Source organism: Klebsiella sp. AqSCr, from assembly GCF_008452795.1.
In the GTDB taxonomy this organism is placed as follows: domain Bacteria; phylum Pseudomonadota; class Gammaproteobacteria; order Enterobacterales; family Enterobacteriaceae; genus Klebsiella; species Klebsiella pneumoniae.
The window spans coordinates 55491-113161 of record NZ_MJDM01000006.1 but is presented as its reverse complement, the minus strand read 5'-3'; the positions used below and the strand labels follow the sequence as shown (position 1 = coordinate 113161).

The following is a 57671-nucleotide window of genomic DNA, read 5'->3' as shown; positions in this document are numbered from 1 at the left end:
AACAACAGCAAAGCGACAAAACGGCGCTGAAGGTCACCCGCCTTGGCGGGATGTTTAGCCGCAAACCGCACTATGAACTGCCGGCGGAGATCCAGGGGACCACCCTGACGCTGCTGCTGCAGCAGCCGCTCAAACTTCACGATATGGAAGTGATCCACATTACTTTTGAACGCGAGGCGTTAGCCAACTGGCTGGAAAAGGGCGGCGAGATCCGCGGTAAGCTCAACGGGATCGGCTTTGCTCAACTACTCAATATGGATGTCGACACCAGCCAGCATCTGGTCGTCCGCGATGTGAGCCTGCAGGGCTCACGCCTCGCGCTGCCCGGCAGCGCAGCGCAGGAGAATATGCCGGCGGAAATTCGCCAGCAGCTGGAAGCGCTGGATGATGAGTGGCACCAGCAACACAACCGCTTCAGCGAGCAGCAAAAGTGCCTGTTTATCCCGGTCGAATGGCTGGGAAGAATCGAAGCCAGCCTGCAGGACGTCGGCGCGCAGATTAAACAGGCGAAGCAGCCATGACGCTCGATATGCTGAATGTCATGCTGGCAGTCAGCGAAGAGGGAATGATCGAGGAGATGCTGCTGGCGCTGTTGGCCTCTCCTCAACTGGCGGTGTTCTTTGAAAAATTTCCCCGCCTGAAAAACATCATCGCGGCGGATATTCCGCGCTGGCGGGAAGCCGTTCGCGCCCGCTTAAAAGAAGTTAACATCCCGCCGGATCTGGACGCCGAAGTGCAAACCTATCAGCAGGCTCAGCTGCTCTCTACCTCGCAGTTTATCGTCCAGCTCCCGCAAATTCTCGGCAAACTGCACCAGCTCCAGTCCCCTTTTGCCGCCCAGGCGCAGAAGCTGGTGGATGACAATGCCACCTTTACCCCGGCGCTGCATACGCTGTTTTTACAGCGCTGGCGCCTGAGCCTGGTGGTGCAAGCCACCAGCCTTAACCAGCAGCTGCTGGACGAGGAGCGCGACCAGTTGCTCAGTGAGGTCCAGGAACGAATGACGCTCAGCGGTCAGCTCGATCCGGTGCTGGCGGAAAATGATACCGCCGCCGGACGCCTGTGGGATATGAGCGCCGGCGAACTCAAACGAGGCGACTACCAGCTGATCGTGCGCTATGGCGATTTTCTTAACCAGCAACCGGAGCTGCTGCAGCTGGCGGAACAGCTGGGGCGTTCAAGGGAAGCGAAATCCGTGCCGAAGAAAGATGCGCCGATGGAAACCTTCCGCAGCCTGGTACGCGAGCCGGCAACGGTGCCTGAACAGGTCGACGGCCTCCAGCAGAGTGACGACATTCTACGCCTGCTGCCGCCGGAGCTGGCGACGCTTGGCATCACGGAGCTGGAGTTTGAATTTTATCGCAAGCTGGTGGAGAAACAGCTGCTCACCTACCGGCTACACGGCGATGCCTGGCGCGAGAAAATTACCGAACGCCCGGTAACGCGGCAGGATTTTGATGAGCAACCGCGCGGGCCGTTCATTGTCTGCGTCGATACGTCAGGATCGATGGGCGGTTTTAACGAACAGTGCGCTAAGGCCTTTTGTCTGGCCCTGATGCGCATCGCGCTGGCCGATAACCGTCGCTGCTTCATTATGCTGTTCTCCAGCGAAGTGGTGCATTACGAGTTGACCAGCGAGAGCGGACTGGAGCAGGCGATCCGTTTCCTGAGCCAGCGTTTTCGCGGCGGCACCGATCTGGCCAGCTGTTTTCGCGCCATTATTGAACGTTTGCAAAACCCGCAGTGGGTGGATGCGGATGCCGTGGTGATCTCCGACTTTATTGCCCAACGGTTGCCGGATGAGGTGATTGCTCAGGTGGGGGAGTTACAGCGTAAGCATCAGCACCGTTTTCACGCGGTGGCGATGTCGGTTCACGGCAAACCCGGCATCATGCGCATCTTCGATCATATCTGGCGCTTTGACACCGGGCTGCGTAGCCGCCTGCTGCGACGCTGGCGGCGCTAATCGTTACAGCAGCGCGGAAACGCTTTCGCGAACCTGCGCCGGCCATACGCCGCACTGCACCTGACCGATATGGTCAAGCTGCAGCAACAGCATCGTCAAACGAGACTGGCCAATGCCGCCGCCGATAGTCTGCGGCATCTCGCCGCGCAGCAGCGCCTGGTGCCACTCCAGTTTCAGGCGATCTTCATCGCCGGTCAGCGCCAGCTGGCGCTTTAGCGCCTCGGCGTCAACGCGGATCCCCATCGAGGAGATCTCGAACGCATCCTCCAGCACCGGGTTCCACACCAGGATATCGCCGTTCAGGCCGGCAAAACCTTCAGAAACCTCAGTACTCCAGTCATCATAATCCGGCGCACGCACGTCGTGGCGCTTGCCATCAGCTAGTTTGCCGCCGATACCAATTAAGAAGACGGCGCCCAGCTCTTTGGCAATAGCCCGCTCACGACCTTTGGCATCAAGCTCCGGATAGCGGCTCAGCAGCTCCTGGCTGTGAACAAAATGGATCTGTTCCGGCAGGAACGGCGTCAGGCCAAACTCCTGGCTGACCGCCAGCTCGGTGGCTTTGATCCCGGCGTAGATCGCCTCGACGGTTGCCTTCAGGGTGCCGACGTGACGCTCTTCATCCCCCATCACGCGCTCCCAGTCCCACTGGTCAACATAGACGGAATGGATAGGCGTCAGACGGTCTTCATCGGGGCGAAGGGCTTTCATGTGCGTGTACAGCCCTTCGCCCGCGCTGAAGTCGTGTTGTCCCAGGGTTTGACGCTTCCACTTCGCCAGCGAATGAACCACTTCGAACTGGGCGTCGGGCAGTGTTTTCACTTTTACCTGAACCGCTTTCTCGCAGCCGGACAAGTTATCCTGCGTCCCATCGCCCACGCGGCTTAAGATTGGCGCCTGGACTTCAATCAGGCCAAGCTTCTCTTCCAGCTGACGGGAAAAGTGGGATTTAACGAAACTGATCTGGCGTTGTTTTGCGATATATGCGGTTTTCATTTTTATGACTCCTGCGTCCTGTTGCCATTGATTAAGCAACAAAACAGGGCGGCAATACAATAATCAATCAATAAAAAGGCGCATCAACTTTTAATTCATTAAAATATGGCGCTAAAATAGTAAGAACCCTCAAACTTCATAAGAAAAAGATATGGAAAATTATCAGATCGACAATCTGGACCGCGGCATTCTTGATGCGCTGATGGCCAACGCCCGTACCGCCTATGCCGAACTGGCCAAACAGTTCAGCGTCAGCCCGGGTACCATTCACGTGCGCGTCGAAAAGATGAAGCAGGCGGGTATCATTACCGGCGCTCGCATTGACGTCAGCCCCAAGCAGCTGGGCTACGACGTCGGTTGCTTCATCGGCATTATTTTAAAAAGCGCCAAAGACTATCCCTCCGCCCTCGCCCGCCTGGAAAGTCTGGAGGAGGTCACCGAGGCTTACTACACCACCGGCCACTACAGCATCTTTATTAAGGTGATGTGTAAATCCATCGATGCTCTGCAGCAGGTACTTATCAACAAGATCCAAACAATCGATGAAATTCAGTCCACTGAAACTCTGATCGTGCTGCAGAACCCGATCATGCGCACCATCAAGCCCTGATCGCTTTTTTTAATCCCACATTTTTCCACAGGTAGATCCCAGCTCGCTCACAGCGTACAATACGCCACTCTGAACAGTTGAGCGGGCGATCGGCGATCTATGGCAGACATTACACTTATCAGCGGCAGCACCCTGGGCAGTGCGGAATATGTAGCAGAGCATCTGGCGGAAAAGCTGGAAGAAGCCGGCTATAGCACTGAAATCCAGCACGGTCCGCTGGTGGACGATCTGCAGGCGCAAGGGATCTGGTTAATTATCTCTTCCACCCATGGCGCCGGCGACATTCCCGACAACCTGGTTCCCTTCTATGACGCGCTGCAGGAGAAGCAGGCCGATCTTTCCGCCGTGCGCTTTGGCGCTATAGGGATCGGCAGCCGCGAATACGACACCTTTTGCGGCGCGATCGATAAATTAGAAGCGGCGCTGAAGGCCTGCGGGGCAAAACAGATCGGTGAGACGCTGAAGATCAACGTCCTTGAACACGAAATTCCGGAGGATCCAGCGGAAATCTGGCTGGGATCCTGGAAAAATTTGCTCTGAGAATTGTAAAGATCGTCCAATCTTCTGTGGATAACCATGCTTAAAAGCTTGGATCAACCGGTAGTTATCCAAAGAATAACCGTAGTATGGTTTTTGAGCTGTGCATAACCCTTCATTCTGATCCCAGCTTATACGGACCAGGATCACCGATCATTCACAGATAGTGATCCTTCTTAAGCTTTTGATCTTACTTCGCGGATCCGACTTATCCACAAAGAGAGTCGATCCTAATAAGAGATCACAATAGAACAGATCTCTATATAAAGATCTTCTTTTTAATACTCAGGATCCCGGAGTCTTTCTCGAAAGACGAAAGTTGAGTAGAATCCACGGCCCGGGCTTCAATCCATTTTCATACCGCTTTATGCGAGGCAGACCACCATGTTTTATCAGGATCCTTTTGACGTCATTATCATTGGCGGGGGTCATGCAGGCACTGAGGCCGCAATGGCCGCAGCGCGTATGGGTCAACAAACCCTGCTTTTGACACACAATATCGACACGCTGGGGCAAATGAGTTGCAACCCGGCGATTGGCGGCATTGGGAAAGGACACCTGGTAAAAGAAGTGGATGCGCTCGGCGGTTTGATGGCCAAAGCGATCGATCAGGCGGGTATTCAGTTTAGGATACTAAACGCCAGCAAAGGACCGGCAGTACGCGCCACCCGCGCCCAGGCTGACCGCGTGCTTTATCGTCAGGCAGTACGTACCGCACTGGAGAACCAGCCGAACCTGATGATCTTCCAGCAGGCGGTTGAAGATCTGATTGTCGAAAACGATCGCGTCGTGGGCGCCGTCACCCAGATGGGCCTCAAATTCCGCGCTAAAGCGGTAGTGCTGACCGTCGGGACCTTCCTTGACGGCAAAATCCATATTGGTCTGGACAACTACAGCGGCGGCCGCGCCGGCGATCCGCCGTCTATCCCGCTGTCTCGTCGTCTGCGTGAATTGCCTCTGCGCGTAAGTCGTCTGAAAACCGGTACTCCGCCGCGTATTGACGCGCGCACCATCGATTTCAGCGTGCTGGCGCAGCAGCATGGCGATAACCCGATGCCGGTCTTCTCGTTCATGGGATCCGCGGATCAGCATCCGCGCCAGGTACCGTGCTATATCACCCACACTAACGAGAAAACCCACGATGTGATCCGCAATAACCTCGATCGCAGTCCTATGTACGCTGGAGTGATCGAAGGGATCGGACCTCGCTATTGCCCGTCGATCGAAGACAAAGTCATGCGCTTTGCCGATCGCAACCAGCATCAGATCTTCCTCGAGCCGGAAGGACTGACCTCAAACGAAATTTATCCGAACGGTATATCCACCAGCCTGCCCTTTGATGTGCAAATGCAAATCGTCCGCTCGATGCAGGGGATGGAGAATGCGCGGATCGTCCGTCCAGGCTACGCTATTGAGTACGATTTCTTCGACCCGCGCGATCTGAAGCCAACGCTTGAGAGCAAATTTATTCAGGGTCTGTTCTTCGCCGGCCAAATCAACGGTACCACCGGTTATGAAGAGGCGGCGGCTCAGGGGCTGCTGGCCGGACTTAACGCCGCCCGCTTCTCTGCGGAAAAAGAGGGCTGGGCGCCGCGTCGCGATCAGGCTTACCTCGGCGTGCTGGTAGATGACCTCTGCACCTTGGGTACCAAAGAACCGTACCGCATGTTTACTTCCCGCGCTGAATATCGTCTGATGCTGCGCGAAGACAACGCCGATTTGCGTTTGACCGAACAGGGGCGCGAGCTGGGTCTGGTGGATGACGAACGCTGGGCGCGCTACAACGAGAAGCTGGAAAGCATCGAACGTGAACGCCAGCGTCTGAAATCCACCTGGGTGAATCCGCAGGCAGAGAGCGCCAACGAAGTGAACGCTCACCTGACCGCGCCGTTGTCGCGTGAAGCCAGTGGCGAAGATCTGCTGCGTCGTCCGGAAATGACCTACGAACAGCTGGTTCAACTCTCGCCATTCACCCCGGGACTGGAAGATCGTCAGGCGGCTGAACAGGTAGAGATCCAGGTGAAGTATGAGGGCTATATCGCGCGCCAGCAGGATGAGATTGAGAAACAACAGCGCAATGAGAATACCTTGCTGCCAGCGACCCTCGACTACCGCCAGGTCACTGGGCTGTCTAACGAGGTGATTGCCAAACTGAACGACCATAAACCGTCGTCGATAGGGCAGGCGTCACGTATCTCCGGGATCACCCCGGCGGCGATCTCTATTTTGCTGGTTTGGCTGAAAAAGCAGGGGATGCTGCGCCGCAGCGCCTGATTGCGGCTGCCTGCCGCGCTGATTTCCCAGTTGCATAATCAGCGTTCGCCTTTATCATTCATAGCCCGGTAAGCGTTAGCGCCTCCGGGCTCATTATTTTTTGAAGGTACTTACCGTGCTCAACAAACTTTCTCGTCTGCTGGATGAAGCGGGTATTTCGCTCACCGATCACCAGAAAAATCAGCTGGTGGCTTACGTCGGACTGCTCGATAAGTGGAACAAAGCCTATAACCTGACTTCCGTTCGCGATCCGAATGAGATGCTGGTGCGTCATATTCTCGACAGCATCATCGTGGCGCCTTATCTGCAGGGCTCGCGCTTTATCGATGTTGGTACGGGCCCGGGGTTGCCGGGGATCCCGTTGGCCATCGTATGTCCGGAGTCACATTTCACCCTGCTGGACAGCCTTGGCAAGCGCGTGCGCTTCCTGCGTCAGGTGCAGCACGAGCTGAAGCTGGATAACGTCACCCCGGTGCAGAGCCGCGTGGAAGCCTTCCCGGCCGAGCCGCCGTTTGATGGCGTGATAAGCCGCGCTTTCGCATCGCTTAATGATATGGTGAGCTGGTGCCATCATCTGCCGGCAGCGAATGGTCACTTCTATGCGCTCAAAGGGTTAGCGCAAAAAGAAGAAATGGAAAGTCTGCCGGAAGGGTATGACATTGTCGAGGTGATTGAGCTGCATGTTCCTCGGTTGGAAGGGGAGCGGCACCTGGTGGTGATTAAGCCAAAATCGAGTTAATTTTTATCAAAAAATGTGGAAAAAATGTGGCCCGCGCATGTTACAAAAATAAAGGACGTCCCCCGATATTAACGGGCTGCATTTAACCTTGTTTTTACTAAGGCTTTTCTTGCAGTTAACTTAGCGTAAGTGATTAACTGACAAAATAGTCAACTTTGAAAATATCAGGGTGCTAAAAATCGACAATGATGAACAGCATAGTGATGTTAAATTTTTATTATAAATGTCAATAAAAGGTTTTTATTGTATGTGAGGTTGTTTTAGATAATGTCCTCACTTTTTATCTTGAATATCAAAAGCATGAAAAATAGTGTTTTATGTCCTTGATTCATTAAAGGGCGCTTGAAATGTTTATTATGTGATCTGATGCACGCTTTAATTGCCGTGTTTCCTCGTTATTTGCAGTTTTGTATGACCGCTCACAGAACGCTGAAATGCACGGAAAGTTGTCCGTTGGAAAATAATTAAACATTTATTCACTATTTTGCTACTTATTGTTTGAAATCACGGGGCGTCACCGTATAATTTGTCCGCTTTTTGATGCTTGACTCTTCGTCTTAAAGGACGTTTTATACGACACGCGACATACCTCAAAGGGAGCAGGAGTAAAAACGTGATGTCAGTGTCGCTCTTGAGTCGAAACGTTGCTCGCAAGCTTCTGTTTATTCAGTTACTGGCAGTAATGGCAAGTGGACTGCTGTTCAGCCTCAAAGACCCCTTCTGGGGCATTTCCGCTGTATGCGGCGGTTTGGCAGTGGTCTTGCCAAATCTGATGTTTATAATTTTTGCCTGGCGTCATCAGGCGCATACACCAGCAAAAGGCCGTGTGGCCTGGACCTTCGCCTTCGGTGAAGCCTTCAAGGTGTTGCTGACCTTCGCCCTTCTGGCGGTGGCGCTGGCCGTTTTAAAAGTGGTATTTTTGCCACTGATCGTGACGTGGGTTTTGGTGCTGGTGGTACAAGTTCTGGCGCCAGCTGTAATTAACAACAAAGGGTAAAGGCATCATGGCTTCAGAAAATATGACGCCGCAGGATTACATAGGACACCATCTGAACAACCTTCAGTTGGACCTGCGTACATTCTCGCTGGTGGATCCGCACAACCACACAGCCACCTTCTGGACGCTCAACATTGACTCCATGTTCTTCTCGGTGGTTCTCGGTCTGCTGTTCCTTGCCATGTTCCGTAGCGTTGCTAAGAAAGCGACCAGCGGCGTACCAGGGAAATTCCAAACCTTCATCGAAATGATCATCGGCTTCGTCCATGGCAGCGTCAAAGACATGTACCATGGCAAGAGCAAGGTTATCGCGCCGCTGGCGCTGACCGTGTTCGTCTGGGTCTTCCTGATGAACCTGATGGACCTGCTGCCAATCGACCTGCTTCCTTATATCGGCGAACACATTTTCGGCCTGCCAGCACTGCGCGTGGTTCCGTCTGCCGACGTGAACATCACCCTGTCGATGGCGCTTGGCGTGTTCATCCTGATTATTTTCTACAGCATCAAAATGAAAGGCGTTGGTGGGTTCGTTAAAGAACTGACCATGCAGCCGTTCAATCACTGGGCGTTCATTCCTGTCAACTTAATCCTTGAAGGGGTAAGCCTGCTGTCCAAACCGGTCTCTCTCGGTCTGCGACTGTTCGGCAACATGTATGCCGGTGAGCTGATTTTCATTCTGATTGCTGGTCTGTTGCCGTGGTGGTCACAGTGGGTTCTGAATGTGCCTTGGGCCATTTTCCACATCCTGATTATTACGCTGCAAGCCTTCATCTTCATGGTTCTGACGATTGTCTATCTGTCGATGGCATCTGAAGAGCATTGATTTTTTACCAACACTACTACGTTTTAACTGAAACAAACTGGAGACTGTCATGGAAAACCTGAATATGGATCTGCTGTACATGGCTGCCGCTGTGATGATGGGTCTGGCGGCAATCGGTGCTGCGATCGGTATCGGCATCCTCGGAGGTAAATTCCTGGAAGGCGCAGCGCGTCAGCCGGATCTGATCCCTCTGCTGCGTACTCAGTTCTTTATCGTTATGGGTCTGGTGGATGCTATCCCGATGATCGCTGTAGGTCTGGGTCTGTACGTGATGTTCGCCGTCGCGTAGTAAGTTGTTAGAAACCTAAGCCACAGAGTTAATTAAAGAGGTATTGTGCTGTGAACATGAACGCAACAATCCTCGGCCAGGCCATCGCGTTTGTTATCTTCGTATGGTTCTGCATGAAATACGTATGGCCGCCTTTAATGGCTGCCATCGAAAAACGCCAGAAAGAAATTTCTGACGGTTTAGCTTCTGCAGAACGCGCTAAGAAAGATTTGGACCTTGCACAGGCCAACGCGACCGACCAGCTGAAAAAAGCGAAAGCGGAAGCCCAGGTAATCATTGAGCAGGCGAACAAGCGCCGCTCTCAGATTCTGGACGAAGCTAAAGCTGAAGCAGAACAGGAACGCACCAAAATCGTTGCACAAGCGCAGGCTGAAATTGATGCTGAGCGTAAACGTGCACGCGAGGAGCTGCGTAAGCAGGTCGCTATCCTGGCTGTTGCTGGCGCCGAGAAGATCATCGAACGTTCCGTGGATGAAGCTGCTAACAGCGACATCGTGGATAAACTTGTCGCTGAACTGTAAGGAGGGAGGGGCTGATGTCTGAATTTGTAACGGTAGCTCGCCCCTACGCCAAAGCAGCTTTTGACTTTGCCGTCGAACACAACAGTGTTGAACGCTGGCAGGATATGCTGGCGTTTGCCGCCGAAGTGACCAAAAACGACCAAATGGCAGAGCTTCTCTCCGGTGCTTTGGCGCCGGAAACGCTCTCAGAAGCGTTTATCGCTATCTGCGGCGAGCAACTCGACGAAAATGGCCAGAACCTGATTAAGGTGATGGCGGAAAATAATCGTCTGAAGGTGCTCCCGGACGTTCTTGAGCAATTCATTCACCTGCGCGCGGCCAGTGAGGCCATCGCAGAGGTAGAAGTAATATCTGCCAACCAACTGAGTGATGAACAGCTTGCCAGGATCGTCAGCGCGATGGAAAAACGTCTGTCACGCAAAGTTAAGCTGAATTGCAAAATCGATAAGTCTGTTATGGCAGGTATTATCATCCGTGCGGGTGATATGGTCATTGATGGCAGCGTACGCGGCCGTCTTGAGCGCCTTGCAGACGTCTTGCAGTCTTAAGGGGACTGGAGCATGCAACTGAATTCCACCGAAATCAGCGAACTGATCAAGCAGCGCATTGCTCAGTTCAATGTTGTGAGCGAAGCTCATAACGAAGGTACTATTGTTTCTGTAAGTGACGGTGTTATCCGCATCCACGGCCTTGCCGAATGTATGCAGGGCGAGATGATCTCCCTGCCGGGTAACCGTTACGCTATCGCACTGAACCTGGAGCGCGACTCCGTAGGTGCGGTGGTAATGGGTCCGTACGCTGACCTCGCCGAAGGCATGAAGGTGAAATGTACTGGCCGTATCCTGGAAGTTCCGGTAGGCCGTGGCCTGCTGGGCCGCGTGGTTAACACCCTGGGCGCGCCAATTGATGGTAAAGGTCCGCTGGAAAACGACGGTTTCTCCGCCGTTGAAGCGATCGCGCCGGGCGTAATCGAACGTCAGTCCGTCGATCAGCCGGTACAGACCGGTTACAAATCCGTTGACGCCATGATCCCAATCGGTCGTGGTCAGCGTGAACTGATCATCGGCGACCGTCAGACCGGTAAAACTGCGCTGGCTATCGATGCCATCATCAACCAGCGTGATTCCGGCATCAAGTGCGTCTATGTCGCTATCGGTCAGAAAGCGTCCACCATCTCTAACGTGGTGCGTAAACTGGAAGAGCACGGCGCGCTGGCTAACACCATCGTAGTGGTAGCGACTGCATCTGAATCTGCTGCACTGCAATACCTGGCGCCATACGCTGGTTGCGCAATGGGCGAATACTTCCGCGACCGCGGTGAAGATGCGCTGATCGTTTACGATGATCTGTCTAAACAGGCTGTTGCTTATCGCCAGATCTCCCTGCTGCTCCGTCGTCCGCCTGGACGTGAAGCGTTCCCGGGCGACGTATTCTACCTCCACTCTCGTCTGCTGGAGCGTGCTGCGCGTGTTAACGCCGAATACGTTGAAGCCTTCACCAAAGGTGAAGTGAAAGGGAAAACCGGTTCTCTGACCGCGCTGCCGATTATCGAAACGCAGGCGGGTGACGTTTCCGCATTCGTTCCGACCAACGTAATCTCTATTACCGATGGTCAGATCTTCCTGGAAACCAACCTGTTTAACGCCGGTATTCGTCCTGCGGTTAACCCGGGTATCTCCGTATCCCGTGTTGGTGGTGCAGCGCAGACCAAGATCATGAAGAAACTGTCCGGTGGTATCCGTACCGCGCTGGCGCAGTATCGTGAACTGGCGGCGTTCTCCCAGTTTGCATCCGACCTTGACGATGCAACCCGCAAACAGCTGGACCACGGTCAGAAAGTGACCGAGCTGCTGAAACAGAAACAGTATGCGCCGATGTCCGTCGCGCAGCAGTCTCTGGTTCTGTTCGCAGCAGAACGTGGTTACCTGGCTGATGTAGAACTGGCGAAAATCGGTAGCTTCGAAGCCGCTCTGCTGGCTTACGTCGACCGTGATCACGCTCCGCTGATGCAAGAGATTAACCAGTCCGGTGGCTATAACGACGAAATCGAAGGCAAGCTGAAAGGCATCCTCGATTCCTTCAAAGCAACCCAGTCCTGGTAACGTCTGGCGGTCTGTCTTAGGGCAGGCCGCAAGGCATTGAGGAGAAGCTCATGGCCGGCGCAAAAGAGATACGTAGTAAGATCGCAAGCGTCCAGAACACGCAAAAGATCACTAAAGCGATGGAGATGGTCGCCGCTTCCAAAATGCGTAAATCGCAGGAGCGCATGGCGGCCAGCCGTCCTTACGCAGATACTATGCGCAAAGTGATTGGTCACCTTGCGAACGGTAATCTGGAATACAAGCACCCTTACCTGGAAGAACGCGACGTTAAGCGCGTGGGCTACCTGGTGGTGTCGACCGACCGTGGTCTGTGCGGCGGCTTGAACATTAACCTGTTCAAGAAACTGCTGGCGGAAATGAAAGCATGGTCCGATAAAGGCGTTCAGTGCGACCTCGCAATGATCGGCTCTAAGGGCGTTTCTTTCTTTAACTCCGTGGGCGGCAACGTGGTTGCACAGGTGACCGGTATGGGGGATAACCCATCCCTGTCCGAACTGATCGGCCCGGTAAAAGTGATGTTGCAGGCCTATGATGAAGGCCGTCTGGACAAGCTGTACGTTGTCAGCAACAAATTTATTAACACCATGTCTCAGGTTCCGACGATCACTCAGCTGCTGCCGTTACCGGCATCAGAAGATGCTGATCTGAAACGTAAATCCTGGGATTACCTGTATGAGCCCGATCCGAAAGCGCTGCTGGATACCCTCCTGCGCCGCTACGTCGAATCTCAGGTTTATCAGGGCGTGGTTGAAAACCTGGCCAGCGAGCAGGCCGCCCGTATGGTGGCGATGAAAGCCGCGACCGATAATGGCGGCAGCCTGATTAAAGAGCTGCAGTTGGTATACAACAAAGCTCGTCAGGCCAGCATTACTCAGGAACTCACCGAGATCGTCTCGGGGGCCGCCGCGGTTTAACCAGGTTATTTCGTAGAGGATTTAAGATGGCTACTGGAAAGATTGTCCAGGTAATCGGCGCCGTGGTCGACGTCGAGTTCCCTCAGGATGCCGTACCACGCGTGTACGAAGCCCTTGAGGTACAGAATGGTAATGAAGTTCTGGTGCTGGAAGTTCAGCAGCAGCTGGGCGGCGGTATCGTACGTACCATCGCCATGGGTTCTTCTGATGGTCTGCGCCGCGGTCTGGATGTAAAAGACCTCGAGCACCCGATCGAAGTCCCGGTAGGTAAAGCAACGCTGGGTCGTATCATGAACGTACTGGGTCAACCGGTTGACATGAAAGGCGACATCGGCGAAGAAGAGCGTTGGGCTATCCACCGCGCGGCACCGTCCTATGAAGAGCTGTCCAGCTCTCAGGAACTGCTGGAAACCGGTATCAAAGTTATCGACCTGATGTGTCCGTTCGCCAAGGGCGGTAAAGTTGGTCTGTTCGGCGGTGCGGGTGTAGGTAAAACTGTAAACATGATGGAGCTGATCCGTAACATCGCGATCGAGCACTCCGGTTACTCTGTGTTTGCGGGCGTAGGTGAGCGTACTCGTGAGGGTAACGACTTCTACCACGAAATGACCGACTCCAACGTTATCGATAAAGTATCCCTGGTGTACGGCCAGATGAACGAGCCGCCGGGAAACCGTCTGCGCGTTGCGCTGACCGGCCTGACCATGGCTGAGAAATTCCGTGACGAAGGTCGTGACGTACTGCTGTTCGTCGATAACATCTATCGTTACACCCTGGCCGGTACTGAAGTATCCGCGCTGCTGGGTCGTATGCCTTCAGCGGTAGGTTATCAGCCGACCCTGGCGGAAGAGATGGGCGTTCTGCAGGAACGTATCACCTCCACCAAAACCGGTTCTATCACCTCCGTACAGGCGGTATACGTACCGGCGGATGACTTAACTGACCCATCCCCAGCCACTACCTTTGCTCACTTAGATGCAACCGTAGTACTGAGCCGTCAGATCGCATCCCTGGGTATCTACCCGGCCGTTGACCCGCTGGATTCCACCAGCCGTCAGCTGGATCCGCTGGTTGTTGGTCAGGAACACTACGACACCGCGCGTGGCGTTCAGTCCATCCTGCAGCGTTATCAGGAACTGAAAGACATTATCGCCATCCTCGGTATGGACGAACTGTCTGAAGAAGACAAACTGGTGGTAGCTCGCGCGCGTAAGATCCAGCGCTTCCTGTCCCAGCCGTTCTTCGTGGCAGAAGTCTTTACCGGTTCTCCGGGCAAATACGTGGCGCTGAAAGACACCATCCGTGGCTTTAAAGGCATCATGGAAGGCGAATACGATCACCTGCCAGAGCAGGCGTTCTACATGGTCGGTTCCATCGACGAAGCCGTGGAAAAAGCCAAAAAACTTTAACGCCTTAATCGGAGGGTGATATGGCAATGACTTACCACCTGGACGTCGTCAGCGCAGAGCAACAAATGTTCTCTGGTCTGGTCGAAAAAATCCAGGTAACGGGTAGCGAAGGTGAACTGGGTATTTACCCGGGCCACGCGCCGCTGCTCACCGCCATTAAGCCTGGTATGATTCGCATCGTTAAACAGCACGGTCATGAAGAGTTTATCTATCTGTCCGGCGGCATTCTTGAAGTGCAGCCTGGCAGCGTGACCGTCCTGGCGGATACCGCAATTCGCGGTCAGGACCTCGACGAAGCGCGAGCGCTGGAAGCGAAACGCAAAGCGGAAGAGCACATTAAGAGCTCTCACGGCGATGTGGATTACGCTCAGGCGTCTGCGGAACTGGCCAAAGCGATCGCTAAACTGCGCGTTATCGAGTTGACCAAAAAAGCGATGTAACACCGGCTTGAACGTAAAAAGCCAGTCTGGGTTCCAGGCTGGCTTTTTTTATTGCCCGCTGCTGACGAGCGGATGAAGTGAAAACAGTATTCACCCTTAATTGTTATTGATTAGTTAAATGATGAGGCGTAAACTCTTTTTATGTGATGCATATCACAAAAAAGAGCGTTATAAACTGCACCTGCGTCAGGAAATCATCATGAAACTGTTCCATAAAATCATCGCTAAATTTAGCGTCCTGAGCTTCTAAGCTCCGCGCTATCTCGCCCGCTGACACGGCGTATCGCCCATCAAAACGACAACACTGGCGATGAGAAACCGGGAAAAGAAGGTCACCTGATAGGTGGCCTTTCGTTTTTTATGGATAGCATCAATCACTTTACCGCCCTCCCCCGCCAGCGACTGGCGAATATTTATCCAGGTTCTTCCCGCTGTGGGGGCTGATAAACGCCTGCCGCTGCGGCTTTATTCAGGTGGCGAAAAAACAGCAAAAGCAGTGAGATAGTTAATGATTCTCCACCCCGCCCTCCTTTTTCAGCGTTAAACTGATTTGCAGTGGTTAAAAATAGCGTCATAAAATGGGGTAAAACAGTGAGCCTGGACGTTTTCTCCACGTCTCGTTTTATGATGAAAAATATGTAGAAATTTCAACGTGAAAGGCTTTTACTTTTCGTTCTAACTACCGTCAGGATGAGTATGTCAAATAGTGCGATGAGCGTGGTTATCCTTGCTGCAGGCAAAGGGACCCGCATGTATTCCGATCTTCCTAAGGTGCTGCATACCCTGGCCGGGAAGCCAATGGTGCAGCATGTCATTGATGCCGCTAACGATTTAGGCGCATGTGCGGTACACCTGGTATACGGCCACGGCGGCGATCTGCTGCGTCAGACTCTGCATGAAGACAACCTGAACTGGGTGCTGCAGGCCGAGCAGCTCGGAACCGGGCACGCTATGCAGCAGGCGGCGCCATTCTTCAATGATGATGAAGACATCCTGATGCTCTATGGCGACGTGCCGCTGATCTCCGTTGAGACGCTACAGCGCCTGCGCGCCGCGAAACCACAGGGTGGGATTGGTCTGTTAACGGTGAAGCTGGATGACCCAACCGGCTATGGCCGCATTACCCGTGAAAATGGCCAAGTGACGGGCATCGTTGAGCACAAAGATGCCAGCGAGGCCCAGCGCCAGATCCAGGAAATCAACACCGGGATCCTGATCGCCGGCGGAGCGGATCTAAAGCGCTGGCTGGCGAAACTCACCAATAACAACGCTCAGGGCGAATACTACATCACCGATATCATCGCCATGGCGCACCAGGAAGGACACCAGATCGTCGCAGTGCATCCGCAGCGCCTGAGCGAAGTCGAAGGCGTCAACAACCGCCTGCAGCTTGCGCGCCTGGAGCGCGTCTACCAGGCGGAGCAGGCGGAAAAGCTGCTGCTGGCGGGCGTGATGCTGCGCGATCCGGCGCGTTTCGATCTGCGCGGTACGCTGCAGCACGGGCGCGATGTAGAGATCGATACTAACGTTATTCTGGAAGGCAACGTGGTGCTGGGCGATCGAGTGAAAATCGGCGCCGGCTGCGTGATCAAAAACAGCACCATCGGCGATGACTGCGAAATTAGCCCCTACAGCGTGGTGGAAGATGCCCAGCTGCAGGCGGCCTGCACCATCGGTCCATTTGCCCGTCTGCGCCCGGGCGCCGAACTGCTGGAAGGCGCCCACGTTGGTAACTTCGTGGAAATGAAAAAAGCGCGTCTCGGGAAAGGCTCCAAGGCGGGTCATCTGACCTATCTGGGCGATGCGGAGATTGGCGATAACGTCAATATCGGCGCGGGCACCATCACCTGCAACTACGATGGTGCGAACAAGCATAAAACGATTATTGGCGATGATGTCTTTGTCGGCTCGGATACCCAGCTGGTGGCGCCAGTCACGGTAGGCAATGGCGTTACTATCGCCGCCGGCACCACCGTTACGCGCAATATCGCCGATAACGAGCTGGTGTTGAGCCGCGTACCGCAGGTCCACAAACAGGGCTGGCAGCGTCCGGTGAAGAAGAAATAATTTGGATTATCGCCGGGGAAATTTTCCCGGCGAACCAGGATGAGAGGGTCAACATAGATCCCCGTCCGCAGGCAGTACCATAACAATAACCCCACTCTCTACAAGGCTCGGGGCGCCCGGAAAACGGGCAAATACAGGTCAGCGACAACGCATGGCATATCGCCATTATCAGGAAATTTAACTATGTGTGGAATTGTTGGCGCAGTCGCGCAGCGTGATATTGCTGAAATCCTTCTCGAAGGTTTACGTCGTCTGGAATACCGTGGCTATGACTCTGCCGGTCTGGCAGTGGTCGACAGCGAAGGTCATATGACCCGCGTGCGTCGCCTGGGTAAAGTTCAGATGCTGGCTCAGGCGGTAGAAGAGCAACCGTTACACGGTGGTACCGGGATCGCCCATACTCGTTGGGCGACGCACGGCGAACCGTCTGAGAGCAATGCGCATCCGCATGTTTCTGAACACATTGTGGTGGTCCATAACGGGATCATCGAAAACCATGAGCCGCTGCGCGCCCTGCTGCAGTCTCGCGGCTATGTCTTCGTCACCGAGACCGATACCGAAGTTATTGCCCATCTGGTGCACTGGGAGCTGGAACAAGGCGGTACCTTGCGTGAAGCCGTCCTGCGCGCTATCCCGCAGCTGCGCGGCGCTTACGGTACGGTGATCATGGATACCCGTGACCCGGGAACTCTGCTGGCGGCCCGCTCCGGTAGCCCGCTGGTAATTGGCCTGGGGATGGGTGAAAACTTTATCGCTTCCGACCAGCTGGCATTGCTGCCAGTTACCCGCCGCTTCATCTTCCTCGAAGAAGGCGATATCGCGGAAGTGACTCGCCGTTCGGTGGTGATTTTTGATAAGTCCGCTGCGCAAGTGAAGCGCCAGGAGATCGAATCCAATCTGCAGTATGACGCTGGCGATAAAGGTATCTACCGCCACTATATGCAGAAAGAGATTTTCGAGCAGCCGAACGCGATTAAGAACACCCTGACCGGGCGCATCAGCCATGGCGAAGTGGATCTCAGCGAGCTGGGGCCGAACGCCAATGAAATGCTGGCTCAGGTTGAACATATTCAGATTGTTGCCTGCGGGACTTCCTATAACTCCGGGATGGTCTCCCGCTACTGGTTCGAAGCGTTAGCCGGCGTCCCGTGCGATGTGGAAATCGCCTCCGAATTCCGCTATCGCAAGTCCGCAGTGCGTCGCAATAGCCTGATGATCACCCTCTCCCAGTCCGGTGAAACCGCCGATACCCTGGCGGCGCTGCGTCTGTCGAAAGAGCTGGGCTATCTCGGCTCGCTGGCCATCTGCAACGTGCCGGGCTCGTCGCTGGTGCGCGAGTCCGATCTGGCGCTGATGACCAAAGCCGGAACGGAAATCGGCGTGGCCTCGACCAAAGCCTTTACCACTCAGCTAACCGTGCTGTTGATGCTGGTGGCGAAACTGGCGCGACTGAAAGGTCAGGATGCGTCTATCGAGCATGATATCGTGCACGGCCTTCAGGCTCTGCCGAACCGTATCGAGCAGATGCTCTCCCAGGACAAGCGTATTGAGCAGCTGGCAGAGCGCTTCTCTGATAAGCACCATGCGCTGTTCCTTGGCCGTGGCGATCAGTATCCGATCGCTATGGAAGGGGCGCTGAAGCTGAAAGAGATCTCCTACATTCACGCGGAAGCCTATGCGGCGGGCGAGCTTAAGCACGGCCCACTGGCGCTGATTGATGCGGAAATGCCGGTGATTGTGGTGGCGCCGAACAACGAACTGCTGGAAAAACTGAAATCCAACATCGAAGAGGTTCGTGCCCGCGGCGGTGAACTATACGTCTTCGCCGACGGTGAAGCCGGCTTCAACGGTAGCGATAACATGCACATCATTGAGATGCCGCATGTGGAAGAGACCATCGCCCCTATCTTCTATACGGTTCCGCTGCAGCTGTTGGCTTATCACGTCGCGCTGATCAAAGGCACTGACGTTGACCAGCCGCGTAACCTGGCGAAATCGGTAACGGTTGAGTAAAGCATCCTATCCTGCAAAGGGCTGCCGACGGCGGCCCTTTTTATTTGCACCTGCTGTTTTCCACCGATTACGTGCGTAATATTTTGGCTGGCGGTAGATGACAAACGATCGTTTTACGGTCCGATTTCGCCGTCATAAAAAGAAAATTATTTTGACATTGCACGGTCATGATTAAAGATAACCATCTGAGTTATAAGCGTATTATTTGGCGTAAAATCCACTCTCCCGGCCTGTCATAAAACTGTCATAATTCGTACATTTTACTGTCACCTCTTTGACCTATTTTGCTCACCATAGCCTCGAAACAATGATTTACGAATCCCAGCAGGAGACATTATGAACGTTATGCGTACCACCGTCGCAACAGTTGTCGCCGCGACCTTATCGATGAGCGCTTTCTCTGCCTTCGCAGCAGCAAGCCTGACTGGCGCAGGCGCAACTTTCCCTGCGCCGGTGTATGCCAAATGGGCTGATACCTATCAGAAAGAAACCGGCAATAAAGTGAACTACCAGGGTATTGGTTCCTCTGGTGGCGTTAAGCAGATTATTGCCAACACCGTTGATTTCGGTGCTTCTGATGCTCCGCTGGCTGATGACAAACTGACTCAGGAAGGTCTGTTCCAGTTCCCCACCGTGATTGGCGGCGTGGTACTGGCGGTTAACCTGCCTGGCGTGAAATCTGGCGAGCTGGTGCTGGATGGCAAAACCCTCGGTGATATCTACCTGGGTAAAATTAAAAAATGGGATGACGAAGCGATCGCTAAGCTCAACCCGGGCCTGAAGCTGCCGTCGCAGAACATCGCCGTGGTCCGCCGCGCCGATGGTTCTGGTACCTCCTTCGTTTTCACCAGCTACCTGTCCAAAGTGAATGAAGAGTGGAAATCGAAAATTGGCGCCGGCTCTACCGTAAACTGGCCAACCGGTCTGGGCGGTAAAGGCAACGATGGTATCGCCGCCTTTGTTCAGCGTCTGCCGGGCTCGATTGGTTACGTCGAATACGCTTACGCTAAGCAAAACAACCTGGCCTACACCAAACTGGTCTCTGCCGACGGCAAGCCGGTTAGCCCGACTGAAGACAACTTCGCTAACGCCGCAAAAGGCGTTGACTGGAGCAAGTCTTTCGCTCAGGACCTGACCAACCAGAAAGGCGAGAATGCATGGCCGATCACCTCAACCACCTTCATCCTGGTGCATAAGGCGACGAACAAGCCGGAACAGACCGCTGAAGTGCTGAAGTTCTTCGACTGGGCGTATAAAAACGGCGGGAAAGAAGCGAATGCGCTGGATTACGCGACGCTGCCGGAAAGCGTGGTAGAGCAGGTTCGCGCGGCATGGAAAACCAACGTCAAAGACAGCAGCGGTAAAGCGCTGTACTAACAGTAGATTTTTGACGAAGATGGCGGGGGCGTTCAGGCGCTGCCCGCCCTACGGTTCAGACTGTAGGCCCGGGAGCCAACGCCACCGGGCATTTATTCGAACAAGTTTTAATACGTAAAGAGTAATCTATGGCTGCAACCAAGCCTGCATTTACCCCTCCGGGGAAAAAGGGTGACATGATTTTCAGTGCGCTGGTAAAACTGGCTGCGCTGATTGTGCTATTGATGCTGGGCGGCATCATCGTTTCCCTGATCATCTCTTCCTGGCCGAGCATTCAAAAGTTTGGCTTTGCCTTTTTGTGGACCAAAGAGTGGGATGCGCCTAACGAGATCTTCGGCGCGCTGGTCCCGATTTACGGAACCCTGGTCACCTCTTTTATCGCGCTGCTGATCGCCGTTCCGGTGAGCTTCGGCATCGCGCTGTTTCTGACAGAATTGTCCCCCGCCTGGCTCAAGCGTCCGCTGGGCATTGCGATTGAGCTGCTGGCGGCAATCCCGAGCATCGTGTACGGCATGTGGGGCCTGTTTATTTTCGCCCCGCTGTTTGCGACTTACTTCCAGGAGCCGGTCGGCAACGTCCTGTCGACCATCCCGTTCGTCGGCGCGCTGTTTGCCGGCCCGGCTTTTGGTATCGGTATTCTCGCCGCTGGCGTCATTCTGGCCATCATGATCATCCCTTACATCGCTGCGGTCATGCGCGATGTTTTCGAACAGACCCCGGTGATGATGAAAGAGTCGGCCTATGGCATCGGCTGCACCACCTGGGAGGTGATCTGGCGCATTGTCTTACCGTTCACCAAGAATGGGGTGATCGGCGGGGTGATGCTCGGTCTGGGCCGCGCGCTGGGTGAAACCATGGCGGTCACCTTTATCATCGGCAACACCTACCAGCTCGACAGCATCTCGTTGTATATGCCGGGGAACAGTATTACCTCCGCGCTGGCTAATGAGTTCGCCGAAGCGGAAACCGGCCTGCACGTGGCGGCGCTGATGGAGCTGGGCCTGATCCTGTTCGTTATCACCTTTATCGTTCTGGCCGCGTCGAAGTTTATGATTATGCGCCTCGCGAAGAATGAGGGGGCACGCTAATGGCGACCATTGAATTGCAAACTACCGCCGAACTGGCGGAATCCCGTCGCAAGATGCAGGCCAAACGCCGCATGAAGAACCGTATCGCTCTGGCGCTGTCGATGGCGACCATGGCGTTTGGTTTGTTCTGGCTTATCTGGATCCTGATGGCGACGATAACCCGCGGTTTCGACGGCATGAGTCTGGCGCTGTTCACCGAAATGACGCCGCCGCCGAATACGGCGGGCGGTGGACTGGCTAACGCCCTCGCCGGCAGCGGCCTGCTGATCCTGTGGGCAACCGTATTTGGTACGCCGCTGGGTATCCTCGCCGGAATTTATCTGGCGGAGTATGGCCGCAAGTCGGTGCTGGCGGAAATCATCCGCTTTATCAACGACATTCTGCTTTCCGCGCCGTCTATCGTGGTGGGTCTGTTCGTCTACACCATTGTGGTGGCGCAGATGCAGCACTTCTCGGGCTGGGCGGGCGTTATCGCGCTGGCGCTGCTGCAGGTGCCTATCGTTATTCGTACCACCGAAAACATGCTGAAGCTGGTGCCGGATAGCCTGCGTGAAGCGGCCTATGCGCTGGGGACGCCGAAGTGGAAGATGATCTCGGCGATCACCCTGAAAGCCTCCGTCTCAGGGATTATGACCGGGATCCTGCTGGCTATCGCCCGTATCGCCGGGGAAACGGCGCCGCTGCTGTTCACCGCGCTGTCCAACCAGTTCTGGAGCACCGACATGATGCAGCCGATTGCTAACCTGCCGGTGACCATTTTCAAATTTGCCATGAGTCCGTTTGCGGAGTGGCAGCAACTGGCATGGGCCGGGGTGTTGATTATCACCCTGTGCGTCTTGCTGCTGAACATCCTGGCGCGCGTTATCTTCGCCAAGAAGAAACACGGTTAATTTTTTGCGGCGCAGCAACTGCTGCGCTGAATGAGGAAGAGATTGAGATGAGTATGGTGAATACAGCTCCGGGTAAGATTTCAGTTCGTAACCTGAACTTCTACTACGGCAAATTCCATGCCCTGAAGAACATCAACCTGGATATCACCAAAAACCAGGTGACGGCGTTTATCGGTCCGTCAGGCTGTGGTAAATCCACCCTGCTGCGCACGTTCAACAAGATGTTTGAACTGTATCCGGAGCAGCGCGCGGAAGGTGAGATCCTGCTGGATGGCGACAACATTCTGACTAACACCCAGGATATCGCCCTGCTGCGCGCTAAGGTTGGCATGGTGTTCCAGAAACCAACGCCGTTCCCGATGTCCATATACGACAATATCGCCTTCGGCGTGCGCCTGTTTGAAAAGCTGTCCCGTGCCGATATGGACGAGCGCGTGCAGTGGGCGCTGACCAAAGCCGCATTATGGAACGAAACCAAAGATAAACTGCACCAGAGCGGGTATTCTCTCTCCGGTGGTCAGCAGCAGCGTCTGTGCATTGCCCGCGGTATCGCGATCCGCCCGGAAGTGCTGCTGCTTGATGAGCCGTGCTCCGCGCTGGACCCGATCTCCACCGGGCGTATCGAAGAGCTGATCACCGAGCTGAAACAGGACTACACCGTCGTTATCGTGACTCACAACATGCAGCAGGCTGCGCGTTGCTCCGACCATACGGCATTTATGTATCTTGGCGAGCTGATTGAGTTCAGCAACACGGATGACCTGTTCACTAAGCCCGCGAAGAAACAAACTGAAGATTATATTACTGGCCGCTACGGTTGATTTGCCCTTGTGCTTTCAGGCTCTCACCAGTTGGGCAATCAGGAGACACCATGGACAACCTAAATCTTAACAAACATATTTCCGGCCAGTTCAACGCTGAACTGGAGTATATCCGCACCCAGGTGATGACCATGGGTGGGCTGGTGGAACAGCAGCTCTCTGATGCCATCACCGCCATGCATAACCAGGACAGCGATCTGGCGAAACGCGTCATCGACGGCGACAAGCAGGTCAACATGATGGAAGTGGCTATCGATGAAGCGTGCGTGCGCATCATCGCCAAGCGCCAGCCGACCGCCAGCGACCTGCGCCTGGTGATGGCGATCATCAAGACTATCGCTGAGCTGGAACGCATTGGCGACGTGGCGGATAAAATCTGCCGCACCGCGCTGGAGAAGTTTTCCCAGCAGCACCAGCCGCTGCTGGTGAGCCTCGAATCGCTGGGCCGCCACACGGTGCAGATGCTGCATGACGTACTGGATGCGTTTGCGCGTATGGATCTCGACGAAGCGGTACGTATCTATCGCGAAGATAAGAAAGTCGACCAGGAGTATGAAGGCATCGTGCGTCAGCTGATGACCTACATGATGGAAGACTCGCGCACTATCCCCAGCGTCCTGACCGCGCTGTTCTGCGCGCGCTCCATCGAGCGTATCGGCGACCGCTGCCAGAATATCTGCGAATATATTTTCTACTTCGTCAAAGGTCAGGATTTCCGTCACGTTGGCGGCGATGAGCTGGATAAACTGCTCGCTGGCAAAGATCCGAAAGAGTAATAATCATTCTGTCTAATTCTGGTAAATGGATTTATCAGAATTAGATATGTTTTACCCCGCGGCTGCGAGATTGCTGAGATTATCGTCACAATTAACAATCTGCCCGTTTGAGTTATTCATTTTATCGCGTAACAATCAGCTGCCACTCACTGAGTTTTAACGCTCAGGATGGTTTAAACGGATTGTGACTGCGACAGCAGGCAAAACCTGATATTGCTCCTGGGGGCGATATCAGGTTTTTTGTTTTATGCGGGCCAATAATGGCTGAATGAGGGTTGCTACCGCGATGCGCGGGCAAAACCTGAAGAGGATTATCTGCCAAGGCAGATGGTCTTCTTCAGGTTTTTTTGTTTCTGTCTAACCGCAAAAATAACAGCCGTCGCGACGTCAAACGGTATGGATACGGCTATTAGCACCGGCACGGAATAGGGTTGTTGTCGTGTTTTATTTACGCCAATGATTATATAAGGGAATATTATGATGAGAAAAAACAGGATCGCTTCGGCGATAGTCTTGCTGGCGCCACTTTGTTATTCAACTAATCTGCTAGCGAGCCAGTTGACGGTGGAACAACGGCTTGAGCTGCTGGAAAAAGCGCTCAAAGACACGCAAAAAGAGCTCAAAAAATACCAGGACCAGGAAAGAAAAAGAGACCAGATTTGGGCCTCATGGTCTCCACCTGCGGAAGGTCAGAAGCGCAAGACCGGGGGGGCGACCGCCGGGCCGAAAACGGCGGTTAAACCGGATGCGGTGCTGGTTAAAAATCAACAACCTGTCACCGATGGCGCGCCAGCCTACAGCGCGATGACGCTGAAAGACTTTAGCAAGTTCGTGAAAGATGAAATTGGCTTTAGCTATAACGGCTACTTCCGTTCCGGCTGGGGGACCGCCTCGCACGGCTCGCCAAAATCATGGGCGATCGGTTCGCTTGGCCGCCTGGGCAATGAATATTCCGGCTGGTTCGATCTGCAGCTGAAGCAGCGGGTGTTTCAGGAAGGCGATAAACGCGTCGACGCCATCGTGATGCTCGACGGGAACGTCGGCCAGCAGTATTCCACTGGCTGGTTTGGTGACAATGCCGGCGGCGAAAACTACATTCAATTCTCGGATATGTATGTTAACACCAAAGGGTTCCTGCCGTTTGCGCCGGAAGCCGATTTCTGGGTCGGCAAACACGGGGCGCCAAAAATTGAAATCCAGATGCTGGACTGGAAAACGCAGAGAACCGATGCGGCGGCCGGCGTAGGGCTGGAAAACTGGCAGGTGGGCGCCGGGAAATTCGATATCGCGTTGATTCGCGAAGATGTCGATGATTATGACAGTTCTTTAAGCAATAAGCAGCAAATTAACACCAACACCCTGGACGTTCGCTACAAAGAGATTCCGCTGTGGGATAAAGCCAGCCTGATGGTTAGCGGACGCTATGTCGCCGCCAACCAAAGTTCATCAGAGAAATATAAAGAGGGCAATGAAGGTTATTATCCGTGGAAAGATACCTGGATGGCTGGTACCTCGTTAACGCAGAAATTTGCTAACGGCGGCTTTAACGAATTCTCTTTCTTACTGGCCAATAACTCTATTGCCAGCAGCTTCTCACGCTATGCCGGATCCAGCCCCTATACCACCTTTAATGGCCGCTATTATGGCGATCATACCAATGGCACCGCCGTGCGCTTAACCTCGCAGGGGGAAACCTATTTACGCGATGACGTTATTATGGCGAATGCCATCGTCTACTCTTTTGGTAACGACGTCTATAGCTACGAAACCGGGGCCCACTCCGATTTTGAATCTATCCGTACGGTTCTGCGACCGGCTTATATCTGGGATAAATATAACCAGACCGGCGTCGAGCTGGGGTACTTCAAACAGCAAAACAAAGATGTTACCGGCAAGAAATATAACGAGTCCGGCTACAAGACCACGCTGTTCCATACCTTCAAAGTCAATACCAGTATGCTGACCTCGCGCCCGGAAATTCGTTTCTATGCCACCTATATTAAAGCGAAGGATATTGACCTGGATAAGGCCGCGAATAATACCACCAGCATTTTTGAAGACGGGAAGAACGATCAGTTTGCCGTGGGGGCGCAGGCGGAAATCTGGTGGTGAGACGATAACTGAACGGACACAACGAAAGAGGAACAACGATGAAACGACATGCAATTTATTTCGCCCTGGCGCTGGCGGGCGCGGCGTTTACCCTCCAGGCGGCGCCATTACCCGCGATGCCGGACCCAAGCCTGCCGGTGAGCCACTTTATCACCCAGGTTAACGCGGATAAGAGTATCACTTACCGCTTGTTTGCCCCTGATGCCCGGCGGGTCTCGATAGTGACTGGCGCCACGCCGGACTCCTTTGTCTCGCACGACATGACCAAAGCAGCGGACGGAGTCTGGACATGGAAAAGCGAGCCGATGAAGCCCAATCTCTATGAATACTATTTCGATGTGGATGGCTTCCGCTCGGTAGATACCGGCAGCCGCTATCAGAAGCCGCAGCGCCAGGTGAACACCAGTTTGATTCTGGTGCCGGGCAGTATTCTTGACGATCGGGAGGTTGCGCATGGCGATCTGCACACCCTCACCTATCACTCGAAGGCTCTGAACGCCGAACGTCGTCTCTATGTCTGGACGCCGCCGGGCTATAGCGGAACCGGCGATCCTCTGCCGGTGCTCTATTTCTATCATGGCTTTGGCGACAGCGGCCTGTCGGCCATCGATCAGGGGCGGATCCCGCAAATCATGGATAACCTGCTGGCGGAGGGCAAGATTAAGCCGATGCTGGTGGTGGTCCCGGATACCGAAACCGATATCCCGGAAGCGGTAGCAGAAAACTTCCCGCCGCAGGAGCGGCGCAAAACCTTCTATCCACTTAATGCTCAGGCGGCGGATAAAGAGCTCATGCAGGATATTATTCCGCTGATCGATGCCCGATTTAACGTGCGTAAAGATGCCGACGGTCGGGCGCTGGCGGGCCTCTCGCAGGGCGGTTATCAGGCGCTGGTTTCCGGAATGAATCATCTGGAGAGCTTTGGCTGGCTCGCCACCTTTAGCGGCGTTACGACTACCACGGTGCCGAATGCCGGCGTGGAAGCGCAGCTGAAGCAGCCTGACGCGATCAATAAGCAGCTGCGTAACTTTACCGTGGTCGTCGGGGAAAAAGATTCTGTGACCGGTAAAGACATTGCTGGTCTGAAAAGCGAGCTGGAAAAACAGCAGATTAAATTTGATTACCACCAGTATCCCGGCCTGAACCATGAAATGGACGTCTGGCGCCCGGCCTACGCCGAGTTTGTGCAAAAACTGTTTAAATAACCTTTAGGGGGCCTTCAGCCCCCGTTTTGTGCTTGTGAAGGACGACAAGATGAAAATGATTGTGACCGAAGATTACGAAGAGATGAGCCTGGTCGCCAGCCATCATGTTCTGGGCTATATCACGGCGCCGCGGCGGGTGAATCTGGCGGTGACGGCGGGGAGCACGCCAAAGCGGATGTATGAGCATTTGACCGCCGCCGTGAAAGGCAAAACATTCTATGATCGGGTGCACTATTACAACTTCGATGAGATCCCTTTTCGCGGCCAGTCGCGAGAAGGCGTCACGATATCTAATTTGCGCCAGCTGTTTTATACCCCGGCGCAGATCAAAGAAGAGAACATTCACAAGCTGACGCTGGACAATGCCGCTCAGCACGATCGCCAGCTGGAAGAGGCTGGCGGTCTGGATCTGATGGTGCTGGGGCTGGGGGCCGACGGCCATTTTTGCGGCAACCTGCCGAATACCACCCGCTTTCATGATCAGACGGTCGAAGTGCCGATTCATGGGGAAATGATTGCTCTTATCGCTAACAGCGAGATGGGCGGGGATATCTCGGCAGTACCAGACAGCTATGTCACCATGGGGCCGAGAAGCGTGATGGCGGCGAAAAATTTATTGTTAATTGTCAGCGGTGCGGCAAAAGCGCACGCGTTAAAGCAAGTGGTGGAAGGTCCGGTCAGCGTGCAGGTGCCGGCTTCAGTGCTCAAATTGCACCCTTCACTGGTGATTATTGCCGATAAAGCGGCGGCGGCGGAGTTGCAGCAATAAAAAGCCGCTAGTTCTATTCCCCGCTTACGCAGACGCATAGCGGGGGTTCATCGATGCCAACGTGCCGCTCACCAGGCCCTTAACGCGTGATATCCCAGCCGCGCGCCTGCCACAATGCCGGCAGCTCTGCCAGATCGGTAAAGGTCGTCACTTTGGGATGATCGATCGGCTGGTTGTGCGGATCGGCGCAGAAATAAAACACTTCCATGCCGGCGGCAATCCCCGACTGAGCGCCGGCGCTGGAGTCATCCACCAGAATACAGTTTTCGGCTTTTACCTGCATGGCCTCTGCCGCATAAAACATCAGCGCCGGGTCGGGCTTCCAGCGCTGAATATCGTAGCCGCTGTACAAGCGGTCAGTGAAATGGCGCAGCAGGCCGGTGCGTCCGAGCGAGTGCTGCATCTTACTGACCGGGCCATTGGAAACCACGCACATCGGGACGCTTACCGCATCCAGCAGCGCCTGGGCTCCGGGAATCACCTCCAGCTCGCTATCGAACAGGCGAGCGACCTCCGCCCGGTAAATCGGCTCCAGGGTGGCCTTTTGCAGATTAACGCCATACTCAGCGTTGATGGTGTCGATAATTTCGTACAGCTTCACACCTTTGAAGCGCTTAAAAATCTCGGCGAGGTCCAGCGTAATGCCGAATTCCTGAAACATGTGAACGTAGGCGCGGGAGCAAATCACCTCGCTGTCGACCAGCGTGCCGTCACAGTCAAAAAATACTGCTTCTGGTTGAGTCATAGCCTTTCCATATTAACAAGTTTAACGTTTTCGTAATGCTCAATGCCGCGACGCAATCGTTGCCGTATAAGCAAAATAAATGAAAAAAATTACCATACAACCGCGCCTGGTGCCGTAATTTGGTATAGGATAGCCTCGAATTTTCCCTCCTTACGTTCGGAAACCGATAATGAGTCAACAACAAACCAGCCAGTCTTCTGGCCAGGGTCTGCTGGAGCGCGTATTTAAGCTGCGCGAGCACGGCACCACGGTGCGCACCGAAGCCATCGCCGGTTTCACCACGTTCCTGACGATGGTGTATATCGTTTTTGTTAACCCACAAATTCTTGGTGTAGCGGGCATGGATACCAGCGCCGTGTTTGTGACCACCTGTCTGATTGCCGCTTTCGGCAGTATCCTGATGGGTCTGTTCGCGAACCTGCCGGTCGCCCTGGCGCCGGCGATGGGCCTGAACGCCTTTTTCGCCTTTGTGGTGGTGCAGGCGATGGGGCTGCCGTGGCAGGTGGGCATGGGCGCCATCTTCTGGGGCGCCGTGGGTCTGCTGCTGCTGACCATCTTCCGCGTACGTTACTGGATGATCGCCAATATTCCGCTTAGCCTGCGTGTAGGTATCACCAGCGGTATCGGCCTGTTTATCGGCATGATGGGCCTGAAAAACGCCGGGGTGATTGTCGCCAATCCGGAAACGCTGGTCAGCATTGGTCATTTGACTTCCCACAGCGTACTGCTGGGCGTGCTGGGCTTCTTTATCATCGCGATTCTGGCGTCGCGCAACATTCACGCCGCGGTACTGGTCTCTATCGTTGTGACCACCCTGCTGGGCTGGATGCTGGGCGACGTGCATTACACCGGGATCGTCTCGGCGCCGCCGAGCGTGGCTTCGGTGATTGGTCAGGTCGATCTGGCGGGTTCCCTGAACCTGGGCCTGGCCGGCGTGATCTTCTCCTTTATGCTGGTCAACCTGTTTGACTCCTCCGGGACGCTGATTGGCGTGACGGATAAAGCGGGTCTCGCGGATGCCAACGGTAAATTCCCGCGCATGAAGCAAGCGCTGTTTGTCGATAGCGTCTCGTCGGTGGCGGGCTCCTTCATCGGTACCTCGTCGGTGACGGCCTATATCGAATCTTCTTCCGGCGTTTCCGTGGGCGGGCGTACCGGCCTGACCGCCGTTGTCGTTGGTATCCTGTTCCTGCTGGTTATTTTCCTCTCTCCGCTGGCGGGGATGGTTCCTGGCTATGCCGCCGCGGGCGCGCTGATATACGTTGGCGTGCTGATGACCTCCAGCCTCGCGCGCGTGAAGTGGAGCGACCTGACCGAGGCGGTGCCTGCGTTCATCACCGCAGTGATGATGCCGTTTAGCTTCTCGATCACCGAAGGTATCGCCCTGGGCTTTATCTCTTACTGCGTGATGAAGATCGGTACCGGCCGGCTGCGCGAGCTCAGCCCGTGTGTGATTATCGTTTCGCTGCTGTTCGTGCTGAAAATTGTCTTTATCGATGCACATTAATCCGCACGCATGATGAAAAAGCCCGGCATCGCTGCCGGGCTTTTTTTATGCTTTAACCCGCCGAATATAGTCGCCGAAAGCGGTCAGTTGGCCGCGCAGATGGTCGAGGGTGCTTTGATCGACCACTTCACCCGCCTGCGGATCCACTTTGTTCTGGATGACACCGCCCATAAATTCCGGTTTATTCATTACCATCGCATCAAGGAAGACCAGAATCTGCCGCAGATGATACTGGCAGCGCGCACCGCCGATGGCGCCCATTGAGCTGGTCTGAATCAGTACCGGTTTGCCGGACAGCGGCTGCTCGGGCAGGCGTGACAGCCAGTCGATGGCGTTTTTCAGGCCGCCAGGCACGGAATAGTTATATTCTGGAGTGACTATCACTACCCCATCCGCCTCGCGGATCTGTTGCGCAATCTCCTGCACGCGCTGCGGAAAACCTTCTTCCTCCTGCATATCAGCATCGTACAGCGGGATATCACCGATCGACGGCAGCGCGGAGATATCCATGCCCGCTGGCGCGATGCCGGGCAGGGTGCGCGCGACCATTCCATTAAACGACCCTTTACGCAGGCTGCCGAGTAACGTAACCACTTTCAAGGTATCTGACATGATTGCTCCTTTGGATCATGATGCCGGCAAGACCGGTCAATTGAGGGATAAGGTTTTTTCCATGGGTAAGCTGGTAAAGCGCATCAGGCGGGCTGACGGTTCGCGTGCGCGCTGCTGCGCATCCGCCAGGCTGCGCCAGTCACCTCCCTTAGCATCATATTCCCAGACCTTCAGCGAGCCGATGTTCGGGGTAGCGGCAATGGACCATACCAGCAGCGATTCGGCGTCACATACCGCTTCGATTGGCTGACTGCCGGCGGTGCGCAGGCGGCCAGAGCCGGGCAGCAGCTGCAGCTGCGTTGATGCTTCGCCGGTCAGCTTTAGCACGCTGCGGCGCAGCGCTACCAGCTGGCTGCGCGCTTCGTCCGGATCATGCTGTATGTTAATCCACAGATTCTCATTGTTGCTGAAATTGTGCCGGTCGGCGTCGTGGCTGCGGACAGTGCGCTGCAGTTCCATGTCGAGGCCACAATCCCCCTCGGTGGTGAGGGCAACACCAACGATATTGCCAGTATAAGCGATCGAAAAGCGGGGGAGTTGGCGATCGCTAAAAACCGGTCGGCCATTGGCTTCGTTGATGATTTCAGGCAGCTCGCTGATGCCGTAAAGCATAAACAGCAGCTCGGCAAGCAGCGAGCGCGACGCGCAAAAGCGAGCCTGGCGATATGTCGGGAGAAGACGTGCGGATTGATGACAGGCCGCTGACAAACGTGTCGATAGCGGCTCCCCGGTACTGAGTATCCCTCTTGCAAAATGCGTTGCCATACGTCGCTCCGTGAGTAATGGTCTGGATAAAACTGCGGGCGCTATTATCGCCTGGTATTAACAGGTTTTAATGCCGAAATCCCCCATTGAAAAGGGAATTTGTTTGAATTTTACAAATTCTTGCGCAAATAAGGTGCTATGGGCACGAAACAAGGCTTAAAGCGTACCGGAATAGAGCGCTTTCAGCGTATCTCTAAGCCAGACAAGCTTCGGGTTGTAGCTGTTGCGCTTATGCCATAGCAGGGTGAAGGGAACGCGCAGCTTTTCCAGATGCTGCGCCTCCAGGGGGAGCGGCCGGGAGACGAGCGGCAGCTGGTGCTGCTGATTATAGTGCTGACAGTAGCGCGGCGCGGTGGCCAGCATGGTGTGCTGCGGCTGAGCGGCCATAAAAAGTGATTGCTCAAACCCCGGCACGGTCAGCGCCACGTTACGCTTATACCCCAGCTCCTGCAGCACGTCGTCCAGGGCCCAGGTATCGCGTTGTTCCCAGCAGATAGTGATATGCGGATAGCGTAAGAATGCCGCCAGATCCCACTCTTCCCTGAGCGCCGGATGATCGGCGCGCAGCCAGACCTGCGGCAGGTCGGTGAACAGCACCTCAAAATCGATATACCACGGCAGCAGGCTCAGCAGCTCACGCGACTGCGGATGGCTTTCGCGTCCGCAGAAGCCGATATCCACCTCACCGCGGATGATGGCGTCCAGGGAGTCGTAGTCCCAGTTGCGCAAACGAATCAATGCCTGCGGATAGCGCTGATAGATGCGCTGAGAGAGGGTGTTAAACAGGATCATCAGCAGCGGCGCTTCCGCTGCCAGTTCGAATTTGAGGCCGCTGGGCATGGTATGGTGCGGTTTATCGAGGATTTGGTTGCCCATCTGCATCCAGTCCGCCAGATCCTGCTCCATGCTGCTGACCAGCGGCGTGGGCGCCAGGCCCAGCGGGGTTTTCACAAACAGCGGATCGTCAAACCAGGCGCGCAGTTTGGCCAGCGACTTGCTCACCGCTGACGGCGAAACGTTCATCCGCTTCGCCGTACGGGTAACGCTGAGCTCCTGGGTCAGGAGCTGCAGGCAGAGGAGTAAATTAAGATCAAGACTCGACAGCGGCTTCTTCATCGTATTGCGCAACCCGCGGCGGGGTGACGACCAGTAACAAAACAAGGCTCACTATGCTACAGGCAATGAGTATCCCGATCAGCATATTCATTGCGCTGAGTCCGATGATGGCGGCGAGCCAAATCCACAGCGATGAACCGCACACCTGCGCGATGCCGAGGACCGAGCTGGCGACGCCCGCGCGCAGCGTGAACGGCCCCAGCGCCTGGCTCATCGCGACGCCGAACCCAACGGAGAAGCCGGCGCAAATCATGCCCAGCCCGATCAGGGTGACGGCCTGGCGAGTGGCGAGGCTCAGCGTCACGCCTGCCGCCAGAAACAGCACCTGTGAGGTCAGCATTAAGGTGCGGGGATTAAACAGCGACAGGGCGAACGGCGTTGAGAAGGAGACCGCCATGCTGATCATCGCCATCAGAGCCATCGCCATTGAGTAAGTTCCCCGGTCGAACCCCATCTCTTCCATCATTAGTACCGGCGAGACGTTAACGTAGGTCAGGATCACCGTCACGCTGAGGGTGGTAATGAGTAAGCGGCTGAGGAAAAAGCGGTTCAACAGCGATTCGCCAGCGTCATGCTGCGGTGACGCTGCCTGCGGAGGCGCCGTCGGCCGCGTTTCACGCAGGATAAAGACCGACAGCACAGCGATCATGACGCCCATGCCGGTCATCGTGTAGAACAGGCTCTGCCACGGATATTTCAGCATAATCAGGTGGCCAAGCACCGGCGCCAGGACGGGGATAATGCAGGTGATGCCGTTGAGCAACGACAGCACCTTGGCGCGGCGACGGTCGTCCAGCGTATCGCGCAGGATAGCGAAAGCCACCACGTAGCAGCTGCCGGCGCCGATCCCCTGGATAAAGCGTCCGATGAGGAAGTGGCTGCTGGTATGCGCCTGGGCGCAGAGCAGGGAGGCGATAACAAAGATCGCTGCACCTACAATAGCGACAGGCTTACGCCCCGAGCGGTCGGCGATGCGGCCAGCAAACAGCATCGCGGAGGCCATACCGGCCAGATAGACCGAGAAGGCGATATGTAATTGCGCCTCGCTGGCCCCCAGGTCCTGAGCAATACGCGGCAGGCCGACCAGATACATATCGATGCCGGAGGGGTAGAGCAGAACCAGGGCAAAGCTGCAGAGAAGAAAGCGTGTCATGGGATCCTCGCGATGTGAATGGCGTTCAGCATAGTGAGGAACGCGCCGCAAGACGAGTTGCCATTTGGACAACGCTCTTTTCCTGGCAGGAAATGCGAGCTAACGACTGCGGGTTCGCCAGACGCGGGCCATCCCCTCGCTCTCCGGGCGAACGCTTTCGAAGCCGAACTTCGCGTACAGTTCCGGCACATCCGCCACCAGCGTAACGTAGGCGCCATCAAAGGCGTTAGCGTCCAGCCAGGCGACCAGCTTCTCCATCATCAGCCGGCCAAGGCCTTTTCCCTGGTGAGCCGGATCGACGGCGACGTCGACAATATCGAAATTAATCGCGCCGTCGCCGACGATGCGTCCCATCGCGATCGGCGTCTCCTGCCAGAGGATATGTACGCCATAACAGCTATGCGGCAGTCCGGCTCTGGCGCCTTCCAGGGGGCGCGGCGACATGCCGGCGGCTACCCGCAGGTGGCAAAACGCTTCGGCGGAGGGCACCTTCTCGATCACGGTATATTCAACGGTCATGTTTTAGTCTCGCGGCAGAGGGGGAGATAAAAGTAGAGAACGTTGCGTTGCAAAGGGCAAGAAAAAACCCGCATTAACGCGGCGTTAATACGGGTTAGTGAACGTTTACGGACTGGCGGTTACTTACCGATGCAGAAGCTGGAGAAGATGCGGCCCAGCAGATCGTCGGAAGTGAACTCCCCGGTGATCTCGCTCAGCGCCTGCTGCGCGAGGCGCAGCTCTTCCGCCAGCAGCTCGCCGGCCCAGGCGCCCAGCAGCTGGGCTTTGCCTTGCTGCAGATGGTTCGCCGCCTCTTCCAGGGCCTGCAGGTGACGGCGGCGGGCGAGGAAGCCGCCTTCCATATTGGTATCGAAGCCCATGCTCTGCTTGAGGTGGTTACGTAGCACCTCCACGCCGTCGCCGGTACGTGCCGACAGGCGAATAAGTGAGTGGCCATTTACTTCGCTGATACCGAGCGCTTCGCCGGTGACATCGGCTTTATTGCGCACCACGGTAATCGGCAATTTAGCGGGCAGGCGCTCGATAAAGTCTGGCCAGATCTCCGCCGGGTCAACGGCGCCGGTGGTGGTGCCATCGACCATAAACAGCACCCGATCGGCCTGGGCAATCTCCTGCCAGGCGCGCTCGATGCCGATACGTTCCACTTCGTCATTAGCATCGCGCAGGCCTGCGGTATCGATGATATGCAGCGGCATGCCGTCGATATGGATATGCTCGCGTAGCACGTCGCGGGTGGTACCGGCGATATCGGTGACGATCGCCGCTTCGCGGCCCGCCAGGGCGTTCAGCAGGCTTGATTTACCGGCATTTGGCCGCCCGGCGATCACCACTTTCATCCCTTCGCGCAGCAGGCTGCCCTGACGAGCTTCAGCGCGGACGGCGTCGAGATCGGCCATCACCTCGTTCAGCTGGGCTTCAATTTTGCCGTCGGAAAGGAAATCGATTTCTTCATCCGGGAAGTCAATGGCCGCTTCCACGTAGATGCGCAGGTGAGTGAGCGCTTCCACAAGATGATTCACCCGCGCGGAGAACGCCCCCTGCAGCGAATTCAGCGCCGAGCGCGCCGCCTGCTCTGAACTGGCGTCGATAAGGTCGGCGATGGCCTCTGCCTGCGCCAGATCGAGCTTGTCGTTGAGGAACGCGCGCTCGGAAAACTCACCCGGCCTGGCGATGCGCAGGCCCGGCAGGGTCAGAATACGTTTAAGCAGCAGGTCGAGAATGACCGGGCCGCCGTGGCCCTGCAGCTCAAGCACATCTTCCCCGGTAAAGGAGTTCGGCCCGGGGAACCACAGCGCAATCCCCTGATCCAGCGGGGTACCGTCAACGTCGTTGAACGGCAGGTAGTCGGCATAGCGCGGCTTCGGCAGCTTGCCCAGCACCGCCTGCGCGACGTCGCGCGCCTTAAGGCCGGAGATACGCAGGATGCCCACACCCCCGCGTCCCGGAGGGGTTGCCTGGGCGACGATAGTGTCGTTATGGCTCATGGTGACTCTCTATGTAGATGTAAAAAAGGCGGTCCATTGACCGCCTTCTCTGGCATTAACGCTACCGTAGATACTCGAAATAATTCAAGTTGCAGAAAGGCGGCAAGTTAGTGAGGCCCCAGGAGCTTACTGTAGTAAGTGACTGGGGCGAACTAATGAAGCCAACGCATCTGCGGCTTGAAGAATGAAGAGTATCAGGATTTCTTCTTCTCGCGGCTATGCAGGCCACGTTTCTCCAGACCACGGTAAATCAGCTGCTGCTGAATAATGGTGACCAGGTTGCTGACGATGTAGTACACCACCAGGCCAGACGGGAACCACAGGAAGAACACCGTGAAGATGACCGGCATAAAGGTCATGATCTTCTGCTGCATCGGGTCGGTCACGGTGGTCGGCGACATCTTCTGGATGAAGAACATGGTCGCGCCCATGATGATCGGCAGGATGTAGTACGGGTCCTGAGCAGACAGGTCGTGGATCCACAGGATAAACGGCGCATGACGCAGTTCAACCGAGGCGCTCAGCATGTAGTACAGCGCAAGGAAGATCGGCATCTGAATAATCAGCGGGAAGCAGCCGCCCAGCGGGTTTACTTTTTCCGCTTTATACAGCGCCATCATCTCCTGGCTTTGACGTTGTTTATCGTCGCCCAGACGCTCACGCATGGCCTGAATCTTCGGCTGCAGCATGCGCATCTTCGCCATGGAGGTGTACTGCGCTTTGGTCAGCGGGTACATGATGCCACGAACGATAAAGGTGATAACGATGATCGAGAAGCCCCAGTTGCCGAGGAAGCTGTGGATGAATTTCAGCAGCTTGAACAGCGGTTGGGAGATGAACCACAGCCAGCCGTAGTCGACGGTCAGATCCAGGTGCGGCGCAACGGCAGCCATTTTGTCCTGAATAGCCGGGCCGACCCACAGCGTGCTCTGCAGTTTGTCGGTCTGGCCTGGCTGCACCAGTACCGGCTGCGATTTGTAGCCAATAGCGACAACGCCGTTGCCGAGGTTGGCGGTGTAGAAGTTATTCGTCCCGTTATTCCGCGGCACCCATGCGGTGGTGAAGTACTGCTGCAGCATGGCAACCCAACCGTTTTTGGTGCTGACGTTCAGGTTTTCGTTATCCAGAATGGTATCGAATTTATATTTCTCGTATTTCGAATCCGCAGTGGAGAACGCGGCGCCACGGAAAGTATGCATCGTGGACAGGCCTCCGGTCTGCGTATCGCGACTGGTCGGCAGCGCAGCGGTCTGCTTCAACTGACCGAAGGTCGAGACTTCCAGAGGCTTCTCGCTGGCATTCTGCACGCTGTAACCCACGTTCACCGCATAGCCACCGCGCTTCAGGGTGAAGGTTTTGGTGAAGACGTTGCCGGCTTTGTCAGTGTAGGTCAGCGGGATAACGAGCTCATCCTGGCCATCGGCCAACACAAACGCCTCTTTATCGACGTTGTACAGCGGACGCGGGCCGTTTGCCGGGTTATCCGGACCGTCACGGCCGGTTAAGCCGCTCTGCGCCTGGTAGACAAACTGCGGCGTGGTTTCCAGTAACTGGAACGGTTCGGTCGATTTCAGCGTTTTTGGATACGCCAGAAGCAGCGCCTGCTCAATATCGCCACCGTTGGTGTTGATAGTCAGCTCAAGCACGTCGGTTTTAACCGTAATCAGTTTCCCCTGGCCACTGGCCGGTACGCCCTGGTCGGCGGCGCTACCCGCTGCTGTGGTCGTAGTCTGCGTGGTCTGCTGCTGGGGCTGCGGATTTTTGTCCTGCTCCCAGGCTTGCCAGATCATGAAAGACACGAACAACAAAGCGATGATAAGAAGATTGCGTTGCGAATCCATCGTTAGTGTTCTCTGGTATCAAATGGTCCAGGCGGGACGGGATCGTCACCACCAGGGTGTAAAGGGTGGCATTTTAATACGCGTTTCATCGTCAACCAACTGCCTTTTATCACTCCAAACCTGCGTAAGGCCTCAATTCCGTATTGAGAACAGGTTGGGGTGAAACGACAATGCGGCCCGAGTAGCGGACTAATCAGGCGCTGATAAACTCGAATCAGGCCGATCAGGACCCGCGAGCCAGGCGACAATGGCGGCGCCATAATTTTTCCAACGCTTCCGAGAGAGCACGGTTATCGAGGTCGGCAACCCCTCTTTTCGCCACCACCACGAAATCCATTGGCGGGAGTTCATGTTGACGCAAACGAAAACTTTCACGCGTCAGACGTTTAATCCGATTGCGTTCATGTGCGCGTTTCACGTTTTTCTTGGCGACGGTGAGACCGATGCGGGGATGCCCCAGCGAATTCAGGCGGCCGAGGATGGTGATTTGCGGCGTGCCAGCCCGTTGTGGCTGCTGGAAGACGAAAGTGAAATGACTGGGAGTTAACAAGCGTAACTCCCTGGGAAATGCGAGCTTAACCACGCAGGGTTAGCTTTATTACTTGGAAACGGTCAGACGAGCGCGGCCTTTAGCACGACGACGTGCCAGAACCTGACGACCATTTTTAGTAGCCATACGAGCACGGAAGCCGTGAGAACGGTTGCGCTTCAGTACAGACGGTTGAAAAGTGCGTTTCATGGCGATTTCTACCTAAACTTGAATAAATTCACTGACTTTTGCGTAGACCCGAACGAACTTCGAACGACTTACGCCTCAGCGTGGGTGATTAAAGAGGCCGGATTGTAATAATTGTACACTCCGGAGTCAATTCTCTTTCCTTATTTCTCGCACCTCGTCGCACAAAAAATAAGCTGAGACGCGTGACGAAAACGGGCATTACGCGCCGGGTGGGGGATTATACGGCCTGGCCAGTAAAGCGCAAGGATCCGCAAGGATCTTTATTAGATCGTTTCCGCCCAAAAGCGGCATAGCTCATTAATTTTTCCAATATGCGGCGGAAATCGTGCTTCACTCCCCGCAGGATCGATTACACTTACCCGGTTTCGATCCTTCCTGTGGATAAATCGGGAAGAATCTGTTGAGAAACACAAGATCTCTTTCTCAGTTTAGGCTATGATCCCCGGTCCCGATCGCGATCCCCGGATCCGCAGCGGGTAATAACCGCAGATAGCGGTTCGCACGTCACCCCTTTTGTGCAGGGGCTTTTCGGCTAATGCAGGGTCTTGTCGACGTGTGCCAACAATCACGATTGTTTCAGTTTTTCTTTGATATCGATTTTATGTTCGAGTGGAGTCCGCCGTGTCACTTTCGCTTTGGCAGCAGTGTCTTGCCCGATTGCAGGATGAGTTACCAGCCACAGAATTCAGCATGTGGATCCGCCCATTGCAGGCGGAACTGAGCGATAACACGCTGGCACTGTATGCGCCAAACCGTTTTGTGCTCGACTGGGTAAGGGACAAATACCTCAATAATATCAATGGACTCCTCAATGATTTTTGCGGTGCGGACGCCCCGCAGCTGCGTTTTGAGGTGGGCGCTAAGCCCGCCAGCTCGCTGCAGAAAGGGGCGGTAAGCCCGGCTGCAGCGGCCATTCCGGCGGCGCAGGTGCAGACCGCGCGCGCGGCGCCGACGATCGTGCGCCCTGGCTGGGATAATGTCCCGGCGCCGGCGGAGCCGACCTACCGCTCTAACGTTAACGTGAAACACACGTTTGATAACTTCGTCGAAGGTAAATCTAACCAGCTGGCCCGCGCGGCGGCGCGTCAGGTGGCGGATAACCCGGGCGGCGCCTACAACCCCCTGTTCCTCTATGGCGGGACGGGTCTGGGTAAAACTCACCTGCTGCACGCGGTGGGGAACGGCATTGTGGCGCGTAAGCCGAACGCGAAAGTGGTCTATATGCACTCCGAGCGTTTCGTTCAGGACATGGTTAAAGCGCTGCAGAACAACGCCATCGAAGAGTTTAAGCGTTACTACCGCTCCGTTGACGCCCTGCTGATCGATGACATTCAGTTCTTTGCCAATAAAGAACGATCCCAGGAAGAGTTTTTCCACACCTTCAATGCGCTGCTGGAAGGTAATCAGCAGATCATCCTGACGTCGGATCGTTATCCAAAAGAGATCAACGGCGTTGAGGATCGTCTAAAATCCCGCTTCGGCTGGGGGCTGACGGTGGCGATCGAGCCGCCGGAGCTGGAAACCCGCGTCGCGATCCTGATGAAAAAAGCTGACGAGAACGACATCCGCCTGCCGGGCGAAGTGGCGTTCTTTATTGCCAAGCGTCTGCGCTCGAACGTGCGTGAGCTGGAGGGGGCGCTGAACCGCGTTATCGCCAACGCCAACTTCACCGGCCGGGCGATCACCATCGATTTCGTGCGCGAAGCGCTGCGCGATCTGCTGGCGCTGCAGGAAAAACTGGTCACCATCGACAATATTCAAAAGACGGTGGCGGAGTACTACAAGATTAAGGTAGCGGACCTGCTGTCCAAACGCCGCTCCCGTTCGGTGGCGCGTCCTCGCCAGATGGCGATGGCGCTGGCCAAAGAGCTGACCAACCACAGCCTGCCGGAAATCGGCGATGCGTTTGGCGGCCGAGACCATACCACCGTGCTGCACGCCTGCCGCAAGATTGAGCAGCTGCGTGAAGAAAGCCACGACATTAAAGAAGATTTTTCCAATTTAATCAGAACATTATCCTCGTGACGCTATGAAATTTACCGTAGAACGTGAACATTTATTAAAACCGCTGCAACAGGTGAGCGGTCCGTTAGGTGGTCGTCCGACGCTGCCCATTCTCGGTAACCTGCTGCTTCAGGTCGCGGACGGCGCGCTGTCGCTGACCGGTACCGATCTTGAAATGGAGATGGTGGCGCGCGTGGCGCTGGTTCAGCCGCACGAAGCGGGCGCAACGACCGTTCCGGCACGGAAGTTCTTTGATATCTGCCGCGGCCTGCCGGAAGGCGCGGAGATCGCGGTTCAGTTGGAAGGCGATCGCATGCTGGTGCGTTCCGGCCGCAGCCGCTTCTCGCTGTCGACCCTGCCCGCCGCCGATTTCCCGAATCTGGATGACTGGCAGAGTGAAGTGGAGTTTACCCTGCCGCAGGCGACCATGAAGCGTCTGATCGAAGCCACCCAGTTCTCGATGGCGCACCAGGATGTTCGTTACTACTTAAACGGCATGCTGTTTGAAACCGAAGGCAGCGAACTGCGCACGGTGGCCACCGATGGTCACCGCCTGGCGGTCTGTTCGATGCCGCTGGAAGCGTCGCTGCCGAACCATTCGGTGATCGTGCCGCGTAAAGGGGTGATTGAGCTGATGCGGATGCTCGACGGCGGCGATACCCCGCTGCGCGTGCAGATTGGCAGCAACAATATCCGCGCCCACGTTGGCGATTTTATCTTCACCTCTAAGCTGGTTGATGGCCGTTTCCCGGATTATCGCCGCGTATTGCCGAAAAATCCGGATAAACACCTCGAAGCGGGCTGCGATATTCTGAAGCAGGCTTTTGCGCGCGCGGCGATTCTCTCCAACGAGAAATTCCGCGGCGTGCGGCTGTACGTTAGCGAAAACCAGCTGAAAATCACCGCCAATAACCCGGAACAGGAAGAAGCGGAAGAGATTCTGGATGTGACCTACGCCGGAACGGAGATGGAGATTGGCTTCAACGTTAGCTATGTGCTGGATGTGCTGAATGCGCTGAAGTGCGAGAATGTACGCATTCTGCTGACGGATTCGGTGTCGAGCGTGCAGATTGAGGATGCGGCCTCTCAATCCGCAGCCTACGTTGTCATGCCTATGCGATTGTAGAATCTGCAAAGGGGCTGGTTTACTTGCCATTTCGCCTTCCGGCAGTGCTCGACAAAACGCTATGCGTTTTGGACGTCTGTAAGACGGTCCGAAGGACGAGCGGAGCGAGCAAATGCTCACGTACTTCGTGTACGCTCCGCTTTCTGCGCGCTGGCGGTAGACGAACTGGCTGCGACACCCACGCCCCTTGAATGATGACGAGCTGATATGTCGCTATCCCGACTCTTGATCAAAGACTTCCGCAATATTGAACATGCGGATCTCGCTTTATCTCCCGGCTTTAACTTCCTGGTTGGCGCGAACGGCAGCGGCAAAACCAGCGTGCTGGAAGCTATCTACACGCTTGGCCACGGCCGGGCATTTCGCAGTTTGCAAATTGGCCGAGTGATCCGCCACGAGCAGGATGCGTTTGTTCTGCATGGCCGTCTGCAGGGCGAAGAGCGGGAAACCGCCATCGGCCTGACCAAAGACAAACAGGGCGACAGCAAGGTGCGTATCGACGGCACCGACGGCCACAAAGTGGCGGAGCTGGCGCACCTGATGCCAATGCAGCTGATTACGCCGGAGGGGTTTACTTTACTCAACGGCGGCCCCAAATACAGAAGAGCATTCCTTGACTGGGGATGCTTTCATAACGAAGCCGGATTCTTCACCGCCTGGAGCAATCTGAAGCGCCTGGTCAAGCAGCGCAACGCCGCGCTGCGTCAGGTCAGCCGCTATGCCCAGCTGCGGCCTTGGGATCTGGAATTAATCCCGCTGGCGGAGCAGATCAGCCGCTGGCGTGCCGAATACAGCGCCGCTATCGTCGAAGACATGGCGGATACCTGTCAGCAATTTTTACCGGAATTCACGCTCACCTTCTCTTTCCAGCGCGGCTGGGAAAAAGAGACCGACTACGCGGAGGTGCTGGAGCGGAATTTCGAGCGCGACAGAATGTTAACCTACACCGCCCACGGCCCGCATAAAGCGGATTTTCGCATTCGCGCCGACGGGGCGCCGGTGGAAGATACCTTGTCGCGCGGGCAGCTTAAGCTGCTGATGTGCGCCCTGCGTCTGGCGCAAGGAGAGTTCCTCACCCGCGTCAGCGGGCGGCGCTGCCTGTACCTGATAGATGATTTTGCCTCGGAACTTGATGATGCCCGCCGCGGTCTGTTATCCAGCCGCCTGAAAGCGACGCAGTCGCAGGTTTTCGTCAGCGCGATCAGCGCTGAACACGTTATGGACATGTCGGACAAAAATTCGAAGATGTTCCGCGTGGAAAAAGGTAAAATAACGGATTAACCCAAGATTAAATGAGCGAGAAACGTTGATGTCGAATTCTTATGACTCCTCCAGTATCAAAGTCCTGAAAGGGCTGGATGCGGTGCGTAAGCGCCCGGGTATGTATATCGGCGACACGGATGACGGCACCGGTCTGCACCACATGGTATTCGAGGTTGTGGATAACGCTATCGACGAAGCGCTCGCGGGTTACTGCAAAGATATCGTTGTCACCATCCACAGCGATAACTCCGTCTCCGTCCAGGATGACGGCCGCGGCATCCCGACCGGCATTCACCCGGAAGAGGGCGTCTCCGCAGCGGAAGTTATCATGACCGTCCTGCACGCTGGCGGTAAATTCGATGATAACTCCTATAAAGTTTCCGGCGGTCTGCACGGCGTAGGCGTCTCGGTGGTTAACGCCCTGTCGCAGAAGCTGGAGCTGGTTATCCAGCGCGATAACAAAGTTCACAAGCAGATGTACGAACACGGTGTGCCGCAGGCACCGCTGGCCGTGACTGGCGAAACCGACAAAACCGGCACCATGGTGCGTTTCTGGCCAAGCCTGGAAACATTCACCAATGTCACCGAATTTGAATATGACATCCTGGCGAAACGCCTGCGCGAGCTGTCGTTCCTGAACTCCGGCGTCTCTATCCGCCTGCGCGATAAGCGCGACGGCAAAGAAGACCATTTCCACTACGAAGGCGGCATCAAGGCGTTCGTTGAGTATCTCAACAAGAACAAAACGCCGATCCACCCGAATATTTTCTATTTCTCCACCGAAAAAGACGGTATCGGCGTGGAAGTGGCCCTGCAGTGGAACGACGGCTTCCAGGAAAACATCTACTGCTTTACCAACAACATTCCGCAGCGTGACGGCGGTACTCACCTCGCCGGCTTCCGCGCGGCGATGACCCGTACCCTTAACGCCTATATGGACAAAGAGGGCTACAGCAAAAAAGCGAAAGTCAGCGCCACCGGCGACGATGCGCGTGAAGGCCTGATTGCCGTGGTATCCGTGAAGGTGCCGGATCCGAAATTCTCCTCGCAGACCAAAGACAAGCTGGTCTCCTCCGAGGTGAAATCGGCGGTGGAGCAGCAGATGAACGAACTGCTGAGCGAATACCTGCTGGAAAACCCATCCGATGCGAAAATCGTGGTCGGCAAAATTATTGACGCCGCGCGCGCCCGTGAGGCCGCACGTCGCGCTCGTGAGATGACTCGTCGTAAAGGCGCGCTGGATCTGGCAGGCCTGCCGGGCAAACTGGCGGATTGCCAGGAGCGCGACCCGGCGCTGTCCGAACTGTACCTGGTGGAAGGGGACTCCGCGGGCGGCTCTGCTAAACAGGGTCGTAACCGCAAGAACCAGGCGATCCTGCCGCTGAAGGGTAAAATCCTTAACGTTGAGAAAGCCCGCTTCGATAAAATGCTCTCTTCCCAGGAAGTGGCGACGCTGATCACCGCGCTGGGCTGCGGTATCGGTCGCGATGAGTACAATCCGGATAAACTGCGCTACCACAGCATCATCATCATGACCGATGCGGACGTCGACGGCTCGCACATTCGTACCCTGCTGTTGACCTTCTTCTATCGTCAGATGCCGGAGATCGTCGAGCGCGGCCACGTCTACATTGCCCAGCCGCCGCTGTACAAAGTGAAGAAAGGCAAGCAGGAACAGTACATTAAAGACGACGAAGCGATGGATCAGTATCAGATCTCCATCGCGCTCGACGGTGCGACCCTGCACACCAACGCCAATGCGCCGGCGCTGGCGGGCGAACCGCTGGAAAAACTGGTTGCCGAGTTCAATGCCACCCAGAAAATGATTGGCCGCATGGAGCGCCGCTTCCCGAAAGCGCTGCTGAAAGAGCTTATCTATCAGCCGACCCTGACCGAGGCCGACCTGGCGGACGAGCAGAAGGTGACCCGCTGGGTGAACACCCTGGTCTCAGAGCTGAACGAGAAAGAACAGCACGGCAGCCAGTGGAAATTCGATCTCCACGAGAACAAAGAACTGCAGCATTTTGAGCCGGTTATTCGCGTACGTACCCACGGCGTGGATACCGACTATCCGCTGGATAACGAGTTCATTATGGGGCCGGAATATCGTCGTATTTGTGCCCTGGGCGAGAAACTGCGCGGCCTGATGGAAGAAGATGCTTACATCGAGCGCGGCGAACGTCGTCAGCCGGTAGCCAGCTTCGAGCAGGCCCTGGACTGGCTGGTGAAAGAGTCCCGTCGCGGTCTCTCCATCCAGCGCTATAAAGGTCTGGGCGAGATGAACCCGGATCAGCTGTGGGAAACCACCATGGATCCGGACAGCCGTCGCATGCTGCGCGTGACCGTCAAGGATGCCATCGCTGCCGATCAGCTGTTCACCACCCTGATGGGCGATGCCGTTGAGCCGCGTCGCGCGTTTATCGAAGAGAATGCCCTGAAAGCGGCGAATATCGATATTTAAGCCGCATGTTTCCCGGTAACGAGTTTTACCGGGGCAACAGGATGTATAAGCCCGGTCGCATCGCGCGATCGGGCTTTTCTTTTGCCGCTAAAAGGGGAATCCGCTGCTGCGGTTCCATCCCCCTTTCTGGCCGACACTTTTACTGTTTTTTGAGCGGAATCGCGTTAGCATGAGGGGAGACTCATCTTACCCGGGGACCCTATGGCTATTAAACTGATTGCAATCGATATGGACGGCACGCTGCTGCTGCCCGACCATACCATCTCTCCAGCGGTGAAAGCCGCCATCGCCGCGGCGCGCGAGCGCGGTGTTAACGTGGTGCTGACCACCGGTCGCCCTTACGCTGGCGTCCACAGCTATTTGAAAGAGCTGCATATGGAGCAGCCGGGTGATTACTGCATTACCTACAATGGCGCGCTGGTGCAGAAGGCTGGTGACGGAAGCACCGTCGCGCAAACCGCGCTGAGCTATGACGACTATCGCTTCCTTGAGCAGCTCTCCCGCGAGGTCGGCTCCCACTTCCATGCGCTGGATCGCAATACGCTGTATACCGCGAACCGCGATATCAGCTACTACACCGTCCACGAATCCTATGTGGCAACCATTCCGCTGGTGTTCTGCGAAGCGGAGAAAATGGATCCTGAGATCCAGCTGCTGAAAGTGATGATGATTGATGAGCCGGCAATCCTCGACCAGGCCATCGCCCGTATTCCGGCGGAAGTGAAAGAGAAGTACACCGTGCTGAAAAGTGCGCCTTACTTCCTCGAAATATTGGATAAACGCGTCAATAAAGGCACTGGCGTGAAGTCGCTGGCCGATGCGCTGGGCATCAAGCCGGAAGAGATTATGGCGATTGGCGATCAGGAAAATGATATCGCGATGATTGAATTTGCCGGCGTCGGCGTGGCAATGGATAACGCCATTCCTGCGGTCAAAGAAGCGGCGAACTTCATCACCAAATCGAACCTTGAAGATGGCGTTGCCTTCGCCATTGAAAAATACGTTTTAGCGTAAACTTCTTTCCGGCCCGGCGTTCGCCGGGTCTGTCTTCTCTTTTTTCATGAACAGATGTTAATCCGCATTTAAATCCCTCAATCCTTGCAGGGGATTCTATAAGCTACCCGCCCTCTTTTTAGCAACTCAGAACTAACATCATACTTTTCATGAATATATACCACCGTTTGATGTTGGTTACGCTGCCATTCGCCTCTGTTCAGATTTGCGCGGCCGCGGAACCAACGGCGCCGCTCGAACCGGCGTATGCCTATCACGGCGCAGAACCCGCGGATCTGCCGGCGCCAGAAAGTCGCCAACCTGCGGCCGCAGCATCGTCCTCGCTACTCCCTTTGCTAGGCGATGAGGCCAGAAAGCGCGGCTACGTCCTGCCGCTGCCGTTTGGCGTCAGCATTAACTATATGGATATGCGGCAGAATATTAATGTCGACAGCATTAACTTCACCGGGCTGTCGCTGGATGGCCGCAATATCGATTGCGGTAAGGATCCTGTCTGCAAGCACGCCGTGAAGAACATTTTCGCTAATGGGCCGGTCTCGCTGGATAACGCTTTCCAGATTGGCGTTGGTCATACGCGGGAAAGCAGCAAAACCGAGACGCTCAAGCTGGATGCCTGGCTGCTGCCGTTTATGAACGTTTATGGCCTGGTGGGGCACACCGAAGGGCATTCAATTTCGCAGATAGCTGTCGGCCTGAAGGGACCGAACGGTAAAGTGGTGCCCCTGCCGGGGATGCAGGATCTCGACTTTCGTCTCGATTTTAAAGGTACTACCTACGGGATGGGCACCACCCTGGTGGGCGGCGTCGGCAATTGGTTTACCGTGCTGGACGCCAACTACACGCAAACGCGCTTTGATATCCTCGACGGCAGCATCGATGCGCTTACCTTTTCGCCGCGCGTTGGCTATCGTTTCAGTACGCCATCGGTCGATGCGCTGCATCTCCCCGCCGGAAAGCTAAATCTGTGGGTTGGCAGCATGTATCAGGATGTGCAGCAGGAGTTTAAAGGCAGCCTCAGCGATCTCTCGATGCCGTCGCCGATGCTGCAGAATATGGTTAATCTGGCCAACCAGGACAATAACGGTCGCTTCGATGTGAAGCAGCATCTGCAGTCGCCATGGAACGTTCTGGTGGGCGCGCAATACGAGCTGACGCAGAATTTTAATATTACTACCGAGTTTGGCTTTGCCGAACGTAACAGTTTCTTTATTGCCGGCGAGTATCGCTTTTGAGCCGACTGTTTATCACTTTTCTGCTGCTGATGGCCTGCCCGACAGGCAGCCAGGCCGAGGCGCTCAGCCGCGAGAAAATCGACGGCTGGCTGCAGCATCTCGGCGCCAGCGATAAGTTCGACGCCAGCAAAGGCATCGACTGGGGCGTGATGCCCGGTCCGTTCTATACGCCGGAACTAGGGTTGGGCATTGGCACCGCTGTCGTCGGCCTGTATCGTCCCGACCCGCAGGATACCACCAGCCAGAACTCGACCCTGACGCTCAGCGGCTACGCCAGCTCTACCGGCGCCTTTGGCCTCAGCGTGAAAAACTACACCTTTTTCGATCGTGATCTGTGGCGCGTTTTTGTCGACGGGTCGATAGCCAATACGCCCACTTATTATTGGGGGCAGGGTTTTCATGCCGGGGATAAAGACAATGAAAAAGAGAAGTATACCGCCCAGGTACTGACCCTGCGACCCACCCTTTATCGGCAGCTTATCGATCATGTTTATCTCGGGGCGGGATGGTCGCTGGCGGCGCAGAATGCCGATGAGATGGACCATGACGATCGGCCGAAGATAGAAAACACTCCGCAGGGGCCGTCGGTATTCAGCTCCGGCGCCAGCATCGATATCAACTGGGACGATCGCGACTTTGTCCCTAACCCGCGCCGGGGTCAGTATGCCAACCTCCGCTATACCCACTATGCGCCCGGATTAGGTAGCGATACCCGCTTTGAGGAATTTCAGCTGCACTATAGCCATTATCATGCCCTGAGCGAGAAAAGCGTGCTCGCCTGGGAGGCCGATGGCGCCTTCACCCAGGGCGAGGTACCGTGGAGCATGATGCCGCTGCTCGGCAGCGATGAACGGATGCGCGGCTACTACCAGGGGCGCTACCGGGATAAAAACGTCGTCAGCGGTCAGCTGGAATATCGCCGGCAGCTCACCTGGCGGCACGGGATTGTCGCCTGGGCCGGGGCGGGAACCATGGGGCCCTCACTGTCGTCGCTGAATAATGGCCGCTGGCTGCCTTCGGCGGGCGTTGGCTACCGCTTTGAATTCAAACCTCGCGTTAATGTTCGCCTCGACTACGGTATCGGCAAAGGCAGCAGCGGCTTTTACTTCCAGGTCGGCGAAGCGTTTTAACGCCTCCTCCCCTTAATTTTCTCTCTTATCGCCTCTTGCCAGGGCCGCTGCGCTTTAATTTTCATGAATTGTTCTTTTTGTGATCCAAATTGTAGTACAACACAATAATGTTGTACTACATTACGCTCATGTTGATAACGTACAGCATCACGTTAGTAGTACAAACATGAGGCGAAATTCAGCAGCGACGGTAAAGTAGAGCAGTACACATAGAGCACAAGGACTCTCCATGACTCTCAATAAGACCGATCGCATTGTGATCTCGCTGGGCAAACAGATCGTCAGCGGTAAATACGTCCCGGGTTCGGCGCTTCCGGCCGAAGCGGAACTCTGTGAGGAGTTTGAAACCTCGCGCAACATCATTCGTGAAGTGTTTCGTTCCCTGATGGCGAAGCGGCTGATTGAAATGAAGCGCTATCGCGGCGCGTTTGTCGCTCCCAGAAACCAGTGGAACTACCTCGACACCGAGGTGCTGCAGTGGGTACTGGAAAATGACTATGACCCGCGTCTTATCAGCGCGATGAGTGAAGTGCGCAACCTGGTTGAACCCGCCATTGCCCGTTGGGCGGCGGAACGCGCCACCTCAAGCGATCTGGCGGAAATCGAGTCGGCGCTCAATGACATGATCGCCAACAACCAAAACCGGGATGCCTTTAACGAAGCGGATATTCGCTACCACGAGGCGGTGCTGCAGTCAGTACATAACCCGGTTTTGCAGCAGCTTAGCGTGGCGATCAGTTCGCTGCAGCGGGCGGTATTTGAACGGACCTGGATGGGCGATGAAGGCAACATGCCGAAAACCCTCCAGGAACATAAAGCGCTATTTGACGCCATTCGGCATCAGGATAGCGACGCGGCGGAGCAGGCGGCGTTGACGATGATCGCCAGCTCGACACGAAGGCTTAAGGAAATCACATGACGGCTCGCTACATCGCAATAGATTGGGGATCGACGAATTTACGCGCCTGGCTTTATCAGGGCGGAGAATGCCTGGAAAGCAGGCAATCTGAAGCAGGCGTAACGCGCCTGAATGGTCGCTCTCCCGCTGCGGTGTTAGCGGAAATCACACAGCACTGGCGCGATGGCGCCACGCCGGTGGTGATGGCAGGGATGGTCGGCAGCAACGTGGGCTGGAAAATCGCCCCTTATTTGCCGCTTCCTGCCGCTTTCTCGGATATTGGCCAGCAGTTAACTGCCGTTGGCGACAATATCTGGATAATTCCCGGCCTTTGCGTTTCCCGTGACGATAACCATAACGTCATGCGTGGGGAAGAAACGCAGCTGCTGGGCGCTCGCGCCTTAGCCCCTTCGTCTGTCTACGTGATGCCGGGAACCCACTGCAAGTGGGTACTGGCCGATCGCCGGCAAATTCACGATTTTCGTACCGTTTTGACCGGTGAATTGCATCATCTGTTGCTTCAGCACTCGCTGGTGGGCGCCGGCTTACCGCCGCAGGAAACGTCCGCTGCCGCATTCGCGGCAGGTCTGCAGCGCGGTATCAACAACCCCGCCGTCCTGCCGCAGCTGTTTGAAGTTCGCGCTTCGCACGTGCTGGGCGCGCTGCCTCGCGAGCAGGTTAGCGAATTTCTTTCCGGCCTGCTGATTGGCGCTGAAGTTGCCACCCTCAGCGACACATTCGCCGGACAGCAGGCGATCAGTCTCGTCGCTGGGTCATCGTTAACATCCCGCTATCAGCAGGCATTCGCCGCCATTGGCCGCGAAGTCAGCGCGGTTGCGGGCGATACGGCATTTCAGACAGGAATAAGGAGCATCGCTTATGCAGTGGCAAACTAACCTTCCACTTATCGCTATCCTGCGCGGTATTACGCCAGACGAGGCGCTGGCTCACGTTGGCGCCGTTATCGACGCCGGTTTCGACGCGGTCGAAATCCCGCTGAACTCGCCGCAGTGGGAGAAAAGTATTCCGCAGGTCGTCGACGCTTACGGCGAGCAGGCGCTTATCGGCGCGGGCACGGTGCTGCAACCGGAGCAGGTCGACAGGCTGGCGGCCATGGGCTGTCGGCTGATTGTGACGCCAAACATTCAACCGGAAGTGATCCGGCGAGCGGTGGGTTACGGCATGACCGTGTGTCCAGGCTGCGCCACCGCCAGCGAAGCCTTTAGCGCGCTCGATGCCGGCGCGCAGGCTCTGAAAATCTTCCCGTCATCGGCTTTTGGCCCGGATTACATCAAAGCGTTGAAAGCCGTGCTTCCGCCCGAGGTTCCGGTCTTTGCCGTTGGCGGCGTGACGCCGGAAAACCTGGCGCAGTGGATTAATGCCGGCTGTGTTGGGGCAGGATTGGGTAGCGATCTCTATCGTGCCGGCCAGCCGGTTGAACGTACCGCGCAGCAGGCAGCCGCATTCGTAAAAGCGTATCGAGAGGCAGTGAAATGAAAATAACCAATATCACCACGTACCGTTTACCTCCGCGTTGGATGTTCCTGAAGATTGAAACCGATGAAGGCATCGTCGGCTGGGGCGAACCGGTGATTGAAGGGCGCGCCCGTACGGTGGAGGCAGCCGTTCATGAATTTGGCGATTACCTGATTGGTCAGGATCCGGCGCGGATTAATGACCTGTGGCAGGTAATGTACCGCGGCGGCTTTTATCGCGGCGGCCCGATTATGATGAGCGCCATCGCCGGTATTGATCAGGCGCTATGGGATATTAAAGGTAAGGTCCTGAATGCCCCGGTGTGGCAACTGATGGGCGGGCTGGTGCGCGACAAAATTAAAGCCTATAGCTGGGTGGGCGGCGACCGCCCCGCCGAAGTGATTGACGGGATTAAGAAGCTGCGCGGCATTGGTTTTGACACCTTTAAATTAAACGGCTGCGAAGAGATGGGTATCATTGATAATTCCCGCGCGGTTGATGCCGCGGTGAATACCGTGGCGCAAATCCGCGAAGCGTTTGGCAATGAAATTGAGTTTGGTCTCGATTTTCACGGCCGCGTTAGCGCGCCGATGGCTAAGGTATTAATTAAAGAGCTGGAGCCATATCGCCCATTATTTATTGAGGAGCCGGTATTAGCCGAGCAGGCGGAATATTATCCGCGGCTGGCGGCGCAAACCCATATTCCCATTGCCGCCGGCGAACGTATGTTTTCGCGCTTTGAATTTAAACGGGTCCTGGAAGCGGGCGGGGTGGCTATTTTACAACCCGATCTGTCGCACGCAGGCGGTATTACCGAATGCTATAAAATTGCCGGTATGGCGGAAGCCTATGACGTTGGGCTGGCGCCGCACTGTCCGCTGGGGCCGATCGCGCTGGCAGCCTGTCTGCACGTCGATTTCGTTTCGCATAACGCGGTCTTCCAGGAGCAGAGCATGGGGATCCATTACAACAAAGGCGCCGAACTGCTTGATTTTGTGAAAAACAAAGAAGATTTCAATATGGAAGGCGGCTTCTTTAAACCTCTGATGAAGCCGGGGCTGGGCGTGGAAATTGATGAGGCCCGCGTGATTGAGTTAAGTAAAAACGCGCCGGACTGGCGAAATCCGTTGTGGCGGTATGAGGATGGATCTGTCGCCGAATGGTAAATGCGCGTCATACTTCGCACTGGTGATGCGTTGGCTGCATTTTCTTACCCTGGTCACATACTATTGTATGCTCCCAGGGATGCGAAAATTTGCCGCCTTTCCCCAGCACGAATTATTTAGCGCATCGCAACATAGTTATTAATAAAAAACAAAAACACCCTCTGTAAATTACCGGGCATGGTGAGCGGCTTCGCTATGCCCAAAATCTGGAGACAGATTGCGATGGATATTTCAGTTACCGCTGTAAAAACCGGGCGTCGCCGTTATCTGACGCTCATCATGATCTTTATTACCGTGGTTATTTGTTATGTTGACCGCGCCAACCTCGCCGTCGCCTCGGCGCATATTCAGGAGGAGTTTGGTATTAGCAAAGCGGAAATGGGCTACGTATTTTCCGCCTTTGCCTGGCTGTATACCCTCTGCCAGATCCCTGGCGGTTGGTTCCTTGACCGCGTGGGATCCCGGCTTACCTACTTTATCGCTATATTTGGCTGGTCGGTGGCGACGTTGCTACAAGGCTTCGCCACCGGTTTAATGTCGCTCATTGGCCTGCGCGCTATCACCGGGATCTTCGAAGCGCCAGCCTTCCCGACCAACAACCGCATGGTGACCAGCTGGTTCCCGGAGCACGAGCGCGCTTCCGCCGTCGGGTTTTATACCTCGGGGCAATTTGTGGGTCTGGCTTTCCTCACGCCGCTGCTGATCTGGATCCAGGAGCTATTGAGCTGGCACTGGGTGTTTATCGTTACCGGCGGTATCGGCATTATCTGGTCGCTGATCTGGTTCAAGGTTTATCAACCGCCGCGCCTGACTAAAAGCATCAGTAAAGCCGAACTCGACTATATCCGCGACGGCGGCGGCCTGGTGGATGGCGATGCGCCGCTGAAGAAAGAGGCGCGGCAACCGTTATCGAAAGCGGACTGGAAGCTGGTTTTTCACCGCAAGCTGGTTGGCGTTTACCTTGGACAGTTCGCGGTAACCTCGACGCTGTGGTTCTTCCTGACCTGGTTTCCGAACTACTTAACCCAGGAAAAAGGCATCACCGCGCTGAAGGCCGGCTTTATGACCACGGTGCCCTTCCTCGCCGCGTTTTTTGGCGTCCTGCTGTCTGGTTGGCTGGCGGATAAGCTGGTGAAAAAAGGCTACTCGCTGGGCGTGGCGCGCAAAACGCCGATCATCTGTGGACTGTTGATCTCCACCTGCATCATGGGGGCAAACTACACCAACGACCCCATCTGGATCATGGCGCTGATGGCGCTGGCGTTCTTCGGTAACGGTTTTGCGTCTATCACCTGGTCGCTGGTCTCCTCCCTGGCGCCGATGCGCCTGATCGGCCTGACCGGCGGGGTGTTTAACTTTGTTGGCGGCCTGGGCGGCATCACCGTCCCGCTGGTGATTGGCTATCTGGCGCAGGATTACGGCTTTGGCCCGGCGCTGGTTTATATCTCCGTGGTGGCGTTAATAGGCGCGCTGTCTTATATCCTGCTGGTCGGCGATGTGAAACGTGTAGGCTAATTTTTTGCGATACGCTACCCTGATGCGTAAGTCTCGCATCAGGGTATCGTCATGAAACAAGTCACTTTTGCTCCCCGTCATCACCAGCTTACCAATATTAATACCTGGACTCCCGACAGCCAGTGGCTGGTATTCGACGTTCGTCCGTCCGGCGCATCGTTTACCGGCGAAACCATTGAGCGAGTGAACGTAAACAGCGGTACTGTGGAGACCATTTATCGTGCCACGCAGGGCGCGCACGTGGGCGTGGTAACCGTGCATCCAACCCAGGAGCGCTATGTGTTTATTCATGGCCCCGAGCGGCCGGATGCGCAGTGGCAGTATGATTTTCATCATCGCCGCGGGGTGGTGGCCTTTCAGGGGGCTGTCGAGAATCTGGACGCCATGGACATTACCCCCCCCTACACGCCCGGCGCGCTGCGCGGCGGCAGCCACGTCCATGTCTATAGCCCCAACGGTCAGTTTGTCAGTTTTACCTACAACGATCACGTGCTGCACGAGCGCGATCCGGCGCTGGATCTGCGCAACGTCGGCGTGGCGGCGCCCTATGGACCCGTGACGCCGCAGGGACAGCATCCGCGCGAATATGGCGGCAGCCACTGGTGCGTGCTGGTAAGCCGCACGACGCCGGCACCCGCGCCGGGCAGCGATGAGATTAATCGCGCCTATGAGGAGGGCTGGGTCGGGAACCATACTCTGGCGTTTATTGGCGATACGCTGGCGGAAAATGGCGATAAAGTGCCTGAGCTGTTTATTGTCGATCTGCCGCAGGATGAAGCCGGCTGGAAGCAGCCTGGCGGGGCGCCGCTGGCCGGTACCGCAACCACAATGCCGGCGCCGCCGGCGGGCGTCAGCCAGCGTCGTTTGACCTTCACCCACCATCGCCGCTACCCGGGACTGGTTAACGTCCCGCGCCACTGGGTGCGCGCCAATCCCCAGGCGACGGCGATAGCCTTTCTGATGCGCGACGACGCCGGCGTAGTGCAGCTGTGGCTTATTTCCCCGCAGGGGGGCGAGCCGCGGCAGTTGACGCATCACGCGTCGGGTATCCAGTCGGCGTTTAACTGGCATCCGTCGGGAGAGTGGCTGGGTTTTGCGCTGGAGGATCGGATTGCCTGCTGCCATGCCGGTACGGGAGATATCACCTTTTTAACCGATACGCATGCGCATGCGCCCTCGGCGGACGCGATCGTCTTTTCGCCAGACGGTAAACAGATTGCCTGGATGGAGGAGGTGGACGGTTATCGTCAGCTGTGGGTTACGCAGACCGGACGATAACTTACTGGGCAGGCATCGGCGCTGGCGGGATCACCGAGTTGGTCGCCAGCGTAGCCTTCTCGCTCTTTTCGACCCGAGATTTGATTGAGCTGTCGGTGCGGAACATATCCCACGGCAGCAGCAGGGTATCCATGACGGCGGTGAACGGCATGTCCAGCGCCACCAGCGATTTCACACCCCAGTTGGTATCGCTGTCCCCCAGCGTTTGCGCACTGGATCGCGTGCCCGGATAGGTTCCCTCTTTGCCACCGGTATGTGACATTACGCTGGAGCAACCGCTCAGGCTTATTATCCCGCTGAACAGGACCAGCTTTAACAGTCGTCTGCTTTTCATTGTTCTTCCATTGTCGTTTCGGGCGTTGAGATAACCTTTCAGCGGTTATATCGGGCCATCCCGTGAATGCATAGTGTTATTGCGCCGCACTGTGGCGGGCATCGCACTTTGCTTTTTGTGCTCCTCCACCCAGTCTAAGCAATCATCGATAAACTGCAAAAAAAATTGCCCTCAATCCCTTGAAAAGCACGGGGAGAAACCCATTTTATAGGTGTAACCCACTGAGAATACGCCTGAGGGGTATTCCGGATTACCGCGGCCTGTCCACGATGGAAGGTCATTTGATTCTCGCTGATTTTCAGGAGCTATTTACTATGCGTAACTTCGATCTTTCCCCGCTATATCGTTCAGCCATTGGTTTCGACCGCCTGTTCAACCTGCTGGAAAACAATCAAAGCCAGAGCAACGGCGGCTACCCTCCGTATAACGTCGAGCTGGTAGACGAAAACCACTATCGCATCGCTATCGCGGTGGCTGGCTTTGCTGAAAGCGAGCTGGAGATCACTGCCCAGGACAATCTGCTGATCGTCAAAGGCGCCCACGCCGCCGAGCAGAAAGAGCGGACCTACCTGTATCAGGGGATCGCCGAGCGCAACTTCGAGCGCAAATTCCAGCTGGCGGAAAACATTCACGTCCGCGGCGCCAATCTGGTGAACGGCCTGCTGTATATCGATCTGGAACGGGTGATCCCGGAAGCGAACAAGCCGCGCCGCATCGAAATCAACTAATTGTCCGTTTCAGGCCGCGTGGCGGCCTGATGTAACAACCTGCTCGCCGTCAGGGAGCAGATGCGAATTTACAGAATTCGCAGGTATTCACTCGCTTCTTAGAAGGAGAAAACAGTATGCGTAACTACGATTTATCCCCCCTGCTGCGTCAATGGATCGGTTTTGACAAACTGGCCAGCGCCCTGCAAACCGCCGGTGAAAGCCAAAGCTTCCCGCCCTATAACATCGAAAAAAGCGACGATAACCACTACCGCATTACCCTTGCGCTGGCCGGTTTCCGTCAGGAAGATCTGGATATTCAACTGGAAGGCACCCGTCTGGTGGTGAAAGGCACGCCGCAGCAGCCGGAAAAAGAGACCACATGGCTGCACCAGGGGTTGGTGAGCCAGGCCTTCAGCCTGAGCTTCACCCTCGCCGACAACATGGAGGTCTCTGGCGCGACCTTCACCAATGGCCTGCTGCATATCGATCTGACCCGCAATGAGCCTGAGCAGATCGCCCCGCAGCGTATCGCCATCAGCGAACGACCGGCATTAAATAGTTAATTAAGCGAATAACTTATAAGGCCCCGATTTTCGGGGCTTTTTTGTGTGCGAGAGCACAATAAACTTCCTTGCTGCAACGGGTGTTTCAGTTTAAAAAACAATCATACTTTGGGACTCACTCAAACAAGGATACGTTATGAACGAACAGCAGCCATTTGAAGCGATTAGAAAGAGCGATGAGGCGGGGCGGGAGTATTGGTCTGCCCGCAACCTTGGTCCCCTGCTTGACTATAAAGAGTGGCGGAATTTTTATAAGGTCATTGCAAAAGCGATAATTTCATGTGAGGCGAGTGGTCATCCCTCGGCAGACCATTTTGTTGAAACCAACAAAATGGTCGAATTAGGTTCTGGCGCCAGCAGGAATCTTGAAGATTTCCACCTCTCACGCTACGCCTGCTATCTGGTAGTGCAAAATGGCGATCCGTCGAAACCGGTGATTGCTGCGGGGCAAACGTACTTTGCCTTGCAAACCCGGCGCCAGGAATTGCAAGATGATCAAATATTTAAGTCTCTACGAGAGGATGAAAAGCGACTGTTCCTGCGCAATGAGCTCAAAGAGCATAATAAACATCTGGTTGAAACGGCCCAACGTGCTGGTGTTGAGACGACTCTTGATTTTGCTGTCTTTCAAAACCATGGTTATAAAGGTCTCTATGGTGGTCTTGACCAAAAAGCAATCCATGAGCGTAAGGGCCTAAAGAAAAGCCAAAAAATACTCGACTATATGGGATCGACTGAGCTCGCGGCCAACCTGTTTCGTGCTACCCAAACGGAAGAAAAACTACGTCGGGACGCGGTTGATTCGAAGCAACTCGCCAACAAAACGCATTATGACGTAGGGCAAAAAGTACGCCAGACTATTAAAGACCTGGGTGGCACTATGCCTGAAGCACTTCCTTCCCCGGAGAAAAGTATTCAGCAACTCACTATCGCAGCGAAAAATAAGAACGCGCCTGAGTAGCGTATCTTACTCCATGATTATTGTGCGCCAGGCAGCATACAATCCGCCTGGCCGCGGTCATAATCCCTGTTAATAATAATGTTATTCACAGGGACGGTACCATGAGTGAGATAGCATTGACGGTCAGCGTGCTGGCGCTGGTGGCGGTAGTGGGGTTGTGGATCGGCAATGTCAAAATCCGCGGCGTCGGCTTTGGCATTGGCGGCGTCCTGTTTGGCGGGATTATTGTCGGCCACTTTGTCGATCAGGCAGGGGTCACCCTCAGCAGCCCGATGCTGCATTTTATTCAGGAATTCGGCTTGATCCTGTTTGTCTACACCATCG

At 55.5% G+C, this 57671-nt stretch carries 56 protein-coding genes and 1 other annotated feature (2 of these 57 cut by a window edge); of the genes, 43 read left to right on the top strand and 13 right to left on the bottom strand.

The window, feature by feature from the left end; genetic code table 11:
• Both ravA and viaA read left to right on the top strand, forming a co-directional pair.
• Nucleotides 1-521, top strand: the final stretch of a protein-coding gene (gene ravA, locus BHE81_RS22890) for an ATPase RavA (RefSeq protein ID WP_004151555.1). 979 nt of this gene lie to the left of the window's left edge; 521 of the gene's 1500 nt are visible here — the last part of the coding sequence; its start codon lies off the left edge, out of view; it ends in the stop codon at nt 519-521.
• Entirely contained in the window at nt 518-1966 is a 1449-nt protein-coding gene (viaA, locus tag BHE81_RS22885; RefSeq protein WP_002882517.1) for an ATPase RavA stimulator ViaA, read from the top strand. The genes ravA and viaA overlap by 4 nt, the downstream gene beginning before the upstream one ends.
• Before the next feature lie 3 nt (nt 1967-1969).
• Here the strand turns inward: viaA and asnA are convergent, their stop codons facing one another.
• Entirely contained in the window at nt 1970-2962 is a 993-nt protein-coding gene (gene asnA / locus BHE81_RS22880; protein ID WP_002882514.1) for an aspartate--ammonia ligase, read from the bottom strand.
• Nucleotides 2963-3113: 151 nt separating this feature from the next.
• Here asnA and asnC point away from each other — a divergent pair, with 151 nt between their 5' ends.
• From asnC to BHE81_RS22755, 23 genes are all read left to right on the top strand, one after another.
• Nucleotides 3114-3572 (top strand): transcriptional regulator AsnC, encoded by a 459-nt coding sequence (asnC, locus tag BHE81_RS22875; protein ID WP_002882510.1) that lies wholly within the window; start codon nt 3114-3116, stop codon nt 3570-3572.
• Nucleotides 3573-3671: 99 nt separating this feature from the next.
• Nucleotides 3672-4112, top strand: coding sequence for an FMN-binding protein MioC (gene mioC, locus BHE81_RS22870; RefSeq protein ID WP_004144988.1), 441 nt, complete (start codon nt 3672-3674; stop codon nt 4110-4112).
• 381 nt (nt 4113-4493) lie between these two features.
• On the top strand, nt 4494-6383 hold the full coding sequence (gene mnmG / locus BHE81_RS22865) for a tRNA uridine-5-carboxymethylaminomethyl(34) synthesis enzyme MnmG (RefSeq protein ID WP_004144989.1): 1890 nt from the start codon (nt 4494-4496) through the stop codon (nt 6381-6383).
• 115 nt (nt 6384-6498) lie between these two features.
• Entirely contained in the window at nt 6499-7122 is a 624-nt protein-coding gene (gene rsmG, locus BHE81_RS22860) for a 16S rRNA (guanine(527)-N(7))-methyltransferase RsmG (protein WP_004151554.1), read from the top strand.
• Nucleotides 7123-7738: 616 nt separating this feature from the next.
• Nucleotides 7739-8119, top strand: a complete 381-nt coding sequence (atpI, locus tag BHE81_RS22855) for a F0F1 ATP synthase subunit I (protein WP_004144991.1) — start codon at nt 7739-7741, stop codon at nt 8117-8119.
• Between the two features lie 7 nt (nt 8120-8126).
• Entirely contained in the window at nt 8127-8942 is an 816-nt protein-coding gene (gene atpB, locus BHE81_RS22850) for a F0F1 ATP synthase subunit A (protein WP_004151552.1), read from the top strand.
• A gap of 49 nt (nt 8943-8991) precedes the next feature.
• On the top strand, nt 8992-9231 hold the full coding sequence (gene atpE / locus BHE81_RS22845; protein WP_000429386.1) for a F0F1 ATP synthase subunit C: 240 nt from the start codon (nt 8992-8994) through the stop codon (nt 9229-9231).
• 50 nt (nt 9232-9281) lie between these two features.
• Nucleotides 9282-9752: a F0F1 ATP synthase subunit B gene (atpF, locus tag BHE81_RS22840; RefSeq protein ID WP_004107293.1), complete on the top strand. Its 471-nt coding sequence runs from the start codon at nt 9282-9284 to the stop codon at nt 9750-9752.
• A 14-nt stretch (nt 9753-9766) separates the two neighbouring features.
• Nucleotides 9767-10300, top strand: a complete 534-nt coding sequence (atpH, locus tag BHE81_RS22835) for a F0F1 ATP synthase subunit delta (RefSeq protein ID WP_004144994.1) — start codon at nt 9767-9769, stop codon at nt 10298-10300.
• Between the two features lie 12 nt (nt 10301-10312).
• Nucleotides 10313-11854 carry a F0F1 ATP synthase subunit alpha gene (gene atpA, locus BHE81_RS22830; protein ID WP_004144995.1) on the top strand — a complete coding sequence of 514 codons (1542 nt, stop codon included), beginning with the start codon at nt 10313-10315 and terminating at the stop codon, nt 11852-11854.
• 50 nt (nt 11855-11904) lie between these two features.
• The gene (atpG, locus tag BHE81_RS22825; protein WP_004144996.1) at nt 11905-12768 is read left to right on the top strand and encodes a F0F1 ATP synthase subunit gamma; all 864 of its coding nucleotides are present in this window, start codon (nt 11905-11907) and stop codon (nt 12766-12768) included.
• Nucleotides 12769-12794: 26 nt separating this feature from the next.
• The gene (atpD, locus tag BHE81_RS22820; protein ID WP_004144997.1) at nt 12795-14177 is read left to right on the top strand and encodes a F0F1 ATP synthase subunit beta; all 1383 of its coding nucleotides are present in this window, start codon (nt 12795-12797) and stop codon (nt 14175-14177) included.
• 20 nt (nt 14178-14197) lie between these two features.
• Nucleotides 14198-14617, top strand: coding sequence for a F0F1 ATP synthase subunit epsilon (locus BHE81_RS22815; protein ID WP_001251971.1), 420 nt, complete (start codon nt 14198-14200; stop codon nt 14615-14617).
• 696 nt (nt 14618-15313) lie between these two features.
• Entirely contained in the window at nt 15314-16684 is a 1371-nt protein-coding gene (gene glmU / locus BHE81_RS22805; RefSeq protein ID WP_004173839.1) for a bifunctional UDP-N-acetylglucosamine diphosphorylase/glucosamine-1-phosphate N-acetyltransferase GlmU, read from the top strand.
• Between the two features lie 183 nt (nt 16685-16867).
• Complete coding sequence (glmS, locus tag BHE81_RS22800) at nt 16868-18697, top strand: glutamine--fructose-6-phosphate transaminase (isomerizing) (RefSeq protein WP_004150309.1); 1830 nt, start codon at nt 16868-16870, stop codon at nt 18695-18697.
• Nucleotides 18698-19033: 336 nt separating this feature from the next.
• Complete coding sequence (gene pstS / locus BHE81_RS22795; protein WP_004150308.1) at nt 19034-20074, top strand: phosphate ABC transporter substrate-binding protein PstS; 1041 nt, start codon at nt 19034-19036, stop codon at nt 20072-20074.
• Nucleotides 20075-20202: 128 nt separating this feature from the next.
• Nucleotides 20203-21162 carry a phosphate ABC transporter permease PstC gene (gene pstC, locus BHE81_RS22790; protein WP_004145004.1) on the top strand — a complete coding sequence of 320 codons (960 nt, stop codon included), beginning with the start codon at nt 20203-20205 and terminating at the stop codon, nt 21160-21162.
• Nucleotides 21162-22052, top strand: a complete 891-nt coding sequence (gene pstA / locus BHE81_RS22785) for a phosphate ABC transporter permease PstA (protein WP_004151547.1) — start codon at nt 21162-21164, stop codon at nt 22050-22052. The genes pstC and pstA overlap by 1 nt, the downstream gene beginning before the upstream one ends.
• Nucleotides 22053-22099: 47 nt before the next feature.
• Nucleotides 22100-22873, top strand: a complete 774-nt coding sequence (pstB, locus tag BHE81_RS22780) for a phosphate ABC transporter ATP-binding protein PstB (RefSeq protein ID WP_004145006.1) — start codon at nt 22100-22102, stop codon at nt 22871-22873.
• Nucleotides 22874-22923: 50 nt separating this feature from the next.
• Entirely contained in the window at nt 22924-23649 is a 726-nt protein-coding gene (gene phoU, locus BHE81_RS22775) for a phosphate signaling complex protein PhoU (protein ID WP_004145007.1), read from the top strand.
• A 477-nt stretch (nt 23650-24126) separates the two neighbouring features.
• Nucleotides 24127-25761, top strand: a complete 1635-nt coding sequence (locus BHE81_RS22765; RefSeq protein WP_023317391.1) for a carbohydrate porin — start codon at nt 24127-24129, stop codon at nt 25759-25761.
• A gap of 38 nt (nt 25762-25799) precedes the next feature.
• Entirely contained in the window at nt 25800-26966 is a 1167-nt protein-coding gene (locus tag BHE81_RS22760; protein WP_110246648.1) for an alpha/beta hydrolase-fold protein, read from the top strand.
• 49 nt (nt 26967-27015) lie between these two features.
• On the top strand, nt 27016-27735 hold the full coding sequence (locus BHE81_RS22755; RefSeq protein WP_023301409.1) for a glucosamine-6-phosphate deaminase: 720 nt from the start codon (nt 27016-27018) through the stop codon (nt 27733-27735).
• A gap of 79 nt (nt 27736-27814) precedes the next feature.
• On the opposite strand, the gene yieH is transcribed toward BHE81_RS22755, so the two are convergent.
• Nucleotides 27815-28480 (bottom strand): 6-phosphogluconate phosphatase, encoded by a 666-nt coding sequence (yieH, locus tag BHE81_RS22750; protein WP_023301410.1) that lies wholly within the window; start codon nt 28478-28480, stop codon nt 27815-27817.
• Between the two features lie 169 nt (nt 28481-28649).
• Between yieH and BHE81_RS22740 the strand changes: the two genes are divergently transcribed.
• Nucleotides 28650-29987: an NCS2 family permease gene (locus BHE81_RS22740; protein ID WP_004145100.1), complete on the top strand. Its 1338-nt coding sequence runs from the start codon at nt 28650-28652 to the stop codon at nt 29985-29987.
• A gap of 45 nt (nt 29988-30032) precedes the next feature.
• Here BHE81_RS22740 and BHE81_RS22735 read toward each other — a convergent pair whose 3' ends face one another.
• The 10 genes from BHE81_RS22735 to rpmH all read right to left on the bottom strand — a co-directional run bounded on the left by BHE81_RS22735 (nt 30033) and on the right by rpmH (nt 38216).
• A complete protein-coding gene (locus tag BHE81_RS22735; protein ID WP_004151543.1) occupies nt 30033-30599 on the bottom strand; it encodes an NADPH-dependent FMN reductase in 567 nt (188 codons plus the stop codon).
• 36 nt (nt 30600-30635) lie between these two features.
• A complete protein-coding gene (locus BHE81_RS22730) occupies nt 30636-31211 on the bottom strand; it encodes a 4'-phosphopantetheinyl transferase family protein (RefSeq protein ID WP_004145098.1) in 576 nt (191 codons plus the stop codon).
• A gap of 309 nt (nt 31212-31520) precedes the next feature.
• Complete coding sequence (gene yidZ, locus BHE81_RS22725; protein ID WP_004150300.1) at nt 31521-32480, bottom strand: HTH-type transcriptional regulator YidZ; 960 nt, start codon at nt 32478-32480, stop codon at nt 31521-31523.
• A complete protein-coding gene (locus tag BHE81_RS22720) occupies nt 32455-33633 on the bottom strand; it encodes an MFS transporter (RefSeq protein ID WP_020805050.1) in 1179 nt (392 codons plus the stop codon). Before BHE81_RS22720 ends, yidZ begins: the two co-directional genes overlap by 26 nt.
• A gap of 99 nt (nt 33634-33732) precedes the next feature.
• Nucleotides 33733-34152, bottom strand: coding sequence for a GNAT family N-acetyltransferase (locus tag BHE81_RS22715; protein ID WP_110246647.1), 420 nt, complete (start codon nt 34150-34152; stop codon nt 33733-33735).
• Between the two features lie 119 nt (nt 34153-34271).
• Nucleotides 34272-35636: a tRNA uridine-5-carboxymethylaminomethyl(34) synthesis GTPase MnmE gene (gene mnmE, locus BHE81_RS22710; RefSeq protein WP_004181597.1), complete on the bottom strand. Its 1365-nt coding sequence runs from the start codon at nt 35634-35636 to the stop codon at nt 34272-34274.
• Nucleotides 35637-35830: 194 nt separating this feature from the next.
• A complete protein-coding gene (yidC, locus tag BHE81_RS22705) occupies nt 35831-37477 on the bottom strand; it encodes a membrane protein insertase YidC (protein ID WP_004150295.1) in 1647 nt (548 codons plus the stop codon).
• A gap of 2 nt (nt 37478-37479) precedes the next feature.
• Nucleotides 37480-37737 carry a membrane protein insertion efficiency factor YidD gene (yidD, locus tag BHE81_RS22700; protein WP_004151536.1) on the bottom strand — a complete coding sequence of 86 codons (258 nt, stop codon included), beginning with the start codon at nt 37735-37737 and terminating at the stop codon, nt 37480-37482.
• Entirely contained in the window at nt 37701-38060 is a 360-nt protein-coding gene (rnpA, locus tag BHE81_RS22695; RefSeq protein ID WP_004151535.1) for a ribonuclease P protein component, read from the bottom strand. The genes yidD and rnpA overlap by 37 nt, the downstream gene beginning before the upstream one ends.
• A gap of 15 nt (nt 38061-38075) precedes the next feature.
• The gene (gene rpmH / locus BHE81_RS22690) at nt 38076-38216 is read right to left on the bottom strand and encodes a 50S ribosomal protein L34 (protein ID WP_000831330.1); all 141 of its coding nucleotides are present in this window, start codon (nt 38214-38216) and stop codon (nt 38076-38078) included.
• A gap of 621 nt (nt 38217-38837) precedes the next feature.
• Here rpmH and dnaA point away from each other — a divergent pair.
• The 13 genes from dnaA (at nt 38838) to BHE81_RS22625 (ending at nt 54779) form a co-directional block, all read left to right on the top strand.
• Nucleotides 38838-40241 (top strand): chromosomal replication initiator protein DnaA, encoded by a 1404-nt coding sequence (gene dnaA / locus BHE81_RS22685; RefSeq protein ID WP_004151534.1) that lies wholly within the window; start codon nt 38838-38840, stop codon nt 40239-40241.
• 4 nt (nt 40242-40245) lie between these two features.
• Complete coding sequence (dnaN, locus tag BHE81_RS22680; RefSeq protein ID WP_004145090.1) at nt 40246-41346, top strand: DNA polymerase III subunit beta; 1101 nt, start codon at nt 40246-40248, stop codon at nt 41344-41346.
• Between the two features lie 207 nt (nt 41347-41553).
• Entirely contained in the window at nt 41554-42627 is a 1074-nt protein-coding gene (gene recF / locus BHE81_RS22675; RefSeq protein WP_004150293.1) for a DNA replication/repair protein RecF, read from the top strand.
• Between the two features lie 28 nt (nt 42628-42655).
• Nucleotides 42656-45070, top strand: a complete 2415-nt coding sequence (gene gyrB / locus BHE81_RS22670) for a DNA topoisomerase (ATP-hydrolyzing) subunit B (RefSeq protein ID WP_004173845.1) — start codon at nt 42656-42658, stop codon at nt 45068-45070.
• Nucleotides 45071-45271: 201 nt separating this feature from the next.
• Nucleotides 45272-46084: a sugar-phosphatase gene (gene yidA, locus BHE81_RS22665; RefSeq protein ID WP_004151530.1), complete on the top strand. Its 813-nt coding sequence runs from the start codon at nt 45272-45274 to the stop codon at nt 46082-46084.
• 149 nt (nt 46085-46233) lie between these two features.
• Nucleotides 46234-47316, top strand: a complete 1083-nt coding sequence (locus BHE81_RS22660) for a hypothetical protein (protein ID WP_024622908.1) — start codon at nt 46234-46236, stop codon at nt 47314-47316.
• Complete coding sequence (locus tag BHE81_RS22655; RefSeq protein ID WP_020802512.1) at nt 47313-48446, top strand: BamA/TamA family outer membrane protein; 1134 nt, start codon at nt 47313-47315, stop codon at nt 48444-48446. The genes BHE81_RS22660 and BHE81_RS22655 overlap by 4 nt, the downstream gene beginning before the upstream one ends.
• A gap of 229 nt (nt 48447-48675) precedes the next feature.
• On the top strand, nt 48676-49365 hold the full coding sequence (dgoR, locus tag BHE81_RS22650) for a D-galactonate utilization transcriptional regulator DgoR (protein WP_004145084.1): 690 nt from the start codon (nt 48676-48678) through the stop codon (nt 49363-49365).
• On the top strand, nt 49362-50240 hold the full coding sequence (locus BHE81_RS22645) for a 2-dehydro-3-deoxygalactonokinase (RefSeq protein WP_023301413.1): 879 nt from the start codon (nt 49362-49364) through the stop codon (nt 50238-50240). Before dgoR ends, BHE81_RS22645 begins: the two co-directional genes overlap by 4 nt.
• Entirely contained in the window at nt 50224-50841 is a 618-nt protein-coding gene (locus BHE81_RS22640; RefSeq protein WP_004181595.1) for a 2-dehydro-3-deoxy-6-phosphogalactonate aldolase, read from the top strand. Before BHE81_RS22645 ends, BHE81_RS22640 begins: the two co-directional genes overlap by 17 nt.
• A complete protein-coding gene (gene dgoD / locus BHE81_RS22635; RefSeq protein ID WP_004150286.1) occupies nt 50838-51986 on the top strand; it encodes a galactonate dehydratase in 1149 nt (382 codons plus the stop codon). Before BHE81_RS22640 ends, dgoD begins: the two co-directional genes overlap by 4 nt.
• 177 nt (nt 51987-52163) lie before the next feature.
• Nucleotides 52164-53501, top strand: a complete 1338-nt coding sequence (locus tag BHE81_RS22630; protein WP_021440944.1) for an MFS transporter — start codon at nt 52164-52166, stop codon at nt 53499-53501.
• Nucleotides 53502-53552: 51 nt separating this feature from the next.
• On the top strand, nt 53553-54779 hold the full coding sequence (locus BHE81_RS22625; RefSeq protein WP_004150284.1) for a DUF3748 domain-containing protein: 1227 nt from the start codon (nt 53553-53555) through the stop codon (nt 54777-54779).
• 1 nt (nt 54780) lies between these two features.
• Here BHE81_RS22625 and BHE81_RS22620 read toward each other — a convergent pair whose 3' ends face one another.
• Nucleotides 54781-55113 carry a YceK/YidQ family lipoprotein gene (locus BHE81_RS22620; protein ID WP_004151524.1) on the bottom strand — a complete coding sequence of 111 codons (333 nt, stop codon included), beginning with the start codon at nt 55111-55113 and terminating at the stop codon, nt 54781-54783.
• Between the two features lie 245 nt (nt 55114-55358).
• Nucleotides 55359-55434 (top strand) — a sequence feature (ROSE (Repression Of Heat Shock gene Expression) occurs in the 5'-region of heat shock genes and acts as an RNA thermometer to modulate expression.).
• On the opposite strand from BHE81_RS22620, the gene ibpA reads away from it, so the two are divergent.
• The 4 genes from ibpA to BHE81_RS22600 form a co-directional block, all read left to right on the top strand.
• Nucleotides 55428-55841 carry a small heat shock chaperone IbpA gene (gene ibpA, locus BHE81_RS22615; RefSeq protein WP_004151523.1) on the top strand — a complete coding sequence of 138 codons (414 nt, stop codon included), beginning with the start codon at nt 55428-55430 and terminating at the stop codon, nt 55839-55841. Its footprint overlaps the feature before it by 7 nt.
• A 116-nt stretch (nt 55842-55957) precedes the next feature.
• Nucleotides 55958-56386, top strand: a complete 429-nt coding sequence (gene ibpB, locus BHE81_RS22610) for a small heat shock chaperone IbpB (protein WP_004145074.1) — start codon at nt 55958-55960, stop codon at nt 56384-56386.
• Nucleotides 56387-56522: 136 nt separating this feature from the next.
• Nucleotides 56523-57347, top strand: coding sequence for a DNA damage-inducible protein D (dinD, locus tag BHE81_RS22605; RefSeq protein WP_009308837.1), 825 nt, complete (start codon nt 56523-56525; stop codon nt 57345-57347).
• 101 nt (nt 57348-57448) lie between these two features.
• A protein-coding gene (locus BHE81_RS22600) for a putative transporter (RefSeq protein WP_019705399.1) crosses the window boundary here: on the top strand, nt 57449-57671 show its start. It continues 1439 nt past the right edge of the window; only the first 223 of its 1662 coding nucleotides appear in the window; the start codon lies at nt 57449-57451; its stop codon lies beyond the right edge, outside the window.

Excerpts from the sequence above, each read along its gene's own strand:
- viaA (WP_002882517.1), top strand. The coding sequence starts at position 518 with ATGACGCTCGATATGCTGAATGTCATGCTGGCAGTCAGCGAAGAGGGA.
- asnA (WP_002882514.1), bottom strand. The coding sequence starts at position 2,962 with ATGAAAACCGCATATATCGCAAAACAACGCCAGATCAGTTTCGTTAAA.
- asnC (WP_002882510.1), top strand. The coding sequence starts at position 3,114 with ATGGAAAATTATCAGATCGACAATCTGGACCGCGGCATTCTTGATGCG.
- mioC (WP_004144988.1), top strand. The coding sequence starts at position 3,672 with ATGGCAGACATTACACTTATCAGCGGCAGCACCCTGGGCAGTGCGGAA.
- mnmG (WP_004144989.1), top strand. The coding sequence starts at position 4,494 with ATGTTTTATCAGGATCCTTTTGACGTCATTATCATTGGCGGGGGTCAT.
- atpI (WP_004144991.1), top strand. The coding sequence starts at position 7,739 with ATGTCAGTGTCGCTCTTGAGTCGAAACGTTGCTCGCAAGCTTCTGTTT.
- atpB (WP_004151552.1), top strand. The coding sequence starts at position 8,127 with ATGGCTTCAGAAAATATGACGCCGCAGGATTACATAGGACACCATCTG.
- atpE (WP_000429386.1), top strand. The coding sequence starts at position 8,992 with ATGGAAAACCTGAATATGGATCTGCTGTACATGGCTGCCGCTGTGATG.
- atpH (WP_004144994.1), top strand. The coding sequence starts at position 9,767 with ATGTCTGAATTTGTAACGGTAGCTCGCCCCTACGCCAAAGCAGCTTTT.
- atpA (WP_004144995.1), top strand. The coding sequence starts at position 10,313 with ATGCAACTGAATTCCACCGAAATCAGCGAACTGATCAAGCAGCGCATT.
- atpG (WP_004144996.1), top strand. The coding sequence starts at position 11,905 with ATGGCCGGCGCAAAAGAGATACGTAGTAAGATCGCAAGCGTCCAGAAC.
- atpD (WP_004144997.1), top strand. The coding sequence starts at position 12,795 with ATGGCTACTGGAAAGATTGTCCAGGTAATCGGCGCCGTGGTCGACGTC.
- BHE81_RS22815 (WP_001251971.1), top strand. The coding sequence starts at position 14,198 with ATGGCAATGACTTACCACCTGGACGTCGTCAGCGCAGAGCAACAAATG.
- glmU (WP_004173839.1), top strand. The coding sequence starts at position 15,314 with ATGTCAAATAGTGCGATGAGCGTGGTTATCCTTGCTGCAGGCAAAGGG.
- glmS (WP_004150309.1), top strand. The coding sequence starts at position 16,868 with ATGTGTGGAATTGTTGGCGCAGTCGCGCAGCGTGATATTGCTGAAATC.
- pstS (WP_004150308.1), top strand. The coding sequence starts at position 19,034 with ATGAACGTTATGCGTACCACCGTCGCAACAGTTGTCGCCGCGACCTTA.
- pstC (WP_004145004.1), top strand. The coding sequence starts at position 20,203 with ATGGCTGCAACCAAGCCTGCATTTACCCCTCCGGGGAAAAAGGGTGAC.
- pstA (WP_004151547.1), top strand. The coding sequence starts at position 21,162 with ATGGCGACCATTGAATTGCAAACTACCGCCGAACTGGCGGAATCCCGT.
- pstB (WP_004145006.1), top strand. The coding sequence starts at position 22,100 with ATGAGTATGGTGAATACAGCTCCGGGTAAGATTTCAGTTCGTAACCTG.
- phoU (WP_004145007.1), top strand. The coding sequence starts at position 22,924 with ATGGACAACCTAAATCTTAACAAACATATTTCCGGCCAGTTCAACGCT.
- BHE81_RS22765 (WP_023317391.1), top strand. The coding sequence starts at position 24,127 with ATGATGAGAAAAAACAGGATCGCTTCGGCGATAGTCTTGCTGGCGCCA.
- BHE81_RS22760 (WP_110246648.1), top strand. The coding sequence starts at position 25,800 with ATGAAACGACATGCAATTTATTTCGCCCTGGCGCTGGCGGGCGCGGCG.
- BHE81_RS22755 (WP_023301409.1), top strand. The coding sequence starts at position 27,016 with ATGAAAATGATTGTGACCGAAGATTACGAAGAGATGAGCCTGGTCGCC.
- yieH (WP_023301410.1), bottom strand. The coding sequence starts at position 28,480 with ATGACTCAACCAGAAGCAGTATTTTTTGACTGTGACGGCACGCTGGTC.
- BHE81_RS22740 (WP_004145100.1), top strand. The coding sequence starts at position 28,650 with ATGAGTCAACAACAAACCAGCCAGTCTTCTGGCCAGGGTCTGCTGGAG.
- BHE81_RS22735 (WP_004151543.1), bottom strand. The coding sequence starts at position 30,599 with ATGTCAGATACCTTGAAAGTGGTTACGTTACTCGGCAGCCTGCGTAAA.
- BHE81_RS22730 (WP_004145098.1), bottom strand. The coding sequence starts at position 31,211 with ATGCTTTACGGCATCAGCGAGCTGCCTGAAATCATCAACGAAGCCAAT.
- yidZ (WP_004150300.1), bottom strand. The coding sequence starts at position 32,480 with ATGAAGAAGCCGCTGTCGAGTCTTGATCTTAATTTACTCCTCTGCCTG.
- BHE81_RS22720 (WP_020805050.1), bottom strand. The coding sequence starts at position 33,633 with ATGACACGCTTTCTTCTCTGCAGCTTTGCCCTGGTTCTGCTCTACCCC.
- BHE81_RS22715 (WP_110246647.1), bottom strand. The coding sequence starts at position 34,152 with ATGACCGTTGAATATACCGTGATCGAGAAGGTGCCCTCCGCCGAAGCG.
- mnmE (WP_004181597.1), bottom strand. The coding sequence starts at position 35,636 with ATGAGCCATAACGACACTATCGTCGCCCAGGCAACCCCTCCGGGACGC.
- yidC (WP_004150295.1), bottom strand. The coding sequence starts at position 37,477 with ATGGATTCGCAACGCAATCTTCTTATCATCGCTTTGTTGTTCGTGTCT.
- yidD (WP_004151536.1), bottom strand. The coding sequence starts at position 37,737 with ATGGCGCCGCCATTGTCGCCTGGCTCGCGGGTCCTGATCGGCCTGATT.
- rpmH (WP_000831330.1), bottom strand. The coding sequence starts at position 38,216 with ATGAAACGCACTTTTCAACCGTCTGTACTGAAGCGCAACCGTTCTCAC.
- dnaN (WP_004145090.1), top strand. The coding sequence starts at position 40,246 with ATGAAATTTACCGTAGAACGTGAACATTTATTAAAACCGCTGCAACAG.
- recF (WP_004150293.1), top strand. The coding sequence starts at position 41,554 with ATGTCGCTATCCCGACTCTTGATCAAAGACTTCCGCAATATTGAACAT.
- gyrB (WP_004173845.1), top strand. The coding sequence starts at position 42,656 with ATGTCGAATTCTTATGACTCCTCCAGTATCAAAGTCCTGAAAGGGCTG.
- yidA (WP_004151530.1), top strand. The coding sequence starts at position 45,272 with ATGGCTATTAAACTGATTGCAATCGATATGGACGGCACGCTGCTGCTG.
- BHE81_RS22660 (WP_024622908.1), top strand. The coding sequence starts at position 46,234 with ATGAATATATACCACCGTTTGATGTTGGTTACGCTGCCATTCGCCTCT.
- dgoR (WP_004145084.1), top strand. The coding sequence starts at position 48,676 with ATGACTCTCAATAAGACCGATCGCATTGTGATCTCGCTGGGCAAACAG.
- BHE81_RS22645 (WP_023301413.1), top strand. The coding sequence starts at position 49,362 with ATGACGGCTCGCTACATCGCAATAGATTGGGGATCGACGAATTTACGC.
- BHE81_RS22640 (WP_004181595.1), top strand. The coding sequence starts at position 50,224 with ATGCAGTGGCAAACTAACCTTCCACTTATCGCTATCCTGCGCGGTATT.
- dgoD (WP_004150286.1), top strand. The coding sequence starts at position 50,838 with ATGAAAATAACCAATATCACCACGTACCGTTTACCTCCGCGTTGGATG.
- BHE81_RS22630 (WP_021440944.1), top strand. The coding sequence starts at position 52,164 with ATGGTGAGCGGCTTCGCTATGCCCAAAATCTGGAGACAGATTGCGATG.
- BHE81_RS22625 (WP_004150284.1), top strand. The coding sequence starts at position 53,553 with ATGAAACAAGTCACTTTTGCTCCCCGTCATCACCAGCTTACCAATATT.
- BHE81_RS22620 (WP_004151524.1), bottom strand. The coding sequence starts at position 55,113 with ATGAAAAGCAGACGACTGTTAAAGCTGGTCCTGTTCAGCGGGATAATA.
- ibpA (WP_004151523.1), top strand. The coding sequence starts at position 55,428 with ATGCGTAACTTCGATCTTTCCCCGCTATATCGTTCAGCCATTGGTTTC.
- ibpB (WP_004145074.1), top strand. The coding sequence starts at position 55,958 with ATGCGTAACTACGATTTATCCCCCCTGCTGCGTCAATGGATCGGTTTT.
- dinD (WP_009308837.1), top strand. The coding sequence starts at position 56,523 with ATGAACGAACAGCAGCCATTTGAAGCGATTAGAAAGAGCGATGAGGCG.